This window comes from Streptomyces sp. NPDC055632 (assembly GCF_053618675.1).
Map to the genome: position 1 here is coordinate 56233 of NZ_JBSHHY010000016.1, position 56335 is coordinate 112567.

Annotated in this window: 52 protein-coding genes and 1 pseudogene (2 of these 53 running past the window's edge); 37 read left to right on the forward strand and 16 right to left on the reverse strand. The window is 72.5% G+C overall.

The window, feature by feature from the left end; all coding sequences use genetic code 11:
* Both whiG and ACWGSR_RS21225 read left to right on the forward strand, forming a co-directional pair.
* Nucleotides 1-232: the 3' portion of an RNA polymerase sigma factor WhiG gene (gene whiG / locus ACWGSR_RS21220; protein ID WP_030223055.1), read on the forward strand. The gene continues 605 nt to the left of window position 1, outside the view; only the last 232 of its 837 coding nucleotides appear in the window; its start codon lies off the left edge, out of view; its stop codon occupies nt 230-232.
* 53 nt (nt 233-285) lie between these two features.
* Nucleotides 286-852 (forward strand): TetR/AcrR family transcriptional regulator, encoded by a 567-nt coding sequence (locus tag ACWGSR_RS21225; protein WP_432126695.1) that lies wholly within the window; start codon nt 286-288, stop codon nt 850-852.
* 141 nt (nt 853-993) lie between these two features.
* Here the strand turns inward: ACWGSR_RS21225 and ACWGSR_RS21230 are convergent, their stop codons facing one another.
* A complete protein-coding gene (locus ACWGSR_RS21230) occupies nt 994-1458 on the reverse strand; it encodes a murein hydrolase activator EnvC family protein (protein WP_453568150.1) in 465 nt (154 codons plus the stop codon).
* 253 nt (nt 1459-1711) lie between these two features.
* Between ACWGSR_RS21230 and rpsB the strand changes: the two genes are divergently transcribed.
* The 10 genes from rpsB to ACWGSR_RS21280 all read left to right on the forward strand — a co-directional run bounded on the left by rpsB (nt 1712) and on the right by ACWGSR_RS21280 (nt 12188).
* Nucleotides 1712-2623: a 30S ribosomal protein S2 gene (rpsB, locus tag ACWGSR_RS21235; protein WP_062751994.1), complete on the forward strand. Its 912-nt coding sequence runs from the start codon at nt 1712-1714 to the stop codon at nt 2621-2623.
* A gap of 109 nt (nt 2624-2732) precedes the next feature.
* Nucleotides 2733-3569, forward strand: a complete 837-nt coding sequence (gene tsf, locus ACWGSR_RS21240; RefSeq protein WP_453568153.1) for a translation elongation factor Ts — start codon at nt 2733-2735, stop codon at nt 3567-3569.
* A gap of 163 nt (nt 3570-3732) precedes the next feature.
* Nucleotides 3733-4497, forward strand: coding sequence for a UMP kinase (gene pyrH / locus ACWGSR_RS21245; RefSeq protein WP_030217948.1), 765 nt, complete (start codon nt 3733-3735; stop codon nt 4495-4497).
* Between the two features lie 93 nt (nt 4498-4590).
* Complete coding sequence (gene frr, locus ACWGSR_RS21250) at nt 4591-5148, forward strand: ribosome recycling factor (RefSeq protein WP_053646719.1); 558 nt, start codon at nt 4591-4593, stop codon at nt 5146-5148.
* Nucleotides 5148-6251 carry a phosphatidate cytidylyltransferase gene (locus ACWGSR_RS21255; protein WP_453568155.1) on the forward strand — a complete coding sequence of 368 codons (1104 nt, stop codon included), beginning with the start codon at nt 5148-5150 and terminating at the stop codon, nt 6249-6251. Before frr ends, ACWGSR_RS21255 begins: the two co-directional genes overlap by 1 nt.
* 80 nt (nt 6252-6331) lie before the next feature.
* Nucleotides 6332-7438: a 23S rRNA (adenine(2503)-C(2))-methyltransferase RlmN gene (gene rlmN, locus ACWGSR_RS21260; RefSeq protein WP_125661713.1), complete on the forward strand. Its 1107-nt coding sequence runs from the start codon at nt 6332-6334 to the stop codon at nt 7436-7438.
* A gap of 221 nt (nt 7439-7659) precedes the next feature.
* Entirely contained in the window at nt 7660-8754 is a 1095-nt protein-coding gene (locus tag ACWGSR_RS21265; RefSeq protein ID WP_453568158.1) for a thiamine ABC transporter substrate-binding protein, read from the forward strand.
* Nucleotides 8755-8792: 38 nt separating this feature from the next.
* Entirely contained in the window at nt 8793-10406 is a 1614-nt protein-coding gene (locus ACWGSR_RS21270; RefSeq protein WP_453568260.1) for an ABC transporter permease, read from the forward strand.
* Nucleotides 10406-11434: an ABC transporter ATP-binding protein gene (locus ACWGSR_RS21275; protein WP_453568160.1), complete on the forward strand. Its 1029-nt coding sequence runs from the start codon at nt 10406-10408 to the stop codon at nt 11432-11434. Before ACWGSR_RS21270 ends, ACWGSR_RS21275 begins: the two co-directional genes overlap by 1 nt.
* Before the next feature lie 106 nt (nt 11435-11540).
* Nucleotides 11541-12188: a dihydrofolate reductase family protein gene (locus ACWGSR_RS21280; protein ID WP_376233405.1), complete on the forward strand. Its 648-nt coding sequence runs from the start codon at nt 11541-11543 to the stop codon at nt 12186-12188.
* A 62-nt stretch (nt 12189-12250) separates the two neighbouring features.
* Here ACWGSR_RS21280 and ACWGSR_RS21285 read toward each other — a convergent pair whose 3' ends face one another.
* From ACWGSR_RS21285 to ACWGSR_RS21300, 4 genes and pseudogenes are all read right to left on the reverse strand, one after another.
* The gene (locus ACWGSR_RS21285; protein ID WP_453568162.1) at nt 12251-13408 is read right to left on the reverse strand and encodes a hypothetical protein; all 1158 of its coding nucleotides are present in this window, start codon (nt 13406-13408) and stop codon (nt 12251-12253) included.
* Nucleotides 13390-14037, reverse strand: a pseudogene (locus ACWGSR_RS21290) (ABC transporter ATP-binding protein); the annotation flags it as partial. The gene ACWGSR_RS21285 and the pseudogene ACWGSR_RS21290, both read right to left, overlap by 19 nt.
* 317 nt (nt 14038-14354) lie before the next feature.
* Complete coding sequence (locus ACWGSR_RS21295) at nt 14355-15734, reverse strand: aspartate aminotransferase family protein (protein ID WP_453568164.1); 1380 nt, start codon at nt 15732-15734, stop codon at nt 14355-14357.
* Nucleotides 15719-16210, reverse strand: coding sequence for an Lrp/AsnC family transcriptional regulator (locus ACWGSR_RS21300; protein ID WP_366372242.1), 492 nt, complete (start codon nt 16208-16210; stop codon nt 15719-15721). Before ACWGSR_RS21300 ends, ACWGSR_RS21295 begins: the two co-directional genes overlap by 16 nt.
* Before the next feature lie 205 nt (nt 16211-16415).
* Between ACWGSR_RS21300 and ACWGSR_RS21305 the strand changes: the two genes are divergently transcribed.
* The 4 genes from ACWGSR_RS21305 to ACWGSR_RS21320 all read left to right on the forward strand — a co-directional run bounded on the left by ACWGSR_RS21305 (nt 16416) and on the right by ACWGSR_RS21320 (nt 20154).
* Nucleotides 16416-17852 (forward strand): gamma-aminobutyraldehyde dehydrogenase, encoded by a 1437-nt coding sequence (locus ACWGSR_RS21305; protein WP_376233416.1) that lies wholly within the window; start codon nt 16416-16418, stop codon nt 17850-17852.
* Between the two features lie 145 nt (nt 17853-17997).
* On the forward strand, nt 17998-19164 hold the full coding sequence (locus ACWGSR_RS21310; protein WP_376233539.1) for an ABC transporter substrate-binding protein: 1167 nt from the start codon (nt 17998-18000) through the stop codon (nt 19162-19164).
* Nucleotides 19165-19176: 12 nt separating this feature from the next.
* Complete coding sequence (locus ACWGSR_RS21315) at nt 19177-19707, forward strand: HXXEE domain-containing protein (RefSeq protein ID WP_453568167.1); 531 nt, start codon at nt 19177-19179, stop codon at nt 19705-19707.
* Nucleotides 19708-19770: 63 nt separating this feature from the next.
* Nucleotides 19771-20154: a hypothetical protein gene (locus ACWGSR_RS21320; protein WP_376233422.1), complete on the forward strand. Its 384-nt coding sequence runs from the start codon at nt 19771-19773 to the stop codon at nt 20152-20154.
* Here ACWGSR_RS21320 and ACWGSR_RS21325 read toward each other — a convergent pair.
* On the reverse strand, nt 20117-20833 hold the full coding sequence (locus tag ACWGSR_RS21325) for an IclR family transcriptional regulator (protein WP_453568169.1): 717 nt from the start codon (nt 20831-20833) through the stop codon (nt 20117-20119). The two genes, ACWGSR_RS21320 and ACWGSR_RS21325, sit on opposite strands and share 38 nt — an antisense overlap.
* Nucleotides 20834-20918: 85 nt before the next feature.
* Here ACWGSR_RS21325 and ACWGSR_RS21330 point away from each other — a divergent pair, with 85 nt between their 5' ends.
* Nucleotides 20919-21569, forward strand: coding sequence for a nitroreductase family protein (locus tag ACWGSR_RS21330; protein WP_376233428.1), 651 nt, complete (start codon nt 20919-20921; stop codon nt 21567-21569).
* 15 nt (nt 21570-21584) lie between these two features.
* Here ACWGSR_RS21330 and ACWGSR_RS21335 read toward each other — a convergent pair whose 3' ends face one another.
* The 6 genes from ACWGSR_RS21335 to ACWGSR_RS21360 all read right to left on the reverse strand — a co-directional run bounded on the left by ACWGSR_RS21335 (nt 21585) and on the right by ACWGSR_RS21360 (nt 27529).
* Entirely contained in the window at nt 21585-22760 is a 1176-nt protein-coding gene (locus tag ACWGSR_RS21335; RefSeq protein ID WP_453568172.1) for a serine hydrolase domain-containing protein, read from the reverse strand.
* Between the two features lie 251 nt (nt 22761-23011).
* The gene (locus tag ACWGSR_RS21340; RefSeq protein ID WP_453568173.1) at nt 23012-23683 is read right to left on the reverse strand and encodes a response regulator transcription factor; all 672 of its coding nucleotides are present in this window, start codon (nt 23681-23683) and stop codon (nt 23012-23014) included.
* A complete protein-coding gene (locus tag ACWGSR_RS21345; protein WP_376233435.1) occupies nt 23680-24846 on the reverse strand; it encodes a sensor histidine kinase in 1167 nt (388 codons plus the stop codon). Before ACWGSR_RS21345 ends, ACWGSR_RS21340 begins: the two co-directional genes overlap by 4 nt.
* Entirely contained in the window at nt 24846-25649 is an 804-nt protein-coding gene (locus ACWGSR_RS21350) for an SAM-dependent methyltransferase (protein ID WP_376233438.1), read from the reverse strand. The genes ACWGSR_RS21345 and ACWGSR_RS21350 overlap by 1 nt, the downstream gene beginning before the upstream one ends.
* Nucleotide 25650: 1 nt before the next feature.
* Nucleotides 25651-26337: a glycerophosphodiester phosphodiesterase gene (locus ACWGSR_RS21355; protein WP_376233441.1), complete on the reverse strand. Its 687-nt coding sequence runs from the start codon at nt 26335-26337 to the stop codon at nt 25651-25653.
* 160 nt (nt 26338-26497) lie between these two features.
* Nucleotides 26498-27529, reverse strand: coding sequence for an adenosine deaminase (locus ACWGSR_RS21360; protein WP_453568176.1), 1032 nt, complete (start codon nt 27527-27529; stop codon nt 26498-26500).
* A 75-nt stretch (nt 27530-27604) separates the two neighbouring features.
* Here ACWGSR_RS21360 and ACWGSR_RS21365 point away from each other — a divergent pair, with 75 nt between their 5' ends.
* A complete protein-coding gene (locus ACWGSR_RS21365) occupies nt 27605-28276 on the forward strand; it encodes a DUF4190 domain-containing protein (protein WP_376233445.1) in 672 nt (223 codons plus the stop codon).
* A 190-nt stretch (nt 28277-28466) separates the two neighbouring features.
* Here ACWGSR_RS21365 and ACWGSR_RS21370 read toward each other — a convergent pair whose 3' ends face one another.
* On the reverse strand, nt 28467-29015 hold the full coding sequence (locus ACWGSR_RS21370; protein ID WP_453568178.1) for an NADAR family protein: 549 nt from the start codon (nt 29013-29015) through the stop codon (nt 28467-28469).
* A gap of 175 nt (nt 29016-29190) precedes the next feature.
* Between ACWGSR_RS21370 and ACWGSR_RS21375 the strand changes: the two genes are divergently transcribed.
* The 8 genes from ACWGSR_RS21375 (at nt 29191) to ACWGSR_RS21410 (ending at nt 38908) form a co-directional block, all read left to right on the forward strand.
* A complete protein-coding gene (locus tag ACWGSR_RS21375; protein WP_453568180.1) occupies nt 29191-30705 on the forward strand; it encodes a gamma-aminobutyraldehyde dehydrogenase in 1515 nt (504 codons plus the stop codon).
* A 49-nt stretch (nt 30706-30754) separates the two neighbouring features.
* A complete protein-coding gene (locus ACWGSR_RS21380) occupies nt 30755-32002 on the forward strand; it encodes a polyamine ABC transporter substrate-binding protein (RefSeq protein WP_453568182.1) in 1248 nt (415 codons plus the stop codon).
* Nucleotides 32003-32046: 44 nt separating this feature from the next.
* Nucleotides 32047-33216: an ABC transporter ATP-binding protein gene (locus tag ACWGSR_RS21385; RefSeq protein WP_453568184.1), complete on the forward strand. Its 1170-nt coding sequence runs from the start codon at nt 32047-32049 to the stop codon at nt 33214-33216.
* Nucleotides 33213-34145 (forward strand): ABC transporter permease, encoded by a 933-nt coding sequence (locus ACWGSR_RS21390; protein ID WP_453568186.1) that lies wholly within the window; start codon nt 33213-33215, stop codon nt 34143-34145. Before ACWGSR_RS21385 ends, ACWGSR_RS21390 begins: the two co-directional genes overlap by 4 nt.
* On the forward strand, nt 34145-34942 hold the full coding sequence (locus tag ACWGSR_RS21395; protein WP_376233458.1) for an ABC transporter permease: 798 nt from the start codon (nt 34145-34147) through the stop codon (nt 34940-34942). The genes ACWGSR_RS21390 and ACWGSR_RS21395 overlap by 1 nt, the downstream gene beginning before the upstream one ends.
* 36 nt (nt 34943-34978) lie before the next feature.
* The gene (locus ACWGSR_RS21400) at nt 34979-36397 is read left to right on the forward strand and encodes an NAD(P)/FAD-dependent oxidoreductase (protein WP_453568188.1); all 1419 of its coding nucleotides are present in this window, start codon (nt 34979-34981) and stop codon (nt 36395-36397) included.
* A gap of 114 nt (nt 36398-36511) precedes the next feature.
* The gene (locus ACWGSR_RS21405; protein WP_453568190.1) at nt 36512-36991 is read left to right on the forward strand and encodes a hypothetical protein; all 480 of its coding nucleotides are present in this window, start codon (nt 36512-36514) and stop codon (nt 36989-36991) included.
* Between the two features lie 111 nt (nt 36992-37102).
* Nucleotides 37103-38908, forward strand: a complete 1806-nt coding sequence (locus ACWGSR_RS21410; protein ID WP_453568192.1) for a chitinase — start codon at nt 37103-37105, stop codon at nt 38906-38908.
* On the opposite strand, the gene ACWGSR_RS21415 is transcribed toward ACWGSR_RS21410, so the two are convergent.
* Nucleotides 38859-39608, reverse strand: coding sequence for a phosphatase PAP2 family protein (locus tag ACWGSR_RS21415; RefSeq protein ID WP_453568194.1), 750 nt, complete (start codon nt 39606-39608; stop codon nt 38859-38861). The two genes, ACWGSR_RS21410 and ACWGSR_RS21415, sit on opposite strands and share 50 nt — an antisense overlap.
* 105 nt (nt 39609-39713) lie before the next feature.
* A complete protein-coding gene (gabT, locus tag ACWGSR_RS21420; protein ID WP_376233470.1) occupies nt 39714-41048 on the reverse strand; it encodes a 4-aminobutyrate--2-oxoglutarate transaminase in 1335 nt (444 codons plus the stop codon).
* A gap of 300 nt (nt 41049-41348) precedes the next feature.
* Between gabT and ACWGSR_RS21425 the strand changes: the two genes are divergently transcribed.
* Both ACWGSR_RS21425 and ACWGSR_RS21430 read left to right on the forward strand, forming a co-directional pair.
* The gene (locus ACWGSR_RS21425; RefSeq protein ID WP_453568196.1) at nt 41349-43736 is read left to right on the forward strand and encodes an ATP/GTP-binding protein; all 2388 of its coding nucleotides are present in this window, start codon (nt 41349-41351) and stop codon (nt 43734-43736) included.
* 83 nt (nt 43737-43819) lie between these two features.
* Nucleotides 43820-45373, forward strand: a complete 1554-nt coding sequence (locus tag ACWGSR_RS21430; RefSeq protein WP_453568198.1) for a PucR family transcriptional regulator — start codon at nt 43820-43822, stop codon at nt 45371-45373.
* 246 nt (nt 45374-45619) lie between these two features.
* Here ACWGSR_RS21430 and ACWGSR_RS21435 read toward each other — a convergent pair whose 3' ends face one another.
* Nucleotides 45620-45838 carry a hypothetical protein gene (locus ACWGSR_RS21435; RefSeq protein ID WP_453568200.1) on the reverse strand — a complete coding sequence of 73 codons (219 nt, stop codon included), beginning with the start codon at nt 45836-45838 and terminating at the stop codon, nt 45620-45622.
* A 143-nt stretch (nt 45839-45981) separates the two neighbouring features.
* Between ACWGSR_RS21435 and ACWGSR_RS21440 the strand changes: the two genes are divergently transcribed.
* The 9 genes from ACWGSR_RS21440 to ACWGSR_RS21480 form a co-directional block, all read left to right on the forward strand.
* Nucleotides 45982-46944, forward strand: a complete 963-nt coding sequence (locus tag ACWGSR_RS21440; RefSeq protein ID WP_453568202.1) for an EamA family transporter — start codon at nt 45982-45984, stop codon at nt 46942-46944.
* Nucleotides 46945-47105: 161 nt separating this feature from the next.
* Nucleotides 47106-48551 carry an aldehyde dehydrogenase family protein gene (locus ACWGSR_RS21445; RefSeq protein ID WP_376233483.1) on the forward strand — a complete coding sequence of 482 codons (1446 nt, stop codon included), beginning with the start codon at nt 47106-47108 and terminating at the stop codon, nt 48549-48551.
* 275 nt (nt 48552-48826) lie between these two features.
* A complete protein-coding gene (gene aroA, locus ACWGSR_RS21450; RefSeq protein WP_453568204.1) occupies nt 48827-50062 on the forward strand; it encodes a 3-phosphoshikimate 1-carboxyvinyltransferase in 1236 nt (411 codons plus the stop codon).
* A gap of 34 nt (nt 50063-50096) precedes the next feature.
* Nucleotides 50097-51347 carry a 1-deoxy-D-xylulose-5-phosphate reductoisomerase gene (dxr, locus tag ACWGSR_RS21455; protein ID WP_453568206.1) on the forward strand — a complete coding sequence of 417 codons (1251 nt, stop codon included), beginning with the start codon at nt 50097-50099 and terminating at the stop codon, nt 51345-51347.
* Complete coding sequence (locus ACWGSR_RS21460; protein WP_376233490.1) at nt 51344-52651, forward strand: M50 family metallopeptidase; 1308 nt, start codon at nt 51344-51346, stop codon at nt 52649-52651. The genes dxr and ACWGSR_RS21460 overlap by 4 nt, the downstream gene beginning before the upstream one ends.
* A 103-nt stretch (nt 52652-52754) precedes the next feature.
* A complete protein-coding gene (ispG, locus tag ACWGSR_RS21465; protein WP_030217821.1) occupies nt 52755-53912 on the forward strand; it encodes a flavodoxin-dependent (E)-4-hydroxy-3-methylbut-2-enyl-diphosphate synthase in 1158 nt (385 codons plus the stop codon).
* A gap of 140 nt (nt 53913-54052) precedes the next feature.
* Nucleotides 54053-54898 carry a GNAT family N-acetyltransferase gene (locus ACWGSR_RS21470; RefSeq protein WP_376233492.1) on the forward strand — a complete coding sequence of 282 codons (846 nt, stop codon included), beginning with the start codon at nt 54053-54055 and terminating at the stop codon, nt 54896-54898.
* Nucleotides 54899-54956: 58 nt separating this feature from the next.
* Nucleotides 54957-55502 carry a GNAT family N-acetyltransferase gene (locus tag ACWGSR_RS21475; RefSeq protein ID WP_376233494.1) on the forward strand — a complete coding sequence of 182 codons (546 nt, stop codon included), beginning with the start codon at nt 54957-54959 and terminating at the stop codon, nt 55500-55502.
* Between the two features lie 109 nt (nt 55503-55611).
* Nucleotides 55612-56335, forward strand: the beginning of a protein-coding gene (locus ACWGSR_RS21480) for a proline--tRNA ligase (protein WP_453568209.1). The gene runs 977 nt beyond the window's last position; the window shows 724 of its 1701 coding nt (coding positions 1-724); its start codon is at nt 55612-55614; its stop codon lies off the right edge, out of view.

The following is a 56335-nucleotide window of genomic DNA, read 5'->3' on the forward strand; positions in this document are numbered from 1 at the left end:
CGCCGACAACCCCGTCGAGATCGCCGAGGACCGCGAGCTGCGCCGGCTGCTCGCCCGCGCCATCAACACGCTCCCCGAACGCGAGAAGACGGTCGTCACCCTCTACTACTACGAGGGCCTCACGCTCGCCGAGATCGGCCACGTCCTCGGCGTCACCGAGAGCCGCGTCAGCCAGATCCACACCAAATCCGTCCTCCAGCTCCGGGCCAAGCTGGCCGACGTAGGACGCTGAGCGCCGCGGTCCGGTCGTACAGTGGAGCCGTGCCCAGGATTCGAGCGGCCTCCGTGGCCGAGCACCGGACGATGCAGCGCGGCGCCCTGCTGGACGCCGCGCGTTCCCTGTTGTCCGAGGGCGGGACGGAGGCGCTGACCTTCCCCGCACTCGCCGAGCGCACGGGCCTCGCCCGCTCGTCGGTCTACGAGTACTTCCGATCGCGCGCCGCCGTCGTCGAGGAGCTGTGCGCCGTCGACTTCCCGGTCTGGGCCGCCGAGGTCGAGCTGGCCATGGCCGACGCGGAGACGCCCCAGGGCAAGGTCGAGGCGTACGTCCGCAAGCAGCTGGAACTGGTCGGGGACCGGCGTCACCGCGCGGTCGTCGCCATCTCCGCCGGCGAGCTGGACGACGGCGCCCGCGAGAAGATCCGCGCCGCCCACGGCGGCCTCGTCTCCATGGTCGTCGAAGCCCTCGCCGCCCTGGGACAGCCCCGGCCCCGCCTGGGCGCCATGCTCCTCCAAGGCGTCGTCGACGCGGCCGTCCGCCGCCTCGAACTCGGCGCGGCCGAGGACCCCGCGGAGATCACCGAGGCGGCGGTCACGATGGCCCTCCACGGGGTCAACGGCTCCCCGGCCTGACCGCTCGAAGAAAATCCGGGGGGCTTTCCCCCGCCCCCCCGCCCCCCCGCCCCCCGCCCCCTCCCCACCCACCCCTCCCCCTCCGCCCCCCCACCCCTCACTCCAGCCCCACTACAGCCCCGCTCCAGCCCCACTCCAAGCTCACCCCAGCGGCAGCAGCCGCGACGGCCCCCGTTTCGTCAGGAGCAGCGGGTTCAGGTAGTGGTCGCCTCTGAGGAGGCCCCAGTGGAGGCAGGTCTCCGGGCAGTGGGTGCCGGTGGCGACCCGGGCGATCGGGGTGCCGGCGGCGACGGTGGTGCCGGCCGGGACCAGCGGGGTCACCGGGGAGAAGGTCGTGCGCAGTGGGGGAGAGCCCGTGCCCGGGAGGGCCAGGGTGAGGACGCCCCGGCCACCGACCGGGCCCGCGAAGGTGACCGTGCCCGCCGTGGGGGCCAGGACCGGTGTGCCCGGCGGTGCGGCGAGGTCGACGCCGCGGTGGCCCGCGGCGTACGGGCCCGGCGGGGGCTGCCAGCCGCGGACGATCTCGGGCGGGGGCGGGCCGCCCACCGGCCAGAAGGGGCCGAGGGCCAGGAGCAGGGTCGTGAGGCAGGTCGTCGCGTAGTGCATGGGGGAAGGTTCTCCCGGGCGTCCGGTTCGTGGGGCTCGTGGACGGTTTCTGTGGACTACTCACCGGTTGTGGACAGCGCCGTCACCCGCCGCCCCCGGGGTCCCGTACACTTCCTATGGCGACTCGGGTCACCGGGTCGACTTCGCACGCCCCGCCACGGCCCTCAGGCGGTGGCAGCGCCTTTCGGTCCCTCGTGGGCATGGCGCGCCGGGGCGTCAGGAACACAACCGAGAAACCCAAGGAGATACGGCCATGGCCGTCGTCACGATGCGGGAGCTGCTGGAGAGCGGCGTCCACTTCGGTCACCAGACCCGTCGCTGGAACCCGAAGATGAAGCGCTTCATCTTCACCGAGCGCAACGGCATCTACATCATCGACCTGCTCCAGTCGCTGTCGTACATCGACCGCGCCTACGAGTTCGTCAAGGAGACCGTCGCGCACGGCGGCTCCATCATGTTCGTCGGTACGAAGAAGCAGGCCCAGGAGGCCATCGCCGAGCAGGCGACGCGCGTCGGCATGCCGTACGTCAACCAGCGTTGGCTCGGTGGCATGCTCACCAACTTCTCCACCGTCTACAAGCGTCTGCAGCGCCTCAAGGAGCTCGAGCAGATCGACTTCGAGGACGTCGCCGCCTCGGGTCTCACCAAGAAGGAGCTCCTGGTCCTCTCGCGCGAGAAGGCCAAGCTGGAGAAGACCCTCGGTGGTATCCGCGAGATGCAGAAGGTGCCGAGCGCCGTCTGGATCGTCGACACCAAGAAGGAGCACATCGCCGTCGGTGAGGCGCGCAAGCTCCACATCCCGGTCGTCGCGATCCTCGACACCAACTGCGACCCCGACGAGGTCGACTACAAGATCCCGGGCAACGACGACGCGATCCGCTCCGTCACCCTGCTCACCCGCGTGATCGCCGACGCCGTCGCCGAGGGCCTCATCGCCCGCTCCGGCGCCGCGACCGGCGACTCGAAGCCGGGCGAGAAGGCCCAGGGCGAGCCGCTCGCCGAGTGGGAGCGCGACCTGCTCGAGGGTGAGAAGAAGGCCGACGAGACCGAGGCCCCGGCTCCGGCCGCCGCCGAGGCCGCCGAGGTCCAGACCTCCGCCGAGACCGAGAAGGTCGCGGACGCCGAGGCCGCCGACGCTCCGGCCGAGGCCGCCGAGCAGGCCTGACCCTTCAGGACCCAGGTCCTTCGGGTGACGACGGCGGGGGCCCACGAAGCCCCCGCCGTCCTCCCGTGGACCCGCCCGATCTTTCAGACTTCGAGAGAGAAACAGACTCATGGCGAACTACACCGCCGCTGACGTCAAGAAGCTCCGCGAGCTCACCGGCGCCGGCATGATGGACTGCAAGAAGGCCCTGGACGAGGCCGACGGCGACGTCGACAAGGCCGTCGAGGCCCTGCGCATCAAGGGCCAGAAGGGCGTCGCCAAGCGTGAGGGCCGCTCCGCCGAGAACGGCGCCGTGGTCTCCCTCATCGCCGACGACAACACCTCCGGCGTCCTCGTCGAGCTGAAGTGCGAGACGGACTTCGTCGCCAAGGGCGACAAGTTCCTCGCCGTCGCCAACGCGCTCGCCGCCCACGTGGCCGCGACCTCCCCGGCCGACATCGAGGCGCTCCTCGCTTCCGAGATCGAGCCCGGCAAGACCGTGCAGGCCTACGTGGACGAGGCCAACGCCAACCTCGGCGAGAAGATCGTCCTCGACCGCTTCGCGCAGTACGCCGACGGTTTCGTCTCCGCGTACATGCACCGCACCATGCCGGACCTCCCGCCGCAGATCGGTGTCCTCGTCGAGTTCGACAAGGAGAACGCCGAGGTCGCCAAGGGCGTCGCCCAGCACATCGCCGCCTTCGCGCCGAAGTACCTCACCCGTGAGGACGTCCCGGCCGAGGTCGTCGAGTCCGAGCGCCGCATCGCCGAGGAGACCACCCGCGCCGAGGGCAAGCCCGAGGCCGCGATCGCCAAGATCGTCGAGGGTCGCGTCAACGGCTTCTTCAAGGACGCCACGCTGCTCGGCCAGCCGTACGCCCTGGACAACAAGAAGTCCGTCCAGCAGATCCTGGACGAGGCCGGTGTCACCCTGAAGCGCTTCAGCCGCATCAAGGTCGGCATCTGAGTCCGGTCGCGAACGCGACGGACACCGGACCCCGGTAGGGTCTGAAGCAGTCGTCCGCGCCCGCGCAGGACGACCGCAGATCTGACGAGGAGGCCATTGCCGCACGGGATACCGCGAGGATCCAGGGCAATGGCCTCCTTCGTATGTGCACGAGGAGAGCTCCATGAATCAGGGCGCCGTACAGGGCGACGACAACAACGGCAAAAAGGCCGGCCGCTACATGCTGAAACTGTCCGGAGAAGCCTTCTCCGGCGGTACCGGCCTGGGCGTCGACCCCGATGTCGTGCACGCCATCGCGCGTGAGATCGCGGCCGTCGTCCGCGACGGCGCGGAGATCGCGATCGTGATCGGCGGGGGCAACTTCTTCCGCGGCGCCGAGCTCCAGCAGCGCGGCATGGACCGGGCCCGCTCCGACTACATGGGCATGCTCGGCACCGTGATGAACTGCCTCGCCCTCCAGGACTTCCTGGAGAAGGAGGGCATCGACTCCCGCGTCCAGACCGCCATCACCATGGGCCAGGTCGCCGAGCCGTACATCCCGCTGCGCGCCGTGCGCCACCTGGAGAAGGGCCGCGTGGTCATCTTCGGCGCGGGCATGGGCATGCCGTACTTCTCCACGGACACCACCGCCGCCCAGCGCGCCCTGGAGATCGACGCCGAGGCCCTGCTCATGGGCAAGAACGGCGTCGACGGCGTGTACGACTCCGACCCGAAGCGGAACCCCGACGCGGTCAAGTTCGACGCGCTCGAGTACGGCGAGGTGATCGCCCGCGACCTCAAGGTCGCCGACGCCACCGCCGTCACCCTGTGCCGGGACAACAACCTTCCGATCCTCGTCTTCGAACTGCTCGCCGAGGGCAATATCGCGCGCGCGGTGAAGGGTGAGAAGATCGGCACGCTCGTGAGCGACCAGGGCACCCGGGCCTGACCCGAACCGGGAACCGCCCCGCGAGGGGATGGACAGAGCCCTGCCGGTCGTACACCGTGCAGGACACAACGCGACGACACGCAGGAGCAAGTGGTGATCGAAGAGACCCTCCTCGAGGCCGAGGAGAAGATGGAGAAGGCCGTCGTGGTCGCCAAGGAGGACTTCGCCGCGATCCGCACCGGCCGTGCGCACCCGGCGATGTTCAACAAGATCGTGGCGGACTACTACGGCGCCATCACCCCCATCAACCAGCTGGCCTCCTTCTCCGTCCCGGAGCCGCGGATGGCCGTGGTGACCCCGTTCGACAAGAGCGCGCTGCGCAACATCGAGCAGGCGATCCGCGACTCGGACCTCGGCGTCAACCCGAGCAACGACGGCAACATCATCCGGGTGGTGTTCCCCGAGCTGACCGAGGAGCGCCGCCGCGAGTACATCAAGGTCGCCAAGGGCAAGGCCGAGGACTCGAAGATCTCGATCCGCTCGGTGCGCCGCAAGGCCAAGGAGTCCATCGACAAGCTCGTCAAGGACGGCGAGGTCGGCGAGGACGAGGGCCGTCGCGCGGAGAAGGAGCTCGACGACACCACCGCGAAGTACGTCACGCAGGTGGACGAGCTGCTCAAGCACAAGGAAGCCGAGCTGCTCGAGGTCTGATGAACGACTCTTCCTGGGATGCCCCGGCCGGTCACGGCCGCGGGGGACCCCACCAGGGGCCCGTCCCGGCGGGTCCCGCCCACGAGGGGCGTCCGGCGGCGCAGACTCGCCCCATGCCCATCGTGCCCGACGTTCCCGCCGGCGGATTCCAGGACGGTCACGGCCGGGGGGCCGCTCACCCGAGCGGTCCCCTGTTCCGCGACGAGACCCCGCACGAGCACCCGCAGGAGCCCATGTCCAGCCGCACTCCGCCTCCGCCGCCCGCGCCGTCGGCGCCACGGCAGAAGAAGAGTGCGGGGCGGAACCTGGGCGCGGCCATAGGGGTCGGGGTCGGTCTCGGCGCCGTCATCATCGCCTCGCTGTACATCTGGGCGCCGGCGTTCGTCGGGGTGATCGCGATCGCCGTGGTGGTCGGGCTGTGGGAGCTGACCTCCCGGCTCCAGGAGCGCAAGCAGATCAAGGCGCCGCTGGTGCCGCTCGCGGTCGGCGGCGCGGCGATGGTCGTCGCCGGGTACGTGCGCGGGGCCGAGGGCGCCTGGGTCGCGATGGCCCTGACGGCGCTCGCGGTCCTGGTGTGGCGGATGACGGAGCCGCCCGAGGGCTATCTGAAGGACGTCACGGCGGGCGTGTTCGCCGCGTTCTACGTGCCGTTCCTGGCGACGTTCGTGGCGCTGCTGCTGACCGCGGACGACGGTCCGGAGCGGGTCCTCACCTTCCTGATCCTGACGGTGGTCAGCGACACCGGGGCGTACGCGGTCGGCTGGCGCTTCGGCAAGCGCAAGCTGGCGCCGAGGATCAGCCCCGGCAAGACCCGTGAGGGCCTGGTCGGCGCGGTGACGTTCGCGATGGCGGCGGGCGCGCTGTGCATGCAGTTCATGATCGACGACGGGGTCTGGTGGCAGGGCCTGATCCTCGGTCTCGCGGTGGCGGCGAGCGCGACGCTCGGCGACCTCGGCGAGTCGATGATCAAGCGCGACCTGGGCATCAAGGACATGGGCACGCTGCTGCCCGGCCACGGCGGCATCATGGACCGGCTGGACTCGCTGCTGCCGACGGCGCCGGTGGTGTGGTTGCTGCTCGCGCTGTTCGTCGGCACCGGCTGACCTGCGTTTCTTCGGTCGAGGGGCCCGTTGTCCACAGGACGGCGGGTCCCTCTTCGTATCTCTGCGACACTGGTAGCACCATGCCCAAGCCCGGAGAACTCACTTTCGTCGCCCCCCGCGGAGCCAAGAAGCCGCCGCGGCACCTCGCCGACCTCACGCCCGCCGAGCGGAAGGAGGCCGTCGCCGCGATCGGCGAGAAGCCCTTCCGCGCCAAGCAGCTGTCCACGCACTACTTCGCGCGGTACGCGCACGACCCCGCCGAGTGGACCGACATCCCGGCCGCCTCGCGGGAGAAGCTGGCCGGGGAGCTGCTGCCCGACCTGATGTCCGTGGTGCGGCACATCTCGTGCGACGACGACACCACCCGCAAGACCCTGTGGCGGCTGCACGACGGCACGCTCGTGGAGTCGGTGCTCATGCGCTACCCGGACCGGGTCACCATGTGCATCTCCTCGCAGGCCGGCTGCGGGATGAACTGCCCGTTCTGCGCGACCGGGCAGGCCGGTCTCGACCGGAACCTGTCGACCGCCGAGATCGTGCACCAGATCGTCGACGGCATGCGGGCCCTGCGCGACGGCGAGGTCCCCGGCGGCCCGGCCCGGCTTTCGAACATCGTGTTCATGGGCATGGGCGAGCCGCTCGCCAACTACAAGCGGGTCGTCGGCGCCATCCGCCGCCTCACCGACCCCGAGCCGGACGGCCTGGGCCTGTCCCAGCGCGGCATCACCGTCTCCACCGTCGGACTCGTGCCCGCGATGCTGCGCTTCGCCGACGAGGGCTTCAAGTGCCGGCTCGCGGTCTCCCTGCACGCCCCGGACGACGAGCTGCGCGACACCCTCGTGCCCGTCAACACGCGCTGGAAGGTCCGGGAGGTCCTCGACGCCGCCTGGGAGTACGCGGAGAAGTCCGGACGCCGGATCTCCATCGAGTACGCCCTCATCCGGGACATCAACGACCAGGCCTGGCGCGGCGACCTGCTCGGCCGGCTGCTCAAGGGCAAGCGGGTGCACGTCAACCTGATCCCGCTGAACCCGACGCCCGGGTCGAAGTGGACGGCGTCGCGTCCGGAGGACGAGAAGGCCTTCGTGGAGGCGATCGCGCGGCACGGGGTGCCGGTGACCGTGCGGGACACCCGAGGTCAGGAGATCGACGGTGCCTGTGGACAGCTGGCCGCCGCCGAACGCTGAGCTTGTACCCTGAGCTCGAACACATCTCCATATTCCGACAGGGGAGCGCCACAGCGCTGAGAGTGCGGTGTCCGTCAGACCGCAGACCCTCTGAACCTCGCCCAGGTCATTCTGGGTAGGAAGTTCGGTCGTAACTCAAGCTGTTGCGCCCTGCCCGCGTCCGGTCCGCCGGTCGCGGGCGGGGCCGCGTCTCTTCCTGGTCACACCCAGGAGGAATCTCAGTGAGCACCAAGAAGACGGCCGCCGTCGCGCTCGTCGCGGCGCTGGGCGTCACGACCCTCGCCGCCTGCGGCACCGACGACGTCCGCGAGGCCGCCGGCAAGACCGGCACGCCCGCGCCGAAGACCGTGACGCTGGTGAGCCACGACTCGTTCAACGCCTCCAAGGAGGTGCTGGCCGAGTTCACGGAGCAGACCGGGTTCACCGTCAAGGTCCTCAAGGCCGGCGACGCCGGCGAGGCCGTCAACAAGGAGATCCTGACCAAGGGCTCCCCGCAGGGCGACGTCTTCTTCGGCGTCGACAACACCCTCCTGTCCCGCGCCCTCGACAACGGCATCTTCGTGCCGTACGAGGCGAAGGGCCTGGACGGGATCCCGGCGGAGTACCGGCTCGACAAGGAGAACCGGGTCACCCCGATCGACTCCGGCGACATCTGCGTCAACTACGACAAGAAGTACTTCGCCGACAAGAAGCTGGCGCCGCCGGTGACCTTCGACGACCTGGCGAAGCCCGCGTACAAGGACCTGCTCGTCGTCGAGAACCCGGAGCGCTCCTCCCCGGGCCTCGGCTTCCTCCTCGGCACGGCCGCGAAGTACGGCGACGACGGCTGGCAGGACTACTGGAAGAAGCTCAAGGCCAACGGCGTGAAGACCGTCGACAGCTGGGAGCTCGCCTACAACCAGGAGTTCTCCGGCTCGGCCGGCGGCAAGAAGGCCAAGGGCGACCGGCCGCTGGTCGTGTCGTACGCCTCCAGCCCGCCGGTCGAGGTGCTGTACGGCGAGCCGCAGCCGAAGGTCGCCCCGACCGGGGTGTCCACGGGGACGTGCTTCCGGCAGACGGAGTTCGCGGGCCTGCTGAACGGGGCGAAGAACCCCGAGGGCGGCAAGGCGCTGATCGACTTCCTGATCTCGAAGAAGTTCCAGGAGGACATGCCGCTCCAGATGTTCGTCAACCCGGTGGCGAAGGGCGCGGTGCTGCCGGAGCTGTTCACCAAGCACGGCGTGGTCGTGGAGAAGCCGGAGACGATGGAGCCCGGGAAGATCGCCGAGAAGCGCGACGCGTGGATCCAGCAGTGGTCGTCGCTCGTCCTGAAGTAAGGCGCGACCCGCGCGGGAACGCGGCGCGGCTGGGGCTGATGGCCCTGCCCGTCGCGTTCTTCGCGGTGTTCTTCGCGTGGCCCGTCGTGTCCATCGTGGACCGGGGCCTGCGGCCGGGCGGCGACTGGCGGTTCGGCCGGATCGGCGAGGTGCTGTCCCGGCCGGACATCCTGGACGTGCTCGGCTTCACGGCCTGGCAGGCGCTCGCCTCCACCGGCCTCACCCTGCTCGTCGCCCTGCCCGGCGCGTACGTCTTCGCCCGCTTCGACTTCCCCGGCAAGAGCGTCCTGCGGGCCGTGGTCACGGTGCCGTTCGTGCTGCCCACCGTCCTGGTCGGCACGGCGTTCCTGGCCCTGGTCGGCCGGAACGGGCTCACGGACGAGCTGTGGGGGCTGCGGCTCGACACCGGCGTGTGGGCGATCCTCCTCGCCCACGTCTTCTTCAACTACGCGGTCGTCGTCCGGACCGTCGGCGGCCTCTGGTCGCAGCTCGACCCGCGCCAGGAGGAGGCCGCCCGGGTCCTCGGCGCCTCGCGCTTCACGGCCTGGCGGACGGTGACGCTGCCCGCGCTCGTCCCGGCCGTGTCGGCGGCGTCCCTGATGGTCTTCCTCTTCACCTTCACCTCCTTCGGCGTCGTGCAGATCCTCGGCGGGGACGCGTACACGACCCTGGAGGCGGAGATCTACCGGCAGACCGCCCGGCTGCTCGACCTGTCGACGGCGGCGGTGCTGACCCTGGTGCAGTTCGTCGCGGTCGGCGCGATCCTCGCCGTGCACGCGTGGACGGTACGGAGGCGGGAGGCGGCGCTGCGGCTCGTACCGCCGGAGCGGACCGCGCGCCGGCCGCGCGGCGCCGGGCAGTGGGCGCTGCTCGGCGGCGTCCTCCTCTCGGTGGCCCTGCTGATCCTGCTGCCCCTCGGCGTGCTCGTGGAGCGGTCGTTCGCCGGCCCCGGGGGGTACGGGCTCGGCTACTACCGGGCGCTCGGCTCGCTCGACGAGAGCGGGACCTTCCTGGTGCCGCCCCTGGAGGCGATCGGGAACTCGCTGCGGTACGCGGTGGCCGCCACCGCCATCGCCGTCGTGATCGGCGGCCTCGCGGCGGCGGCGCTCACCCGGCGGGCCGGGAGGCTCGTCCGGGGCTTCGACGCGCTGCTCATGCTGCCGCTCGGGGTCTCCGCCGTCACCGTCGGCTTCGGCTTCCTCATCACGCTCGACGAGCCGCCGTTCGACCTGCGGGCCAGCTGGATCCTGGTCCCGCTCGCGCAGGCCCTCGTCGGCGTCCCCTTCGTCGTCCGGACGATGCTGCCGGTCCTGCGCGCGGTGGACGAGCGGCTGCGGGAGGCGGCGGCCGTGCTCGGCGCCTCGCCGTGGCGGGCCTGGCGGGAGGTGGACCTGCCGCTGGTGCGGCGGGCGCTGCTCATCGCGGCCGGGTTCGCGTTCGCCGTCTCTCTCGGCGAGTTCGGCGCGACCGTGTTCATCGCCCGGCCCGACAGCCCGACGCTGCCGGTCGCGGTCGCCCGGCTGCTCGGCCGGCCCGGCGAGCTCAACTACGGCCAGGCGATGGCCCTCTCGACGATTCTGATGGTGGTGTGCGCGGTGTCCCTGCTGCTGCTCGAACGACTCCGCACCGACCGGACCTCCGGGGAGTTCTGATGCTGAGACTCGACGGGGCGACCGTACGGTTCGGGGCGCGGGCCGTGCTCGACGCCGTGGACCTGGAGGTCGCCGACCACGAGACCGTGTGCGTCCTCGGCCCCAGCGGCAGCGGCAAGTCCACGCTGCTGCGGGCCGTCGCGGGCCTCCAGCCGCTCGACGGCGGCCGGGTGCTCCTCGACGGCGCCGACCAGACCGGGGTGCCGACGCACCGGCGGGGCGTCGGGCTGATGTTCCAGGACCACCAGCTCTTCCCGCAGCGGGACGTCGGCGGCAACGTCGCCTTCGGACTGCGGATGCGGGGGGACGGGAGGGCCGAGCGGACGGAGCGGGTGCGGGAGCTGCTCGACCTCGTCGGCCTGCCGGGCGCCGAGCGGCGGTCCGTCGCCGCGCTCTCCGGCGGCGAGCAGCAGCGGGTGGCGCTGGCCCGGGCGCTCGCGCCCCGGCCCCGGCTCCTCATGCTCGACGAGCCCCTCGGCCAGCTCGACCGGGGCCTGCGGGAACGGCTCGTCGTGGAGCTGCGGCAGCTCTTCGGGCGGCTCGGGACGACGGTCCTCGCCGTCACCCACGACCAGGGCGAGGCCTTCGCGCTCGCCGACCGGGTCGTGGTCATGCGGGACGGGCGGATCGCCCAGTCGGGGACGCCCGTCGAGGTGTGGCGCCGTCCGGCCTCCGAGTTCGTCGCCCGCTTCCTCGGCTTCGACAACGTGGTGGCCGCCCGGGTCACCGGGACGGTCGCGGAGACCGCCTGGGGGAGGGTCCCGGTGCCGGAGGGCTCCCCGCAGGGCGAGCGGCGGCTCCTGGTGCGCCCCGGTGGGGTGCGACCGGTCCCCGCCGGGGACGGGCCGGCCTGGACGGTGGAGTCCCGGACCTTCCGGGGCAGCCGCGTCGTCGTACGGCTCCGCCCGGCCGGCGGCCCGCCCCTGGAGGCCGAACTCCCGCTGCGGGACGCGCCGGACGAGGGCGCGGAGACGGGGATCGCCTTCCGGACCGAGGACGTGGTGGTGCTGGGCGACGACACGCCGTAGGGCGTGTGCCGGACCGATGAGTTCCGCCCGCCGGTGGAGTCTCCTGTACGTACGGCCGCTTACGGCCACGTACGGCGTTCTCCGCCGACCGCACGGGAGGAACACCATGGGGCAGCTGCTCAGGGTCCAGAACTTCAACGTCTCGTCCGACGGCTACGGCGCCGGGGAGGGCCAGAGCCTCGAACGGCCCTTCGGGCACGCGGACCCGGAGGCGATGTTCGCCTGGGCCGGTGCCACGGCGAGCTGGCCCCGGCGCACCGACCCCGGCGGCAGCCGGGGCCTCGACGACTACCTGACGCGGGACTACGGGCGGAACATCGGCGCCGAGATCATGGGCCGCAACAAGTTCGGGCCCCAGCGCGGGCCCTGGCGGGACCACGAGTGGCGCGGCTGGTGGGGCGACGAGCCGCCGTTCCACACGCCGGTGTTCGTCCTGACCCACCACCCGCGCCCCTCGATCGCGCTCGGCGACACCACGTTCCACTTCCTCGACGCCGACCCGGCCACCGCCCTCGCGACGGCGCGGGAGGCGGCGGACGGCAAGGACGTGCGGCTCGGCGGCGGGGCCGCCACCATCCGGGAGTTCCTCGACGCCGGCCTCGTCGACGCCCTGCACGTCGCGGTCTCGCCGGTGGAGCTCGGCGCCGGGTCGCGCCTCTGGGAGTCGTCCGACGAACTCCTCGACCGGTACCACCGCGACGTCGTGCCCAGTCCGGGCGGCACGGTCACGCACCACCTGTTCTGGCGGAGGTGAGCGCGGGGCCCGGACGGGGCCGGGTCACCCTTTGGGGGCAGCGCCGCCGGTACGGGTCAGGGTCACCCCTTCAGCGGCAGCGCCGCCAGTTCCGCCACCGCCCACGTCAGCGGGAGGAAGACGGCGAGCAGGACCCCGGTGCGCGCGAGGGCCGCCGTGCGGAGGGTCGCGGGCGGGGCGCCGACGCGGAGGAGGGCCTCGGTGACGGGCGCGCGGCCCTGCCGGGACTCCAGGGCCGCGGTCAGGAGCGTGGCGCAGGTGCAGGCCAGGATCAGGGTGGCGCCCAGGCCGGTGAGCGGCCCGAAGGCGTCGGAGCCCGTGTCCGACCCGTACAGCGAGGCCGCCGCGAGCAGGCCGGAGAGCACCGCGCAGACCACGCCGAGCGGCCGGCCGATGCGGCGGGCCTCGGTCATCAGGACGCGGCCCGCGAGCAGCCGGACGGCGCCCGGGCGGACCGCCTGGAGGAGGCGTCCGCAGCCGTGGACGAGGGCGGGGCCCGCCGTCGCGAGGCCGATCGCGGTGAGGACCCAGCCGGCCAGGACGGCCGCCGGGCTGCCGTCGAAGCGGCCCGGCAGCGGGAGGCCGCCCCCGCCGCTTCCCCGGCCCGCGTACGTCTCGACCGCGAGGCCGATCGCGACCAGGGCGACGACCCACGGCAGTCCGGAGGGCATGCCCTCGTCCTCGCCCCCGACGTCCTCCGCAGGTGGCGCGGGGCGCGGGCGCAGGGCCAGGGCCGCGGCCGCGGAGGCGGTCACGGGGACGACCGCGAGCAGGGTGAGGACGGCCGCGAGCGGCACCGGCCGGTCGGCGGCGAGCAGCCCGGAGGCCGCCCCGTCGAAGGGCAGGCCCGTGAGGTCGCCGCGCAGGTGCAGGTAGAGCAGGAGCGCGACCGCGGAGCCGAGCGTGCAGGTGACGGCCGTCGAGGCGGCGGCGAGCAGGGTGAGCCGGGTCGGTCCGACGCCGATCGCGGAGAGTCCGGGGCGCGGCCGGGTGCTGGGGTCGGTCCGGGCCACCGCGACCGCGAACTGGACGGTGGCGGCGAGCGGCAGGACGCACCAGAGGAGCCGGAGCGTCGAGGCCGAGGCCTGTTCCGGGTGTCCGAGGGCGTGGCCGAGGGTGCAGAGCAGGAGGAAGCCCACCCCGGCGGACGCGGCGGCGACGAGCAGCCGGCGCGCCAGGACGAGGGGGTGGGCGCCCCGGGTCAGACGGAGAGCGAGCACGCGGCGACGCCCTCCGCCCCGGTCGCCGGGGGTACGGTGCCGGCCCGGCGCCCGTCGAGGAGCGCGACCGTCCGGTCGGCGAGCGCCGCGACCTCGGCGTCGTGGGTGGCGAGGAGCATGGTGATGCCGTGCGAGCGGGCGGCGGCCGTCAGGGTGCGCAGCACCTGGGCGCCGTCGGCGCGGTGCAGGGAGGCGGTGGGCTCGTCGGCGAAGAGCACCGGGGGAGTGGTGACGAGGGCGCGGGCGACGGCGATCCGCTGGCCCTGCGACCGGGTGAGGGCGCCCGGCCGCTTGCGGGCGCAGGCCCCGGCGTCGAGCCGGTCCAGCCACTCCAGGGCCGCGGTCTTCGCGGCGCGGCGGGAGACGCCGCGCAGCAGCAGGGGCAGGGCGGTGTTCTCCCAGCCGGTGAGTTCGGGGACGAGGTCGGGCTCGGGGCCGATCCAGCCGAAGCGCTCGCGGCGGAGCCGTTCGCGCTGGGCGGGGCCCAGGGTGTGCACGGGACCGCTGTTGAACCAGACCTCGCCCTCCCGGGGGACGAGCTGGCCGGAGAGACAGCGCAGGAGGGTGGTCTTGCCGCTGCCCCGGGGGCCGGTCAGGGCGAGGATCTCGCCCTCGCGGACGCCGAGGGAGACGCCGCTGAGGGCCTCCGAGCCGCCCAGGGTGCAGTGCAGGGAACGCGCCCAGAGCACGTCGTTGTCCGGTGGGGCCATCGCGTACACCTCTGTCGATCCGATCTGTGTCCCCCGTACGGAGGGGTTTCCCCCGTACGGGTGAACGAAGGACGGGCCTGTCGGTCACTCGGCACCGTAAGTATTCGGATCGGTTCGTAGGGACAGCACACGGCCCGGGCCGCCGTCATCCACTCGGATGGCGGGCAGACCCGGGCCGTGGTGTCACGCCGTGAGGGCGGCGTGATGCTGCGGGAGCCCTTGCGGCTCGCGAGGTCCTACAGCTTGGTCCACGCCTCGGTGAGCACCGAGCGCAGGATGCCTTCGATCTCGTCGAAGGTGCCCTGGTCGGCGATCAGCGGCGGGGCCAGCTGGATGACCGGGTCGCCGCGGTCGTCGGCACGGCAGTACAGGCCGTTCTCGAACAGCGCCTTGGAGAGGAAGCCGTAGAGGACGCGCTCGGTCTCCTCGTCCGTGAAGGACTCCTTGGTGACCTTGTCCTTGACGAGCTCGATGCCGTAGAAGAAGCCGTTGCCGCGGACGTCGCCGACGATCGGCAGGTCGTGCAGCTTCTTCAGCGTCGAGAAGAAGGCGTCCTCGTTGTCCAGGACGTGCTGGTTGAGGCCCTCCTTGTCGAAGATGTCGAGGTTGGCGATGGCGACCGCCGACGACACCGGGTGGCCGCCGAAGGTGTAGCCGTGCAGGAAGGTGTTGTCGCCCTTGTAGAACGGCTCCGCGATGCGGTCGGAGACGATGCAGGCGCCGATCGGGGAGTAGCCCGAGGTCATGCCCTTGGCGCAGGTGATCATGTCCGGGACGTAGCCGAACTTGTCGCAGGCGAACATCGTGCCGAGGCGGCCGAAGGCGCAGATCGTCTCGTCGGAGACGAGCAGCACGTCGTACTGGTCGCAGATCTCGCGGACCCGCTGGAAGTACCCGGGCGGCGGCGGGAAGCAGCCGCCGGCGTTCTGCACCGGCTCCAGGAAGACGGCGGCGACGGTCTCGGGGCCCTCGAAGAGGATCTGCTGCTCGATCTGGTCGGCGGCCCAGCGGCCGAAGGCCTCGGGGTCGTCGCCGTGGATCGGGGCGCGGTAGATGTTGGTGTTCGGCACCTTGTGCGCGCCGGGGACCAGCGGCTCGAAGGGGGCCTTGAGGGCCGGCAGACCGGTGATGGACAGGGCGCCCTGCGGGGTGCCGTGGTAGGCGACGGCGCGCGAGATGACCTTGTACTTGGTGTGCTTGCCCTGCAGCTTGAAGTACTGCTTGGCGAGCTTCCAGGCGGTCTCGACGGCCTCTCCGCCACCGGTGGTGAAGAAGACCTTGTTCAGGTCGCCCGGGGCGTAGTCCGCGAGGCGCTCGGCCAGCTCGACGGCCTTGGGGTGCGCGTACGACCACACGGGGAAGAACGCGAGCTCCTGGGCCTGCTTGTACGCGACCTCGGCCAGCTCCCGGCGGCCGTGTCCGGCGTTGACCACGAAGAGGCCCGCGAGGCCGTCGAGGTAGCGCTTGCCCTTGTCGTCGAAGATGTAGGTGCCCTCACCACGCACGATGGTGGGAACGGGCGAGTTCTCGTACGACGACATGCGGGTGAAGTGCATCCACAGGTGGTCGTACGCGGTCTTGGAGAGGTCCTTGCTCACGGCTATCGGGTTCCCCACATATAGGTCTGCTTCTTGAGCTTGAGGTAGACGAAGCTCTCGGTGGAGCGCACGCCGGGGAGGGTGCGGATGCGCTTGTTGATCACATCCAGCAGGTGGTCGTCGTCCTCACAGACGATCTCCACCATCAGGTCGAAGGAGCCCGCGGTCATCACCACGTACTCGCATTCCGCCATGGACGTCAGCGCCTCCGCAACCGGATCGAGGTCGCCCTCGACGTTGATGCCGACCATCGCCTGCCGCCGGAAGCCCACGGTGAGCGGGTCGGTGACGGCGACGATCTGCATGACGCCCTGGTCGAGCAGCTTCTGGACGCGCTGCCGCACGGCGGCTTCGGAGAGGCCGACGGCCTTGCCGATCGCCGCGTAGGGACGGCGACCGTCCTCCTGGAGCTGTTCGATGATCGCCAGGGAGACGGCGTCGATCGTCGGGGACGAACCGGTTCCGGTTCTGGAGTCTGCGCTTCGACTGGCCACACCTCACTCTGCACCGAGACTCGTCGGTTTTGCAACCCGGGAGCGATGTAATTCGTTGTGAAGGGCTCTCGATGTCACTGAATCCGAAGTTGTGGGGGGTCGGGCCTGTTGAAACCGTCAGCCGAGCGATTAGGCTGGGGTGTCTCACCCATCGGGACAGCGCACGAGGACGTGCGAAGTCAGAACGTGACAGGAGGGGTGGCAAGTGACCACCGAGCTGCGCCGGCTGCGTAACTACATCAACGGGGAGTTCCGTGACGCGGCCGACGGCCGCACGATCGACGTGATCAACCCGGCCACCGGCGAGGCGTACGCGACCTCCCCGCTCTCCGGCCAGGCCGACGTCGACGCCGCCATGGAGGCCGCCGCGGCCGCCTTCCCCGCCTGGCGCGACACCACTCCGGCCGAGCGCCAGAAGGTACTCCTCAAGATCGCGGACGCCTTCGAGGAGCGCGCCGAGGACCTGATCGCCGCCGAGGTCGAGAACACCGGCAAGCCGATCGCCCTCACCGCGAGCGAGGAGATCCCGCCGATGGTGGACCAGATCCGCTTCTTCGCGGGTGCCGCCCGGCTCCTGGAGGGCCGCTCGGCCGGCGAGTACATGGAGGGCCTGACCTCCATCGTCCGCCGCGAGCCCGTCGGCGTCTGCGCCCAGGTCGCGCCCTGGAACTACCCGATGATGATGGGCGTCTGGAAGTTCGCCCCGGCCCTCGCCGCGGGCAACACCGTCGTCCTCAAGCCCTCGGACACGACCCCCGCGTCGACCGTCCTGATGGCCGAGATCATCGGGCAGATCGTCCCCAAGGGCGTCTTCAACGTCGTCTGCGGCGACCGCGACACCGGCCGCGCGATGGTCGAGCACCCGACCCCCGCCATGGCCTCCATCACCGGCTCCGTCCGCGCCGGCATGCAGGTCGCCGAGTCGGCCGCCAAGGACGTCAAGCGCGTCCACCTGGAGCTGGGCGGCAAGGCCCCCGTCGTCGTCTTCGAGGACGTCGACATCGACAAGGCCGTCGAGGACATCTCCGTGGCCGGCTTCTTCAACGCCGGCCAGGACTGTACGGCCGCCACCCGCGTCCTGGTCCACGAGTCGATCCACGACGAGTTCGTCTCCGCCCTCGCCAAGGCCGCCGCCGGCACCAAGACCGGCCAGCCGGACGACGAGGACGTGCTGTACGGCCCGCTCAACAACGCCAACCAGCTCAAGCAGGTCTCCGGCTTCATCGACCGCCTCCCGGCCCATGCCAAGGTCGAGGCCGGCGGGCAGCGCGTCGGCGACAAGGGCTACTTCTACGCCCCGACCGTCGTCTCCGGCCTCAAGCAGGACGACGAGATCGTCCAGAACGAGGTCTTCGGCCCGGTCATCACCGTCCAGTCCTTCACGGACGAGGCCCAGGCCCTGGAGTACGCCAACGGCGTCGAGTACGCCCTCGCCTCCTCCGTCTGGACCAAGGACCACGCGCGCGCGATGCGCATGTCCAAGGCCCTCGACTTCGGCTGCGTGTGGATCAACACCCACATCCCGCTGGTCGCCGAGATGCCCCACGGCGGCTTCAAGAAGTCCGGCTACGGCAAGGACCTCTCCGGCTACGGCTTCGAGGACTACACCCGGATCAAGCACGTCATGACCTCCCTCGGCTGATCCGCCGACCGGCCCTCCACGCGGCCCCGACACCCCGGTCGACAGGGTGTCGGGGCCGCGCCGCGTCACCCGGACGGAGCGTCCATTGCCGCGGGCGGCGACCGGCCGGGATGCTGCCCTGATGAGAGCGACAGCCAGGAAGAACATGTCCCGCCGGTCCCTGCTGCGCGGCATCGGCGGTGCCGGGACCGCCGCCCTGCTCGCCGGGTGCGGGGTGCCCGCCGCCTTCGTGGAGGAGGGCGACCGGGCCGCCGCCCGGGACCTCTCGGCCCGCGACCGGATCCTCGACTTCGCCAACTGGCCGCTCTACATCGACACCGACGAGGACGACGAGTCCCGCCGCCCCACCCTGGACGCCTTCCGGAAGCGGACCGGGATATCCGTCCGCTACACCGAGGAGATCAACGACAACGACGAGTTCTTCGGCAAGATCAGCCCCTCCCTGATGAACCACCAGGAGACCGGGCGCGACCTGATCGTCCTCAGCGACTGGATGGCCGCCCGCTTCGTCCGGCTCGGCTGGGTCCAGGAGATGGACCGCGCCGCCCAGCCGAACGTCGCGGCCCACCTCGACCCGCAGCTGCGCTCGCCCGCCTTCGACCCCGGCCGGCTGCACACCGTCCCCTGGCAGTCCGGCATCACCGGCATCGCGTACAACCGCCGGAAGCTGGGCCGGGAGCTGCGCTCGGTGAAGGAGCTGTGGGCCGACGACCTGCGCGGGAAGGTCACCCTGCTGTCCGGGCTCGACGAGTCCTTCGCCCTGCTGATGATGGGCGAGGGCGTCGACGTGACCCGCTGGAAGGAGGACGACTTCCACGCCCTGTGCGAGCGGGTCGAGCGGCTCGTCCGCGCCAAGCACATCCGCCGCTTCACCGGCAACGACTACATCAAGGACCTCTCCTCCGGCGACGTCCTGGCCTGCCAGGCGTACTCCGGCGACGTCATCCAGCTCCGGGCCGACAACCCGGACATCGAGTTCGTCGTCCCCGAGGAGGGCGCCGAACTCTGGGCCGAGTCCCTCATGGTCCCCAACCTCGCCCGGCACAAGTCCAACGCCGAGAAGCTGGTCGACCACTACTACGAGCCCGAGGTCGCCGCCGGACTCGCCGCCTGGGTCAACTACGTCTGTCCCGTGCCGGCCGCGCAGCAGGTCCTCGCGGACTCCGGCGACGAGGAGCTCGCCGCGCTCGCCGAGGACCCGCTGATCTTCCCGGACCCGGCCATGCGGAGCCGGCTCGCCATCGCCCGGGACGTCACCGCCGAGGAGCGCCTGACCTTCGCGAAGAAGTGGAACTCGATCGTGGGACTGTGAGTTGGACCGGGCATGACGGAGACGCGCCTCAACCCCCTTGTCACCTACGGCCTGTTCCTCGCCTGGGCCGTCCACGACGCCGAGGAGCTCGCGTACGGACCGGGCTGGCTCCGAGAGAACCTGCCCGCCCTGCGCGAGCGGTTCCCCGGGGTGCCGGAGGGGGTGTGGCGGGCGGCCGGGAAGATCGACGCGCGCGAATTCGCCGCGGCCGTGGGGGTGATGGGCGTGATCGTCGGCGCCGCCGCCGTGGCCGGGGCGCGCTCCGGCGGGCGTTCCGCCTTCTACCAGGGCGCGGTCGACGGCTTCGGGCTGCACGGCCTCGTCCACCTCGCGCAGGCGGCGGCCGTGCGCGGCCGGACGCCCGGCTCGGTCACCTCGCCGCTCGTGGTGATCCCCTTCTCCCTGTGGGCACGCGGCCGGCTGCGCCGCGCCGGGGTGCTGCGGCCCGCCAGGGCCCGGGACGCGGTGGCGGGGCTCGTCCTCGCGGCCGGGGCGACCGTGGTCGCGCACGGTGCGGGACGGCGGCTGGTCCGTGCTTTTTGAACGCGTTCCAAAAAACGCCACCCCCGCTTTTGAACGCGTTCAGGGCGGGCGTGCGCTGTCCCCATGAGCGACACGAACGGGCCGAGAGCCCTTCTCGGGCGCATCCGCGGTCGGCTGGTCCTCTTCGTCGTCTGTCTGGTCCTGAGCGGGCTCACCGCCTTCCCGCTCGTCACCGAACTCCGGCTCCTCGACTCGGCGTTGACCGGCTGGGCCGCGCCCGTCGCCGACGCCCTCCCCGGGCTCGCCGAGTTCGGCACGATCGCCTGCGTCGGCATCATCCCGCTCGCCCTGATCTGCGGCCCGATCCGGGACATCCCCTTCTGGTGGTCGGTCGTCGACATGTCCTTCGGCGTCTTCGGGATCCTGCCGCTGCTCCTCGTCCGGCGGCTGATCAAGCGCCTGGAGGCCGTCACGGCGACGGCGGCTCCGGAGGCCGTACCCGCGTAGCCGCCGCGCGGACCGCCGCCGCCACCCGGTCCAGGGGGACGCCGGTGGGGACGGTCACGCCGAGCGCGGCGACCGGCCCCGCCGGGCCGCGCAGCGGGGCCGCCACCGTCACCTCGCCGAGCCGGTGCTCCTCCGCGCAGACCGCGAGCCCCGCCGCGCGGATCCGGTCGAGCTGCCGGGCCAGGACTCCCGGCACCACCACCGTGTGGCGGGTGTGGCGGACGAGCTCCGCCGGGGAAGCGGCCAGCAGCACCTTCCCGTACGCCGTCGCGTGGGCCGGCAGCCGCTCCCCGCTCACCAGGCACAGCACCCCGCCGGCCGGCGGACCCTGGAGCACCGCCACGTCCGCGTGACCGCCCGTCCGGGCCCCGAGGGCCCGCAGCGCGGGCAGCGCCGCGTCCAGGAGTCCGCGCGGACAGGGCGCCGCCGCGCCCAGCGCCCGCAGCCGGAGCCCCAGCCGGTACGTGCCGTCCGCGCCCCGCTCCAGACCGCCCCAGGCCACCAGCTCCCGCACCATGCGCAGCGCCGTCGGGGCCGGGAGCCCCGTCCGCGCCGCGATGTCGGTGAGCCGCAGCGCCACCGGGCCCCCGCCCTCGAAGGCGCCCCCGCCCTCGGAGGCGCCCCCGCCCTCGAAGGCGTCGAGCACCGAGAAGAGCCGCCCCGCCACGCTCTCGCCCATGACCCCGTCCCCACCCCTTCGCCGGGTTTCACTCAGTGGAAGCCCGGACTTCCCGTCCCCGCCCGGCCCGTACGAGGCTCAACGCATGAACCTCGGTCTCGCTTCCGACGCCCTGCTCTCCACCACCCGCGCCGTCCGCCACCGGCTCGACCTCACCCGGCCCGTGCCCCGCGCGCTCCTGGAGGAGTGCGTCGACCTCGCCGTCCAGGCCCCCACCGGCCGCAACCGGCAGCGCTGGCACTTCGTGATCGTCACCGACCCGGCCCGCCGCGCCGTCCTCGCCGACCTGTGGCGGGCCTCCCTCGCCGTGCCCGGCGCCCACCAGCCGCTGCCGGACCGGGACGTGCGCCGGGCCGAGGTCGCGCCCGGCGTGATGGACCGGGTGTACTCGGGCGTCGGACACCTGCACCGGCACCTGCACGAGGTGCCCGCCTACGTCATCCCCTGCGTCGAGGGGCGGACCGAGGGCGCCTCCGTCACCCACCAGGCCGGCACCTGGGGCTCGATCCTGCCCGCCGCCTGGAGCTTCATGCTCGCCGCCCGCGAGCGCGGCCTCGGCACCGTGTGGACCACCGGGAACCTGCCCCTGGAAAGGGAGTTCGCCCGCTTCCTCGGCATCCCGTACGAGGAGGTCATGCAGGCCGCGTTCATCCCCGTCGCGTACACGATCGGCACCGACTTCCGGCCCGCCCGGCGCATCCCCCGCGAGCGGGTCCTCCACTGGGACGGGTGGTGAGGGGACCGTCCGCGGTCAGTCCGGCAGGCCGTACGCCGCCACCATCACGTTCAGCACGGTCGGGGCCGTGTCCCGGCCCTTGGCGTCGGTGGAGTTGACGCTGTGGACGAGGGTCCGGGAGCCGTCCCGGGTCGAGGCGATCGCCGCGTTGTACCCCCAGCGACCCCCGGTCTTGCCCCACACCTCGCGCCCGCCGAGCCGCTTCATCGACAGACCGGCGGAGTACGCGGCCGGGTCGCCGGTCGTCAGGTCCGTCACCTTCGGCAGCGTGAACATCTCCTCCAGGAGCGGTCCGCGCACCACCCGGCCCGCGAACAGCGCCCGGGTGAACCGCTCCAGGTCCACCGTCGTCGAGACGAGGTCCCCGGCCGCCCAGGCGTCCGACGTCCCCCACACCGAGACGTCCCGCAGGCCGGTCGTGCCGTCGTCCAGCCGCATCGTCTGGTAGCCGTGGTTGTGCGGTCCGGAGATCCCGGCCGCCCCGCCCGGGAGGTACGTGTCCCCCAGACCCAGCGGGCGCAGGATCCGCCGCTCCACCTGACGCTCGTACGAGTCGCCCGTGACCCGCTCCACGATCAGCCCGGCGATCGTGTAACCGATGTTCAGGTAGTGCTGCCGGGTGCCCGGCCGGAACTCGCGCGGCTTCGCCGTCGCCGAACGGACCAGCTCCTCGGGGGCGTGCACGTCGAAGCGGTGCTCGTACCACTCCTCCACCGTCCCGCCCGGGAGGTCGGGGGCCGGGATGCCGTGGGTGTGGTTCAGGAGCTGCCGCACCGATACTCCCGCGTAACGGGCGGGGATCAGGTCCGGCAGGTACGCGCGGGCCGGGCGGTCCAGGTCGATCCGGCGCTCGGCGGCGAGCTGGAGGACGACCGCCGCCGTGAACACCTTGGTCACCGATCCGGCCCGGAAGCGGGCGGCCGGGTCCGCCGGGGCGCCCGACTCCAGATCGTGGACGCCCGAACTCCCCTGCCAGGAACCCTCCGTGCCGCCGACGCGGACCAGCGCGGCCGTCGCGTCGGCCCGGGGGAGGCCCACGATCGCCGCCGCCATGGCCTTCGCCAGGTCGGCGTCCCGGGTGGGCCGGGCGGTCGCGACCGGCTGCGCCGCCGCGGCCGGGCCGAGCGCCGGTCCGGCGGCGACGCCCAGGACCAGGGCGGCGGCGAGCAGGGTGCGGGTGGATGCGCGCATGAGGGTCAACTCCATGGACGAGAGACGTTGTTGCCGAGAGCTCCATCCTGCTGACCGGGGACGTTCCGGGGATCGCCCGCACGGGCGGTCCTCCGGCGGCGGCCCTCTCACCGGCACGGGGGAGGGACGCCCGCCCGTCTCCCCCGCGCGGGGGAGGAGCCGGGGCCGCTCGGAGCCGGGATCGCCCGGGGCCGGGCCGCTCGGAGCCGGTGGGGGCCCGGGGCCGGGCCGCTCGGGACCGGGCAGGTCGCTCAGGGCCGGGGCGTCCCCGCCGCGACGAGACCCGTCTCGTACGCGCAGATCACCGCCTGGATCCGGTCCCGCAGGCCCAGCTTCGCGAGGACGTTGCCCACGTGGGTCTTCACCGTGTGGTCGCTGACCACCAGCTCCGCCGCGATCTCCGCGTTGGACAGGCCCCGCGCGAGCAGCAGCAGCGTCTCGCGCTCCCGGGCCGTGAGGACGTCGAGGCGCGGATCGGGACCGGGCGCCGTCCGGCGCGGGCCGCCCGCCGTGTACTGCTCCACCAGGCGCCGGGCCACCGACGGCGCGAGCAGCGAGTCGCCCGCCGCCACCACCCGGACCGCGTGCACCAGGTCGTCCCGCCGCACGTCCTTGAGCAGGAACCCGCTCGCGCCCGCGTGCAGCGCCTCGTACACGTACGCGTCGGTGTCGAAGGTCGTCAGCATCACCGTCCGGCAGCCGGACTCCGCGCAGATCGTCCGGCAGGCCTCGATGCCGTCCGTCCGGGGCATCCGGATGTCGAGCAGCGCCACGTCGGGGGAGTGGCGGCGGACCGCCTCGACGGCCTCCGCCCCGTCCCCGGCCTCCGCCACCACCTCGATGTCCGCCTGCGCGTCCAGGATCATCGCGAAACCGCTGCGCACCAGCTCCTGGTCGTCCGCGACCACCACCCGCACCGTCATGCTCCCGCCTCCACCGACGCCGTCGCCGCGGGCACGGGCAGCAGGACCCGCACCTCGAACCCCTTCCCGCCCGGGCCGGGACCCGTCTCCGCCGTCCCGCCGTGCGCGGCGGCCCGCTCCCGTATGCCCACCAGGCCGTGCCCGCCGGAGCCCGGCCGCGGACCGCGCCCGTCGTCGGTGACCGTGACCCGCAGGACGCCGTCCGCGTGGGCGAGCCGTACGCCGACGGTGCGGGCGCCCGCGTGCCGGACCACGTTGGTCAGCGCCTCCTGCACGATCCGGTAGACGCTCGCGCCGGTCGCCGCGGGCAGCGCCCGCACCCCGCCCTCCGTCGTGTAGTCCACGGCGAGACCGCCCGCCCGCACCCGCTCCACCAGGCCCGGGATCGCGGCGATGTCCGGCTGCGGCGCGCGCGGGGCCGCCGCCTCGCCGCCCTCGCGCAGCACCCCCAGCATCCGCCGCAGCTGGTCCATCGCGTCGCGGCCCGTCGCCGAGATCGCCTCGAAGGCGGCCTCGGCGCGCTCCGGGGCCGCCCGCACCGCCACCGGACCGGCCTCCGCCTGCACGACCATCAGGCTCACCGCGTGCGACAGGACGTCGTGCATCTCCCGGGCGATCCTGGCCCGTTCGCGCGCCGCGGCCCGCTCGGCCTCGACCCGCTGCGCGCGCTGCCGGGCGTCCGTGAGCCGCCCGAAGACGTAGGCGGCGGCGAACACGAAGAGCGAGAAGGTCAGTTCGCGCGCCGACCGGGTGTTGAGGCCCACCGACACCGGCACCGCGACCACCAGCAGCCCCGCCGTGACGAGCCGCTGCCGCGCGGGCGAGAGCGCGGCGACCGTGTAGACGGCGACGAGCCCGGTGTACGGCAGCGGCTGCCCCGGCCCCTCCACCGCCAGGCGGTACAGGGCGCTCGTCGCCAGGATCGCGAGCAGCACGCCCAGCGGCGCACGTCTGCGCCAGACCAGCGGCAGCACGGTGAGCGTCATCAGCCCGTACGCGGGCCAGGTCGCCGGCGGGAGTTCGGGCGGGCGCGGCACCACGAACGGCATCGTCACCGCCGCCTGGACCAGGAGCGCGATCCCGGCGTCCACCGCCCACGGGTTGCCCGCGCCCCAGGTCCGCGCCCGCTCCCAGCCGTTCCGCACGTCCCCCCGTACGCCCATTACGGCTTGCGGCCCACCGCGCCGAGCTGCGCCACCACGTCGCCCTCCTCGGAGCGCCAGCGGGAGCAGGAGACGATGCCCGGTGCGAGGAGGTCGAGGCCGTCCAGGAAGGAGGCGAACTCGGCGCGGGTGCGGGCGGTGATCGGCGGGGTCGCGTTCTCGTTCCAGAAGGCCATCGCGGCCTCGTTGCCCTCGCCGCCGAGCTCCGGCTCCAGGGTCGGGTGGGTGAGGACCAGGAAGCTGCCGGAGGGGACGGCGGCCATCAGGGTCCGCACGATGGAGCGGGCCTCGTCCGTGTCCATCACGAAGTTGAGGATGCCGAGCATCATCACCGCGACCGGGCGGGAGAGGTCCAGGGTGGCCGAGGCCGCCGCGAGGATCCGTTCCGGGTCGTGCGCGTCGGCGTCGACGTACTCGGTGACGCCCTCCGGCGCGCTCGTCAGGAGCGCGCGGGCGTGGGTGAGGACGATCGGGTCGTTGTCGACGTAGACGATCCGGGCGTCGGGGGCGGCCCGCTGCGCCACCTCGTGGGTGTTGTCGGCGGTCGGCAGGCCGGTGCCGATGTCCAGGAACTGCCGGACGCCCTCCTCGGCGGCCAGGTGGGTCACCACCCGGCCGAGGAACGCCCGGTCCGCGCGCGCCACTTCGCCGATGCTCGGGTAGAAGCCGGTGACCTGCGCGCCGACCGCGCGGTCCACCGGGTAGTTGTCCTTGCCGCCCAGCCAGTAGTTCCACACGCGGGCGTTGTGGGCGATGTCGGTGCGGATCCGGTCGTTGACGCTGTCGTTCACGCTGTCGTTCACCTCAGGAGTCCTCTCGCAGGACGGCGGCGAGGGCGTCGACGCGGTTCGTGGTGATCGCGTCCGCCCCGTTCATGATCAGCTTACGCATCGTGCGCTTCGTGTCCGCCGTCCAGGCCGACAGGAGCAGCCCGTCCCGGTGCACCCGCTCGCCCAGCTCCCGACTCACCAGGCCGAAGCGGTAGTTGAGCCAGCGGGGGCGCACGGCGTCGAGGAGCACCGGCCGGGGCGGGGCGAGCGAGGTCCAGGTCAGGGCGATCTCGGCGGCCGGGTCGGCGGCCCGCACCTGGAGCATGGCGACGGTCCCGGCGCAGTAGTAGACCCGCTCCCCGGCCCCGCACTCGCGGACCGTGCCGACGATCTTCCGGACCGAGTGCTCGTTCCCGCCCGGCAGGTCCAGCATCAGCCGGTGGTCCCCGGCGGTGAGCAGCGCCTCCCGCAGGGTCGGCACCCCGCCCGCCGTCACCTCCTCCACCTGCGCGTGCGTGAGCGCGGAGAGCGCCCGGTCCGGGCCCCACAGGCGCTTGAGGGTGTCGTCGTGGAGGAGGACGGGCACCCCGTCCCTCGTCAGCCGGACGTCGACCTCGACCGCGTCCGCGCCCCGTTCGATCGCCGAGGAGATCGAACGGAGCGTGTTCTCGCGGAAGCGGTACGGGTCGCCGCGGTGACCTACGACAGTGACGGATCGCATGGGGCCATTGTGGCCGGGGACGACCGCCGGTGTCGTCGGCGCACGGGCCCCGGCGGCCTCCCGTGTCGCCGGCGCGCCGGCCGCGCGGGGACGCGCGCGGACCGCCGCCGGCTTCGTCGGCGCGCCGGTGCCGCGCGGATCCCGGCGCCCTCCCGTGACGTCAGCGCGCCAACCACGCCTCGGTGTACGCGTCGATCTCGGCGGCGATCCGGGCCTTGCCGGCCTCGTCCAGGAAGGAGGCCTCCACCGCGTTCTTCGCGAGGGCGGCGAGACCGCGCTCGTCGAGGTCGAGGAGCCGGGCGGCGACCGCGTACTCGTTGTTCAGGTCGGTGCCGAACATCGGCGGGTCGTCGCTGTTGACGGTGACGAGGACCCCCGCGTCCACCATCCGCCGGAGCGGGTGCTCGTCCAGGGTGGCGACGGCCCGGGTGGCGATGTTGGAGGTCGGGCAGACCTCCAGGGCGATCCGGTGCTCGGCCAGGTACGCCAGGAGCTCCGGGTCCCGCACGGAGCTGGTGCCGTGGCCGATGCGCTCGGCGCCCAGGTCGCGGATCGCGTCCCAGACGGTCTCCGGGCCGGTCGTCTCGCCCGCGTGCGGGACGGAGCGCAGACCGGCCGCCCGGGCCCGGTCGAAGTACGGCTTGAACTGCGGGCGCGGCACGCCGATCTCCGGGCCGCCGAGGCCGAAGGAGACCAGGCCCTCCGGGCGCAGCCCCTCGGTCGTGGCGAGCCGCGCGGTCTCCTCGGCGGCTTCGAGCCCGGCCTCGCCGGGGATGTCGAAGCACCAGCGCAGGACCGTGCCGAACTCGGCCTCGGCCGCCTTGCGGGCGTCCTCGATCGCGTCCATGAACGCGTTCTCGTCGATGCCGCGGCGGGTGGAGGAGTAGGGGGTGATGGTCAGCTCGGCGTAGCGGATGTTCTGCCGGGCCATGTCCCGGGCGACCTCGAAGGTCAGCAGCCGGACGTCCTCGGGGGTGCGGACCAGGTCGACGACCGACAGGTAGACGTCGATGAAGTGCGCGAAGTCGGTGAACGTGAAGTAGTCGGCCAGGGCCTCCGGGTCCGTGGGGACCTTGGAGTCCGGGTGCCGGGCCGCGAGCTCGGCGACGATCCGGGGGGAGGCGGAGCCCACGTGGTGGACGTGCAGCTCGGCCTTGGGGAGGCCCGCGATGAAGGGGTGCAGATCGGTCATCGGGTCATCGTAGGCCGGACGGTTCCCCCGCAGGAGTGAGGCCGTAGCATGACGTGACCACGATGGGGGAGGCCCATGTCTGACAACCGAGACCAGCAGCCGGGCGGCTACGACCCGGCGGACCCGTGGGCTCCGCCGAACCGCGACGGGGTGGAACTGAGCAAGCCGGCGGCGCCGTCGCCCCCGCCGGTGCACGACCAGCAGACCGTCACGTCCATGCCGGCGGCGCCCGGCCCCGGCGGCGACGTCCCGCCGCCCCCGGTCGCGCCCGGCGGCCCGGCGGCGCCCGGCGCGTACGGCTATCCGGCGGACACCTCCGGGGGCTACGGCTACCCGACGGCCCCGACGCCCATGACCACCTCCGGGTACGGCTACCCCGGATACCCGGGATACGGCGGCCAGCCCGGCTGGCAGCAGCCCCCCTCCAACGGCATGGGCACGGCGGCGATGGTGCTCGGCATCATCTCGGTCGCGGGCTTCTGCCTGTACGGCCTGGGGGCGCTCCTCGGCATCCTGGCCCTGATCCTCGGCATCATCGGGGTGAAGAAGGCGGGCCGGGGCGAGGCGACGAACCGGGGCATGGCGGTCGCCGGCATCGTGCTCGGCGCCATCGGCACCCTGATCGGCGCGGTCTTCCTCGGCTTCTTCATCTGGGCGATCGCCCAGGACCCCTCGACCTTCGAGGACTCCGGCAGCTACGACGAGGACCCGTTCGCGTCGTCCCTGGTGCTGGAGATCACCCGCTGAGGCTCCCCGTACACACGGGTGAGGGCCCCGCACCGGCTTCCGGTGCGGGGCCCTTCCCCTTCGGTGTCAGGAGCCTTGGAGCCCTTCCCCTTCGGCGTCAGGAGCCCCGGAGCCCTTCCCCTTCGGCGTCAGGAGTCCCGGGGCCCTTCCCCTTCGGTGTCAGGAGCCCCGGGGCCCTTCCCCTCAGGCGTCAGGAGTCCCGGAGCCGCTCCCGCGCCTCCATGAGGGCGAAGCCCAGGAGGTTGAGGCCGCGCCAGCGGGCCGGGTCATGGGCGCCGGGGTCGGTCGCGGCGAGTCCGATGCCCCAGATCCGGTCCACCGGACTGGCCTCCACCAGGACCCGGCCGCCGGTGCCGAGCAGATACGCGCGCAGGGCGCCGCTCGACGAGAACTTGTGGACGCTCCCCTCGACGACGATCCCGAACCGCTCCCGCTCCCACACCGCGTCGTCGAAGTCCCGCACCAGCCGGCCCGCGTTCTTGGCCTCCGCCGGGGTGCGGGCGGTCAGCGCGGCCCGCTCGGCGTCCGCGTCCCCGAAGAGCCGGGCCTTGGCCGCCATCATCCAGTGCTCGGCGGTCGCGTAGGCCACCCCGTCGACCACGAAGGGCGACGGCCACCACTGGCTCAGACAGCTCGCCGAGAGGTGTCCGTCCGGGTGCGGACGGTGACCCCAGAAGTGCAGCCACTTCACCCTGTCACCCCTGCTGACCTGCTGTGTCAGCTCCTCGATCGCGCTCATGCATGCGAGTCTGGCATTCGCCACGGACACTCCGTACGGAGATTTTCCGGCGGCCTCGACACATGGTCGACCGAATCCGTCGCGTAACCAAAAGGCAACAACGGAATCACTTGTTGGGTAGTCGTCCCTCTGTCAGGATCGGCACTCAATTCGAGCTGGGACAACGGAGAGCGTCATGGGCAACCGCTTCCAGGTGACGGACCGCTTCGCGGACGGCGCACAGTACATCGGCGGCGAGCTCCGCCCCGGAACGTCCGGCGAGGACCACCACGTGATCGACCCGGCGACCGGGAAGACCGTCCATACCTACGCGCTCGCCTCCACCGCCGACGTGGACGCGGCCGTCGCCGCCGCCAAGGCCGCCTTCCCGGGCTGGGCGGGCGCCACCCCCGGCGAGCGCTCCGACGCCCTGCACCGCTTCGCCGGCGTCCTCGCCGAGCGGGCCGAGGACTTCGCCCGCGCCGAGTCCCTCCAGTGCGGCAAGCCGCTGAAGCTCACCACCGAGTTCGACGTGCCCGGCACGGTCGACAACACCGCCTTCTTCGCCGGGGCCGCCCGCCACCTCCAGGGCCAGGCCGCCGCCGAGTACTCCGGCGACCACACCTCCTACGTGCGGCGCGAGCCCCTCGGCGTCGTCGGCTCCATCGCCCCCTGGAACTACCCCCTCCAGATGGCCGCCTGGAAGATCCTCCCGGCCATCGCCGCCGGCAACACGATCGTCCTGAAGCCGGCCGAGCTCACCCCGCTCACCTCGTTGATGTTCGCGCAGGCCGCGACCGACGCCGGCATCCCCGACGGCGTGATCAACATCGTCAACGGCGCGGGCCGGACCGTCGGCGAGCACCTCGTCGGCCACCCCGACGTCGTCATGACCTCCTTCACCGGCTCCACCCCGGTCGGCAAGCGGGTCGCCGAGATCGCCACCGCCACCGTCAAGCGCCTCCACCTCGAACTCGGAGGCAAGGCCCCCTTCGTCGTCTTCGACGACGCCGACCTGGAGGCCGCCGCCCACGGCGCCGTCGCCGCCTCCCTCATCAACAGCGGCCAGGACTGCACCGCCGCCACGCGCGCGTACGTCCAGCGCCCGCTCTTCGACGCCTTCACCACCCGCGTCGCCGAACTCATGGAGTCCGTACGGCTCGGCGACCCCTTCGCCCCGGACACCGACCTCGGCCCGCTGATCAGCCACGCCCAGCGCGACCGGGTCGCCGGCTTCGTCGACCGCGCCCGCGGCTACGCCACCGTCGTCACCGGCGGGGAGGCCCCCGGCGGGGACCTGAAGGACGGCGCCTACTACCGTCCGACCTTGATCACCGGCGCCGCGCAGGACAGCGAGGTCGTGCAGTCGGAGATCTTCGGCCCGGTCCTGGTGGCCCTGCCCTTCGACACCGACGACGAGGGCATCCGGCTCGCCAACGACACCCCCTACGGCCTCGCCGCCTCCGCCTGGAGCCGCGACGTCTACCGGACGGGACGGGCCACCCGGGAGATCAAGGCCGGCTGCGTCTGGGTCAACGACCACATCCCGATCATCAGCGAGATGCCCCACGGGGGAACCCGGGCCTCGGGCTACGGGAAGGACATGTCGGTGTACTCCTTCGAGGAGTACACGCAGGTCAAGCACGTCATGTACGACAACACCGCGGTCGCCGCGAAGGACTGGCACCGCACGATCTTCGGGGACCGATAGCCGACCGTCGCCCGACCGGCGACGCAACCCTCCCGAAAGGGCACAGCGCATGGAGCAGTACGAGCCCGACCGCCTCTCCGCCGCCCAGCTCGCGGCGATACGGCGCAGCCTGACGAGCGGCCGGGGCGCCCTCAGCCGCCGTTCGGTGCTGCGCGCGGGCGGCGTCGGCGCGCTCACCGCCGGCGGCCTCGCGTCCCTGAGCGCCTGCGGCATCCCGCCCGCCAAGCGGGAGGGCCAGGGCACCGCCTCCACCGACGACTCGGCCAAGGAGAAGACCGTCGCCTTCTCCAACTGGACCGAGTACATGGACGTCAGCGAGGACGAGAAGTCCCGCCCCACCCTGGAGGCGTTCGAGAAGCGCACCGGGATCAAGGTCAAGTACACCGAGGACATCAACGACAACGTCGAGTTCTTCGGCAAGATCAAGCCGCAGCTCGCCGCCGGCCAGGACACCGGCCGCGACCTCATATGCGTCACCGACTGGCTCGCCGCCCGGATGATCCGGCTCGGCTGGGTGCAGAAGCTCGACCCCGCGAACCTCCCCCACGCCTACACCAACCTCTCCGCCCAGTTCCGCAACCCCGACTGGGACCCGGGCCGCGCCCACTCGTACCCCTGGACCGGCATCTCCACCGTCATCGCGTACAACGTCAAGGCGACCGGCGGGAAGAAGGTCGACTCGGTCACCCAGCTCCTGGACGACCCCTCGCTCAAGGGCCGGGTCGGCTTCCTCACCGAGATGCGCGACACCGTCGGCATGACCCTGCTCGACCTCGGCAAGGACCCGGGCGCCTTCACGGACGCCGACTTCGACGCGGCGGTCGGCCGCCTCCAGAAGGGCGTCGACAAGAAGCAGATACGCCGCTTCACCGGCAACGACTACACGTCCGACCTCGACAAGGGCGACATAGCCGCCTGTCTCGCCTGGGCCGGCGACGTCATCCAGCTCCAGGCGGACAACCCCGACATCCGCTACGCCATACCGGCGGCCGGCTACATCACCTCCACCGACAACCTGCTCGTCCCCGCGCAGTCCCGGCACAAGACCAACGCCGAGAAGCTCATCGACCACTACTACGAGCTCCCCGTCGCCGCGCAGCTCGCCGCGTACATCAACTACGTCTGCCCCGTCGACGGGGTGAAGGACGAGCTCGCCAGGATCGACCCCGAACTCGCGGACAACACGCTGATCCTCCCCGACAAGGCCATGGCGAAGAAGTCGCGCGCCTTCCGCTCGCTCACCGGCGCGGAGGAGACGGCGTACGAGGAGAAGTTCGCCAAGCTCATCGGCGCCTGAGTCCGGCCTCGTCCACCCCTCTCACTCCCCCGGGACCACGACCCATGACTGACAAGACTGCTCACACCGGAAAGAACACTGGCGGCGGCGACGTCCGTCTCACCGGGATCAGCAAGACGTACGGCTCCTTCACCGCCGTCCACCCGCTCGACCTGACCGTCCCGCAGGGCTCCTTCTTCGCCCTCCTCGGCGCCTCCGGCTGCGGCAAGACCACCACCCTGCGCATGATCGCCGGCCTGGAGGACCCCAGCACCGGCACCGTCTTCCTCGGCGACACCGACGTCACCGACCTCCCGCCCTACAAGCGGCCGGTCAACACCGTCTTCCAGTCCTACGCGCTCTTCCCGCACATGGACATCACCGAGAACATCGCCTTCGGCCTGCGCCGCCGCGGCATCAAGTCGGTCAAGAAGCAGGTCGACGAGATGCTGGAGCTCGTCCAGCTCGGCGACAAGGCCCGGCACAAGCCGCACCAGCTCTCCGGCGGCCAGCAGCAGCGCGTCGCCGTGGCCCGCGCCCTCATCAACCACCCGCAGGTCCTCCTCCTCGACGAGCCGCTCGGCGCCCTCGACCTCAAGCTGCGCCGCCAGATGCAGCTGGAGCTCAAGCGGATCCAGACCGAGGTCGGCATCACCTTCGTGCACGTCACCCACGACCAGGAGGAGGCCATGACCATGGCCGACCAGGTCGCGGTGATGAACGGCGGCCGGGTCGAGCAGCTCGGCGCCCCCGCCGACCTGTACGAGAACCCGCGGACCACCTTCGTCGCCAACTTCCTCGGCACCTCCAACCTCATCGGGGCCGAGGTCCTGGAGACCGGTTCCGAGGTGCTCGTCGCGGCGGGCGGCGGCAAGCTCCGCCTCCCCGGCGACCGCTGTACCCCCGCCGTCCGGGCGGGCGGCAAGCTGCTCGTGGGCGTCCGCCCCGAGAAGATCTCCCTCACGCACGCGGACGACGCCGGCGCGATAGCCGACGGCCGCAACCGCGTCACCGGACGGATCGCCGACTCCTCCTTCATCGGCGTCTCCACCCAGTACGTGGTGAACAGCCCGGCGGGCGCGGAGCTCCAGGTGTACGAGCAGAACATCGAGCGCGACACCCGGCTCGTCCCGGGCGCCGAGGTGGTCCTGCACTGGAACCCGGCCCATACGTTCGGGCTCGACGCGGACCAGGCCATCGACGCGGGCGTGGAGAGCGTGGAGGACGCCGGATGAGCGCCCCCGTTCTCACGAAAGAGGCGCCGGAGTCGGCCGAGGAACCGGTTCTGCGCAAGCCCGCCACCCGCAAGCGGCTCGTCCCCTACTGGCTGCTGCTCCCCGGCATCGTCTGGCTGCTCGTCTTCTTCGCGCTGCCGCTGGTCTACCAGGCCTCCACCTCGGTCCAGACCGGCTCCCTCGAAGCCGGCTTCCAGGTCACCTGGCACTTCCCGACCTACTGGGAGGCCCTCCAGGAGTACTGGCCGCAGTTCGTCCGCTCCCTGCTCTACGCCGGGACCGCGACCGTCCTCTGCCTGCTGCTCGGCTACCCGCTCGCGTACCTGATCGCCTTCCGGGCCGGCCGCTGGCGCAACCTGGTCCTCGTCCTGGTCATCGCCCCCTTCTTCACCAGCTTCCTCATCCGGACCCTGGCGTGGAAGACGATCCTGGCGGACGACAGCGTCGTGGTCGACGCGCTGAACGCGCTGCACGTCCTCGACGTGACGAGCTGGCTCGGCTGGACCGAGGGCGACCGCGTGCTCGCCACCCCGATGGCGGTCGTCTGCGGCCTCACGTACAACTTCCTGCCCTTCATGATCCTGCCCCTCTACACCTCCCTGGAGCGGATCGACGGGCGCCTCCACGAAGCCGCGCAGGACCTGTACGCCTCCCCGGCGACCACCTTCCGCAAGGTGACCTTCCCGCTGTCGATGCCCGGCGTCGTCTCCGGCACCCTGCTCACCTTCATCCCGGCGAGCGGCGACTACGTGAACTCCGAACTGCTCGGCTCGACCGACACCAAGATGGTCGGCAACGTCATCCAGTCGCAGTTCCTGCGGGTCCTCGACTACCCGACGGCCGCCGCGCTCTCCTTCATCCTCATGGCGATCGTCCTGGTCATGGTCACCGTCTACATCCGCCGCGCCGGAACGGAGGACCTCGTCTGATGCGCTGGATCCGCAAGAACCTCGTCGTCGTCGCGGGCCTGCTGACGCTCGCGTACATGATCCTGCCGAACCTCGTCGTGATGGCGTTCTCGTTCAACAAGCCGAACGGGCGCTTCAACTACTCCTGGCAGAAGTTCTCCCTGGACGCCTGGAAGGACCCCTGCGGCGTCGCCGACATGTGCCAGTCGCTGTCGCTCTCGCTCCAGCTCGCCGCCTGGGCCACCCTCGGCGCCGTCGTCCTCGGCACGGCGATCGCCTTCGCGCTGGTCCGCTACCGCTTCCGGGCGCGCGGCGCGATCAACTCGCTGATCTTCCTGCCGATGGCGATGCCCGAGGTCGTCATGGCCGCCTCGCTGCTCACCCTCTTCCTCAACATGGGGATCGAGCTGGGCTTCTGGACGGTCCTGATCGCCCACATCACCTTCTGCCTGTCGTTCGTCGTGACGGCGGTCAAGGCCCGGGTCATGTCCATGGACCCGCGCCTTGAGGAGGCCGCCCGCGACCTCTACGCGGGGCCCGCGCAGACCTTCCTGCGCGTCACCCTGCCGATCGCCGCCCCCGGCATCGCCGCCGGCGCGCTGCTCGCCTTCGCGCTCTCGTTCGACGACTTCATCATCACCAACTTCAACGCGGGACCCTCCACGGTCACCTTCCCCATGTTCGTCTGGGGCTCGGCGCAGCGTGGCACACCCGTTCAGATCAACGTCATCGGCACCGCGATGTTCGTCCTCGCGGTACTGGTGGTCATGGCCGGGCAAATCATTACGAACCGGCGCAAGAAAACAGCAACAGCCTGAGCGAAGGCCGCCCAGGCACCGAAGGAGTTGGAAACCATGGCCCCAGTCGCCATGCGTCTCGCCGCCCAATCTCTCTCCGACGCCCAGCCCGTCCCCTTCTGGCTGGAAGACCCCGGCAAGCCCGGAGCCCTGCCCGCCCTCACCGGCACCGAGAAGTGCGACCTCCTCGTGGTCGGCGGCGGCTACAGCGGCCTGTGGACCGCGCTCCTCGCCAAGGAGCGCGACCCCTCCCGGGACGTCGTCCTGATCGAGGGGCGCGAGGTGGGCTGGGCCGCCTCGGGCCGCAACGGGGGCTTCTGCGCGGCCTCCCTCACCCACGGCTTCGGCAACGGTCTCGCCCGCTGGCCGGGCGAGCTGCCGAAGCTGGAGGAGCTGGGCGAGCGGAACCTCGACGCCATCGAGGAGGCCGTCGTCCGCTACTCCCTGGACTGCGACTTCGAGCGCACCGGCGAGATCGACGTGGCCACCGAGCCGTACCAGGTCGAGGAGCTCCACGAGGTGTACGGGGAGCTCGACCGGCTCGGCCTCGCCGACGGCGTCGACCTCCTCGACCGGGACGCGGTGCGCGCCGAGGTCGACTCGCCGACCTTCCTCGGCGGCCTCTGGGACCGCCGCGGCGTCGCCATGCTGAACCCCGCCAAGCTGGCCTGGGGCCTCAAGCGGGCCTGTCTGGGCCTGGGCGTCCGGATCTACGAGAACACCCCCGGCCTTGACCTGGTCTCCGTCGGCGCCGGCACGGGCGTGCGCACCCCGTACGGCAGGGTCCTCGCCCGCCGGGTCGCGCTCGGCACCAACGTCTTCCCGTCCCTGGTCAAGCGGGTCCGGGCCTACACGGTCCCGGTCTACGACTACGCCCTGACGACCGAGCCGCTCAGCGCCGAGCAGCTCGCCTCGATCGGCTGGAAGAACCGGCAGGGGCTCGGCGACTCCGCCAACCAGTTCCACTACTTCCGGATCACCGCCGACCACCGGATCCTGTGGGGCGGCTACGACGCGATCTACCCCTTCGGCGGCAAGGTCAGCGCCGAGAGGGACCACCGCCCCGAGACGTACCTCAAGCTGGCCGAGCACTTCTTCCACTGCTTCCCGCAGCTCGAAGGGCTCCGCTTCAGCCACGCCTGGGGCGGGGCGATCGACACCTGCTCCCGCTTCTCGGCCTTCTTCGGCACGGCGCACAAGGGGAAGGTGGCGTACGCGGCCGGGTTCACCGGCCTCGGCGTCGGCGCCACCCGCTTCGGCGCCGACGTGATGCTCGACCTGCTCGCGGGGGAGCGCACCGAGCGGACCGAGCTGGAGATGGTCCGCTCCAAGCCGCTGCCGTTCCCGCCCGAGCCGGTCGCCTGGGCCGGCATCGGCCTCACCAAGTGGTCCCTCGCCCGCGCCGACGAGAACGGCGGCCGGCGGAACCTGTGGCTGAAGGCGATGGACCGCCTGGGCCTGGGCTTCGACAGCTGAACCCGTCGCGTGACGTACGTCACAGCCGACGGGTAGCCGAAACCGCGTAAGAGAAGCCGTCCTCCCCGCTCTCTCCGTGTGGACACCGTGTCCACACGGAGAGAGGACGTCACGATGACTGGTACGGGGGCCACGGGCGCCAGGAGTGCGGTGGAGTGGCTGCTCTCGGCCGCGCCCGATCCCGACGCGTGCCGCTGGGAGTGGGAGCGCAGCCCGCACGGGGTCGCGCTGCTGCCCGCCGGCGTGCGGTGGGACGTGCTGATCCTGCCGGCCGGACTCGGCTATCCCACGCTCGACGTGCTGACCCGCCTGGTGGGCCGGCCGGGCCCGGTCCTGGCCGACTTCGGCGACGCCCGGATGGGCTTCTTCGTCCCGCCGGGCACCGCCGCCCGCTGGCTCGGCACCGGGATCCGCAGCGCGGGCGCCGGGACCTGGATCGTCGTCCCGCATCCGGGCCGGGCGTCCGGCGCGGTGCGCTGGCTGGTGGTCCCGGACGGCACCGGAGCCCTCACCGACGCCGCGCTCCTGGAGCTGGCGATGCACGAGGCGGCGGGCCGACTGGCCCGGGGGGAGGGGGTGGTGGACGGGGGCTGAGCGAAGGAGCCGCGCGGACAGAGGTCTTGACCACTCGATTGGTCTGGACCATGCTGTGGCGCGCTCCCTTCGATTCCCCCACCGCTCCATCTCCCCTTCCCGGAGGCAGTCGTGGCCCGCTCCAGATCCCTCACCCTGACCCTGGCGGGCGCCCTCGCCGCCGGAGGGCTCCTCGCGCTCACCCCCGCGGCCCAGGCCGCCGACGCCGAACTCGCCCGCAACGGCGGCTTCGAGGCCGGACTCGACGGCTGGACCTGTACGGCGGGCAGCGGCGCCGTCGTCACGTCGCCCGTGCACGGCGGCACGAAGGCGCTCCAGGCCACCCCGGCCGGCAGCGACAACGCCCGCTGCTCCCAGACCGTCACCGTGAAGCCCAACTCCACGTACACGCTCAGCGGCTGGGTCCGCGGCAGCTACGTCTACCTGGGCGCCACCGGCACCGGCACCACCGACGTCTCCACCTGGACGGGCTCGGCCCCCGCCTGGCAGAAGCTCAGCACCGGCTTCACCACGGGCCCCTCCACCACCTCGGTCACGATCTACACCCACGGCTGGTACGGCACCCCCGCCTACCAGGCCGACGACCTCTCCCTGTACGGCCCCGGCGGCGACCCGGTCCAGCTCCCCGCCGCCCCCACCGGGCTCGCGGCCGGCTCCCCGACCTCCACCACCGTGCCGCTGACCTGGAGCGCGGTCCCCGGCGCCACCTCGTACCACGTCTACCGGGGCGCCACGAGGATCCAGACGGTCACCGGCACCTCCGCCACCGCGACCGGCCTGACCGCCTCCACCGCGTACACCTTCCAGGTCAGCGCCGTGAACGCGGCGGGCGAGTCCCCGAAGTCCACCGCCGTCACCGCGACCACGACCGGCGGCGGCGGGGGCGGCGGCGACCAGGGCCTGCCCGCGCACGCCCTCGTCGGCTACCTCCACGCCAGCTTCGCCAACGGCTCCGGCTACACCCGCATGGCCGACGTCCCCGATTCGTGGGACGTCGTCAACCTGGCCTTCGGCGAGCCGACCTCGGTGACCTCGGGCGACATCCGCTTCAGCCTCTGCCCGGCCACCGAGTGCCCGAACGTGGAGTCGCCGGCGGAGTTCAAGGCGGCGATCAAGGCCAAGCAGGCCGCCGGCAAGAAGGTCCTCATCTCCATCGGCGGCCAGAACGGCCAGGTCCAGCTCTCCTCGACGGCCGCCCGCGACGCCTTCGTCACCTCCGTCTCGAAGATCATCGACGAGTACGGGCTCGACGGCCTGGACATCGACTTCGAGGGCCACTCCCTCTCGCTCCAGACCGGCGACACCGACTTCCGGAACCCGACCAGCCCGGTCATCGTCAACCTGATCCAGGCGGTCAAGACCCTCAAGGCCAAGTACGGCGCGAAGTTCGTCCTGACCATGGCCCCGGAGACCTTCTTCGTCCAGCTCGGCTACCAGTACTACGGCTCCGGCCCCTGGGGCGGCCAGGACCCGCGCGCCGGCGCCTACCTGCCGGTCATCCACGCCCTGCGCGACGACCTCACCCTGCTGCACGTCCAGGACTACAACTCGGGCTCCATCATGGGCCTGGACAACCAGTACCACTCCATGGGCGGCGCCGACTTCCACATCGCCATGACCGACATGCTCCTCACCGGCTTCCCGGTCGCCGGCAACACGGACCGCGTCTTCCCGGCGCTCCGCCCCGAGCAGGTCGCCATCGGCCTCCCGGCCTCCACCCAGGCGGGCAACGGCCACACCAGCCCGTCCGAGGTCAACAAGGCCCTGGACTGCCTGACGAAGAAGCAGAACTGCGGCTCGTACCAGACCCACGGCACCTGGCCCGCCCTGCGCGGCCTGATGACCTGGTCCATCAACTGGGACCGCTTCAACCAGTGGGAGTTCTCGAAGAACTTCGATTCGTACAACTGGAGCTGACGGCCAGGATCCACAGCCCCAGACAGAGGCTGGCCACCACGTCCAGGGGCCAGTGATACCCCCGCAGCACCAGCCCGGTCCCCGTCACCGCCGTCAGCACGGCGGCGACGGGGACCAGCCGGTTCGAGACGAGGAGGGCCGCGCCGAAGTAGGCCACCATCGCGGTGGCCGTGTGGCCCGACGGGTAGTAGCCGTGCGCCCACGGCTCCAGGGGCCCGGGCCGGGCGGTCCACACCTTCAGCGGAACCACGAGGAGGGGTACGGCGGCCATCGCGAGCCCCGCGCACAGGGCGGCCCGCCCGCGCCCCCGCCACACCGCGTACGCCATCGCGCAGCCGAGGACGGGCAGGGCGACGGGCATGTTGCCGAGGTCGGAGGCGAGCTCGCTCAGGGGCCGGGGAACCGTGTCCACCAGGGCCCGGGAGACCCGCTCGTCGAGCCTGGCCAAGGGGCCGTGGACGAGCACCTGCCAGGTCACGACGGCGAAGGCGACGAGCGCCGAGAAGAGAGCCGGCCGCCCTGGAACAGGGGGGGTGGTTCCAGGACGGCCGGGAGGACCGGGCTGCCGCGCGCCCCGGGGGGTATGGGGCGTGCGGCCATCCGATCGGTGAGGAGTGCCGGGGCACGAGGCACCGGCGGCGTGCGCGGAGGCACGGTGTGGGCGGGGCTGGGGAGGCTCCGCCCGGGGTGTTTCTCTCATCCGTGGGAACCGTACGCCAGAGGAAGGGGGACCGACAGCGGGAAACGCGTCCCGCCATCGGCCCCCCACAGAGTCTTCACACCAGGGCCCCCACGGGCCCGCGGATCAGATCTGGGCGAACGCGTTCTCGAGGATGTCGAGGCCCTCGTTCAGCAGGTCCTCGCCGATGACCAGCGGCGGCAGGAAGCGGAGCACGTTGCCGTAGGTGCCGCAGGTCAGGACCAGGAGGCCCTCCGCGTGGCAGGCCTTCGCCAGGGCGCCGGCGGCCTCCGCGTACGGCTCCTTGGTGGCCGGGTCCTTCACCAGCTCGATGGCGATCATGGCGCCGCGGCCGCGGATGTCGCCGATGGCCGGGAACTTCTCCTGCATCGCGGTGAGGCGGGCCTTCATGACCTCCTCGATGCGCTTGGCCTTCCCGTTGAGGTCGAGCTCCTTCATCGTCTCGATGGAGCCGAGCGCACCGGCGCAGGCCACCGGGTTGCCGCCGTAGGTGCCGCCCAGGCCGCCGCCGTGGACGGAGTCCATGATCTCGGCGCGGCCGGTGACGGCGGCGAGCGGCAGACCGCCCGCGATGCCCTTGGCGGTGGTGATGAGGTCCGGGACGACGCCCTCGTCCTCGCAGGCGAACCACTGGCCGGTGCGGCAGAAGCCGGACTGGATCTCGTCCGCGACGAAGACGATGCCGTTGTCGTTGGCGAACTTCACGATCGCCGGCAGGAAGCCCTTGGCCGGCTCGATGAAGCCGCCCTCGCCGAGGACCGGCTCGATGATGATCGCGGCGACGTTGTCGGCGCCGATCTGCTTGCTGATCTGGTCGATCGCCTGGGCGGCGGCCTCGGGGCCGCAGTTCTCGGCACCGGTGGGCCAGCGGTAGCCGTAGGCCACCGGCACGCGGTAGACCTCGGGCGCGAACGGCCCGAAGCCCTGCTTGTACGGCATGTTCTTCGAGGTGAGCGCCATCGTCAGGTTCGTACGGCCGTGGTAGCCGTGGTCGAAGACGACGACCGCCTGGCGCTTGGTGTACGAACGGGCGATCTTGACCGCGTTCTCGACGGCCTCGGCACCCGAGTTGAACAGCGCCGACTTCTTGGCGTGGTCGCCCGGGGTCAGCTCGGCGAGCGCCTCGCAGACCTCCACGTAACCCTCGTACGGCGTCACCATGAAACAGGTGTGGGTGAAGTCCTGGAGCTGCGCGGAGGCGCGGCGCACGACGGCCTCGGCGGAGGCGCCGACCGAGGTCACGGCGATGCCGGAGCCGAAGTCGATCAGACGGTTGCCGTCGACGTCCTCGATGATGCCGCCGCCGGCCCGCTTGGTGAAGACGGGCAGCGTGGAGCCCACGCCACCGGCGACCGCGTCGAGGCGTCGGGCCTGAAGCTCCTGCGACTTCGGACCGGGGATGGCGGTGACGACGCGCCGCTCCTGCGGGACAGCGTTCATGCGGGGCTCCTGGGGGTGTTCTGGACGCACTTGTGGGTTTCCTCCGCAGGCTAGGCGCGGGGGAGGGGGAGAGGCATGCGCCGATCGGGAGTGGTGGGGGGTGTGTCGTTGTCCGGGATGGACATGACGCCGCGCTCCTCCGCGGTCCGGGCCCCGCGGGAGGCGGCCGGCCCCGCGCGCCGGGGCGTACCGGCGGGGATCGGCCGCACGGGTGGTCGAAATCCCTCCGGGGCGGCGCGGGCCCACTAGATTGACGAGGGCACAGACGCGGCGACCTGGCTGGTCAGGGGGCAGGGGTTCATGGAGACCGACGGCACGTACGAGTCACGCGACACGACGGGGGGCGGGGTGCCACGGCCGGCGGGGCCGCCGTCCTTCCCCCCGCCCCAGGGACCGCCCCCCGTGCCGTACACCGGACAGACCGCGCCCCCGCCGCAGCCGGGGACGGGTCCGCGCCCCGTCGTCCCGCCCTCCGCGCCGCCGCCTCCCGCTCACGCGCCCGCCCGGCTCGGAGTCGCCGAATGGCTCCGCATCCCCCGTCCCGCCGCCGCCCCCGGCATCTGGCGGCTCGGCCACCGCGAGCGGCCCGAGCAGGAACCGGAGCTCGTGGCCGGCCGTCAGCTGATCACCGGCGCGTTCATCGCGTACCTCTCCGGCTGGCTCCTCTGGTCGCTGCTGTGGAACGGCTACCTGGAGGGGGGATGGATCTTCGTCGACGACTGGTGGCTGCTGCCGATGCTGTGGCTCGTGCCCTCCGACTGGCGGAATCCCGACAGCCCCGACTTCGAGGGGTACATCGGCGCGCTCTACCTCTGGTACGCCGTCGTCCTCGCCCTGTTCGCCGTCGGCTTCGGCCGCGTCGGCAACTGGCGGGAGATCTGGCAGCGCTACGGCGTCCCCGTGTGGCCCCTGTTCGTGCTCCTGCCGGGCGTCTGGCGCGAGATGCCCCGCACGGTCACCTGGCTCACCTGGCTCTCCAACGTCTACTACGTGCTCCTGGCCGCCGCCCTCGTCGCCGCCGTCGCCCGGGCCGGCACCTGGCCCCCCGTGCGGCGGCGCTTCGGAACCGGCGGCTCCGGGGCTCCCGCCCCGCCCCCGCCGGCCCCACCGGGCGCCGACCCCGCGGAGTGGCCCGAACTGCGCGACGCCGGACTGACCGAGGCCGCGGCCCGGCTCGCCGAGGTCACCCGCCAGGGCACGCTCGGGGACGTCGACTACTCCCGGATCCACCGTGCCTGGCAGGGCGTACGGGCCCGCCCCGACCGTCTCGTCGCCTTCACGGACACCGTGCGCGCCCGTGGTGCCGCCGCGTGCGGACACCCCTCCGGGCTGCGCGACCTGCCCGTCCGCACCGCCACCCACGACCTCGCCACCGGGCAGGTCCTCATCGGCACCGCCGCCGACCACCCGCGCAACCCCTACGCCCGGCGCACCACCGGCGTCGCCCTGGAACCGGGCGTGCTCGGGACCTCGCTGCTCGCCGTCGGCCCCGCCGGATCCGGGAAGACCGTGCGACTGGTGCGGCCCGTCGTCGAGGCGCTCTGCCTGCAGGCGCTCGCCAACCGCGTCGCCGTCGTCGCCGTCACCACCCAGGGCTCCGCGCTCGGTCCGGACGGCGCCTTCGACGTCGTCGTGTCCGTCGGGCGGCGCGAGTCCACCCACGACCTCGACCTCTACGGAGGCGCCGACGACCCCGACGAGGCCGCCCGCGTCCTCGCCGAGGCCCTCGTGGGAGACCTGCTCGCCGACAGCCGCCGGGCCGCCACCGCGCTCGCCCAGCTGATCGGGCCGTTCCTGACCGCGTACGGACGCTTCCCCGGCGTGCCCGAACTGCGGGAACTGCTCGGCGGGGCGCCCGAGGCGCTCGCCGCGCTCCGGGCCGCCGTCGCCGGAGACGCCGCCCAGCTGCGCGAGCTCGATGCACGGCAACGGCAGGCCGACCGCGGCGACGACATCGGCACCCTGCTCGCCGAGCGCATCACCTTCCTCGACCGGCCCGCCTTCGTCGGCTTCTTCCGCACGGAGAACGGACACGGCGGGGGCGAAGACCGGCCGAAGTTCTCGCTGAGGGCGATCGAGCACCCGCTACGGGTCCGCGTCGACCTGCCCGAACGCGGCCACGCCGAGGCCTCCCGGATCGTCTCCAGACTGCTGCTCGCCCAGTTCACGGACGCCGCCCTCGCCCGCCGTGACCGCTCCCTCTTCGCCTGCCTGGTCCTCGACGACGCCACCCACACCGTCACCGGCGACTCCGTACGGGCCCTTCAGCGGCTGCGCTCCGTCAACGCGGGCGTCGTCCTCGCGCTGCGCAGCCTGGAGGACGTGTCCGAGACGCTGCGCGACCCGCTGCTCGGCTCGGTCGGCTGTCGGATGGCCTTCGCGGGCATCGCGCCCTGGGACGGCGGACGGTTCGCCGAGGCCTGGGGCACCGAGTGGGTGCAGACCCGGGACGTCACCAACCGGCAGATCGTCGCGGACGAGCCGCTGACCAAGGCCCTGCACTTCATGCGGCGACTGGTCACCGGCCGGGCGGCCACGGCCGAGGCCGTCACCGTACGGGAGGTGGAGCGGCAGCGCTGGTCCGCGTCCGACCTCGCCCACGCCGTCCCGCCCGGGCACGCCGTCCTCTCCCTCACCCATGTGCGCGGCGAGCACACACCCCCCCTCCTCGTAGACCTCCGCAACTGAGCACCCGCCCCCCACCCCTGGCACAATCGGGGGCGCCACTCGGCTGAGCGGCGCCCCCCTCCCCAAAGGTCCGACGGTCCCCAATGCCGCCCACCCTCGCCTCGCTCGTGCAGCACTCCGCCCTCAAGCTCGTCGTCCGGGCCGGTGAGGACCGTCTCGACACCCCCGTCTGGTGGGCCCACGTCAGTGAGCTCGCCGATCCCGTGCCGTACATGGAGGGCGGCGAACTGCTGCTCACCACCGCGCTCACCCTCGACGCGGAGGACCCGGAGGCGATGCGCCGCTACGTGCGGCGGCTGCTCGGGGCGGGGGTCGTCGGGCTCGGGTTCGCCGTGGGGGTGAACCACGAGGAGATCCCGGCGGCGCTGCTCGAAGCGGCCCGCGAGGAGCACCTGCCGCTGCTCGAAGTGCCGCGCCGGACCCCCTTCCTCGCCATCAGCAAGGCCGTCTCCGCCGCCATCTCCGCCGACCAGTACCGCGCCGTCACCGCCGGCTTCGAGGTCCAGCGCGAGCTGACCCGGGCCGCGCTCGCCGAGGGCCCCGACGCCGTCGTCGCCCGGCTCGCCGCCCACGTCGACGGCTGGGCCGCCCTCTACGACACCGCCGGCAAGCCCGTCGCCGTCTCGCCCGAGTGGGCCGCCCGCCGGGCCGCCCGGCTCACCCCCGACGTGGAGCGGCTGCGCGAACGCCCCGCCCCCGCCAGCGCCGTGGTCGGCGACACGGACGACCGCGTCGAACTCCAGTCGCTCGGCACCGGCCGCCGCGTCCGGGGGGCCCTCGCCGTCGGCACCGGCGCCCCCCTCGGCACCGGCGAGCGCTACGCCGTCCACTCGGCCATCGCCCTGCTCACCCTCACCACGGAACGCTCCCGTTCCCTCCAGGCCGCCGAGCAGCGCCTCGGCGCCGCCGTCCTGCGCATGATGCTCGCCGGTCAGCCGGACCACGCGCGCGCGGTGGCCGGCGACGTGTACGGCGGACTGCTCGACGCCCCCTTCCGGATCCTCGTCGCCGAACCCGCCGGCGGCGAACCGGCCGCCGAACCGCCCCTCCCCGTCCTCGCCGAGTCCCTGGAGGCCGCCGCAGCCCGCGCGGGCGAGGCGGTCCTCGCCGTCCCCGAGGGCGAGCAGCGGCTCCTCGTCCTCGCCGCCGACGGCGGCGCGGTCGTCACCGCCTGCGAGGGGTACGCGGAACGCGAGGCCGAGGAGGCCGGCGTCGTCGTCGGCCTCTCCGCCCCGGCGGGCCCGATCGCGGCCGCCGCCGCGTACAAGCAGGCCGAACAGGCGCTCTCGGTCGCCCGCCGCCGCGGCAGGGCGCTCGTCGAGCACGAGGACCTGGCGGCGGGCTCGGTCCTGCCGCTCCTCGCCGACGACGCCGTCCGCGCCTTCGCCGACGGCATGCTCCGGGCGCTGCGCGACCACGACGCCACCGGCCGCGGCGACCTCGTGGCCTCCCTGCGCGCCTGGCTCTCCCGGCACGGCCAGTGGGACGCGGCCGCCGCCGACCTGGGCGTCCACCGGCACACCCTGCGCTACCGGATGCGCCGGGTGGAGGAGATCCTGGGCCGCTCCCTGGACGATCCGGACGTACGGATGGAGCTGTGGCTCGCCCTCAAGGCCACGGGGGAGGGGACGGAGTAGGGCCCAGGGCTCCGGTCCTCCGGGACTCCGGGACTCCGGTCCTCCGGGACTCCGGGACTCCGGGACTCCGGTCCTCCGGGACTCCGGTCCTCCGGGACTCCGGTCCTCCGGGACTCCGGTCCTCCGGGACTCCGGTCCTCCGGGACTCCAGTCCTCAGGGACTTCGATCCTCCTGGCCTCGGTCCTTTGGGCCCCGGCCCCCGGCCCCTGGCCCCCGTCACCCGGGCCCAGGCCCCCGCCCCCCGCTCACCCGTCCGAACCGCCGCCGTCCCCCAAGCTGTCGCTCCCCGACCCCCTGTTCCCGCTTCCGCCCCGCCTGCCCCCGGCGCGCACCAGCTCCCCGCACAGCAGCACCACCGCCGCCACTCCGCGCGTCCAGCGCGGGCCGCCCCGGGCCGCCCACACCACGCAGACGCAGCCGCCCAGGGCGAGGACCAGGACGGCGGACATCACGAACAGGAACATGCGTTTCCCCCTTGCGGTTCTGCGGTCCTCCTCATCCTTCCATTCCTGTCACCGACCGCCCCCGCCGTCCGAATTCCGCTATCGCTGCCCGGACTCGGGCAAATTTCTGGCCGTACCGCCCCTTGATCCCTACTCTCCTGCTCATGACAGAACCCGCCGTCGACCCGGCCGCCCCCGGCACCCGCGCCGCCCTCCCCGCCGCACCCCCGGCCCCCGCCCGCCGGATCACCGGTGCCGTCTGGGCCGCGCTCGGCATCGTGTACGTCGTGTGGGGGTCCACCTACCTCGGCATCCGGGTCGTCGTCGAGACCCTGCCGCCGTTCCTCTCCGGCGGCGCCCGCTTCGTCACCGCCGGACTGCTGCTCGCCGGGATCATCGCCTGGCGCCAGGGCCCCGCCGCCCTCAAGGTCACCCGCCGGCAGCTCGGTTCGGCCCTCCTCGTCGGCCTGCTCCTCATCCTCGGCGGCAACGGCCTCGTCGTCCTCGCCGAGACCTCCGTCCCCTCCGGCCTCGCCGCGCTCCTCATCGCCGTCGTCCCCGCCTGGGTCGTCCTCCTGCGCGCCGCCGCCGGCGAGCGCCCCGGCCCCGGCGCGTTCGGCGGCGTCCTGCTGGGCCTGGCCGGGCTCGGCGTCCTCACCCTGCCGGGCCTGACCGGCGAGGTGCGCATCGGCGGGGTCCTCCTCGTGGTCGTCGCCGCCCTCAGCTGGTCCGTGGGCTCCTTCACCTCCTCGCGCCTCCCGATGCCCGCCAACCCCTTCACCGCCAGCGCGTACGAGATGGTCGCGGGCGGCCTCGCCGGCGTCGCCGTCGGCCTGTTCCGCGGCGAGCACCACGGACTCGACCTCGCCGAGGTCTCCACCCGCTCCTGGACGGCCCTCGCCTACCTGGTCGTCTTCGGCTCGCTGATCGCCTTCACCGCGTACGCCTGGCTCCTCCAGGCGGCTCCGCTCTCCCTGGTCGCGACCTACGCGTACGTCAACCCCGTCGTCGCGGTCGCCCTCGGCGCCCTCGTCCTGAACGAGGCCCTGACCTGGCCCGTCCTCCTCGGCGGCGCGATCGTCGTGGCCGGCGTCTGCCTGATCGTGTCGACCGAGCGGAGGAGATGAGCCGACGCCCCCGGGTGACGGCCCCGGCCTTCTTCGGCCAATTCGGACAGGGGTTCCGCCTCATCACTCCACAGCGGACAAGCCCACTCCCGCCGCCCCGGCCCTAACGTGTCACGAGAGCAATCGCTCGCACCCCCCGATACGGAAAGGGCCGGGACGCAATGACGACCACCCACGCCTTCTGGCTCGCCGGCCGCGAGGCCACCGGCGAGGCCGCCTTCGACGTCACGAACTCGTACGACGGACGTCTGGTCGGCAAGGTCAGCGTGCCCACCGAGGCCCAGGTCGAGGAGGCCGTCGCCGCCGCGCACGCCGTCGTCGACGAGTTCGCCGCCACCCCGGCGCACGTCCGCGCCGCCGCCCTCGACCACGTGTCGAAGCGGCTCGCCGAGCGCACCGAGGAGATCGCCCAGCTGATCTCCGCCGAGAACGGCAAGCCCATCAAGTGGGCCCGCGGCGAGGTCGGCCGCGCCGTCTCCGTCTTCCGTTTCGCCGCCGAGGAGGCCCGCCGCTTCAACGGCGGCGAGGCCCAGCGCCTCGACACCGAGGCCGGCGGCGTGGGCCGGCTCGCGCTGACCCGCCGCATCCCCAAGGGCGTCGTCCTCGGCATCGCGCCGTTCAACTTCCCGCTGAACCTCAGCGCCCACAAGGTCGCCCCGGCCATCGCCGTCGGCGCCCCGATCATCCTCAAGCCGGCCCCGTCGACCCCGATCTCCTCCCTGGTCCTGGGCGAGATCCTGGCCGAGACCGACCTGCCGGCCGGCTCCTGGTCGATCCTCACCGTGCCGAACGACCGCATGCCCGCCCTCGTCCAGGACGAGCGCCTCCCGGTCATCTCCTTCACCGGCTCCGACACGGTCGGCTACGCCATCCAGGAGTCCGTGCCGCACAAGCACTGCACCCTGGAGCTCGGCGGCAACGCCGCGGCCGTCGTCCTGCCCGACTGGTCCTCCGAGGCCGACCTGGACTGGGCGGCGACCCGCATCGCCACCTTCTCCAACTACCAGGGCGGCCAGTCCTGCATCTCCGTCCAGCGCGTGATCGTCGACTCCTCCGTCCACGACCGCCTGCTGCCGAAGATCGTCGCCGCCGTCGAGGCCCAGGTCACCGGTGACCCGGCGGACGACGCCACCGACGTCGGCCCGCTCGTCGACGAGGCCGCCGCCAAGCGCGTCGAGTCCTGGGTGGACGAGGCCGTCGCGGCCGGCGCCACGCTCCTGGCCGGCGGCAAGCGCGAGGGCGCCACCTACGCCCCGACCGTCCTCACCGACCTCCCGGCCGGCGTCACCCTGGCCCGCGCCGAGGTCTTCGGCCCGGTCCTGACGATCGCGAAGGTCGACGGCGAGGCCGAGGCGTTCGCCGCGGTCAACGACTCCGACTTCGGCCTCCAGGCCGGCGTCTTCACCCACGACCTGCAGGCCGCCTTCCGCGCCCACCGCGCCCTGGAGGTCGGCGGCGTGATCGTCGGCGACGTCCCCTCGTACCGCGCCGACCAGATGCCGTACGGCGGCGCCAAGCGCTCCGGCGTCGGCCGCGAGGGCGTCAAGTACGCGATGGACGACTACACCTACGAGCGCGTCCTGGTCCTGACCGGCCTCGCCCTGTAGGACCCGGACACGAGGCCGTACGGCCGCCGGGACGCGACCGCTCCCGGGCCGTACGGACTCGGAGCCGTACGACCTCAGGGGCGTACGGAATCGGGCTCGTACGACCTCCGGGCCGTACGGCCCCGGGGCGCGCGCCCCACCCGGACCGGGCGGTCCGGCTCCACTGTGCGGGGAGCCGGGCCGCCTTTGCTTCTGCCCTCCTCCCGCCCGCCGGGCCCGTTCCGTCATGCGGAACGCGGGTCCGCCCCGCCGGGCGAGACGGCAGGATGGTGCCCGTGACCGTCATAGAGATTCCCGGTTCCAAGTCCGTCACCGCCCGCGCCCTCTTCCTCGCCGCGGCCGCCGAGGGCACCACCACCCTCCTGCGGCCCCTCGTCTCCGACGACACCGAGGGCTTCGCCGAAGGGCTCGCCGCCCTCGGCTACACCGTCCGCCGCGAGCCCGGCGCCTGGCACGTCGAGGGCCGGCCCGCCGGACCCGGCGCCGAGACCGCCGACGTCTACTGCCGCGACGGCGCCACCACCGCCCGCTTCCTGCCCACCCTCGCCGCCGCCGGCCACGGCACGTACCGCTTCGACGCCTCCGAGCAGATGAGGCGGCGCCCCCTCGGCCCGCTCACCACCGCCCTGCGCGCCCTCGGCGTCGACCTGCGGCACGGCGGGAAGGAGGGCCACCACCCGCTCGACGTCCACGCCCACGGCGTCAAGGGCGGCGCGCTCACCCTGGACGCCGGGCAGTCCTCCCAGTACCTCACCGCCCTGCTCATGCTCGGCCCGCTCACCACCGAGGGCCTCGACATCACCGTCACCGACCTCGTCTCGGAGCCGTACGTCGAGATCACGCTCGCCATGATGCGGAGCTTCGGCGCCGAGGTGCGGCAGGAGGGGCGCACCTACCGCGTCGCCCCCACCGGCTACCGGGCGAGGACGTACGGCATCGAGCCCGACGCCTCCACCGCCAGCTACTTCTTCGCCGCCGCCGCGCTCCTGCCCGGCCGCTCCGTCACCGTCCCCGGCCTCGGCACCGGCGCCCTCCAGGGCGACCTCGCCTTCGTCGACGTCCTGCGCCGCATGGGCGCCGACGTCGAGGTCACCGAGGACGCCACCACCGTCCGCTCCACCGGCACCCTGCGCGGACTCACCGTCAACATGCGGGACATCTCGGACACCATGCCGACCCTCGCCGCCCTCGCGCCGTTCGCCGACGGCCCGGTCCGCATCGAGGACGTCGCCAACACCCGGGTCAAGGAGTGCGACCGGCTCGACGCCTGCGCCGAGAACCTGCGCCGCCTCGGGATCACCGTCCGCACCGGCCCCGACTGGATCGAGATCCACCCCGGCACGCCCGCCGGACCCGTCGAGATCGCCACCCACGGGGACCACCGGATCGTCATGTCCTTCGCGGTCACCGCCCTGCGCACCCCCGGCGTCACCTTCGACGACCCCGGCTGCGTGAAGAAGACGTTCCCCGACTTCCACCGGGTCTTCGACGCGTTCGTCCGCACCCCGTGAAGACCGCGCCGCGTTTGCGGCGAGAATGGGGGGCATGACCGACCGCCCCTCACCCCTCGCCGACCCGCACGTCGCCTTCGACGCGTCCGAAGGACGCCGGGACATCGTCGTCCTCGGCTCGACCGGGTCCATCGGCACCCAGGCCATCGATCTGGTGCTGCGCAACCCCGACCGCTTCCGGGTCACCGCCCTGGCCGCCTCCGGCGGCCGGGTCGGGCTGCTCGCCGAGCAGGCGCACCGGCTGGGGGTCGCCGCGGTCGCGGTCGCCCGCGAGGAGGCGCTGCCCGAACTGCGCGAGGCCCTGAAGGCGCTGTACGGCTCCGAGCCCCTGCCGGAACTCCTGGCGGGGCCGGACGCCGCCACGCAGCTGGCCGCCTCCCCGTGCCACACCGTCCTCAACGGCATCACCGGCTCCATCGGCCTCGCGCCCACCCTCGCCGCCCTCGAAGCGGGCCGCACCCTCGCCCTCGCCAACAAGGAGTCGCTGATCGTCGGCGGCCCGCTGGTGAAGGCGCTCGCCGAGCCGGGCCAGATCATCCCGGTCGACTCCGAGCACGCGGCCCTCTTCCAGGCGCTCGCCGCCGGCACCCGCGCCGACGTCCGCAAGCTGGTCGTCACCGCCTCCGGTGGCCCCTTCCGCGGCCGTACGAGGGAGCAGCTCGCCCACGTCACCCGCGAGGACGCGCTCGCCCACCCCACCTGGGCCATGGGCCCGGTGATCACGGTGAACAGCGCGACCCTGGTGAACAAGGGCCTGGAGGTCATCGAGGCCCACCTGCTCTACGACATCCCCTTCGACCGCATCGAGGTCGTCGTCCACCCGCAGTCGTACGTCCACTCGATGGTCGAGTTCACCGACGGCTCCACGCTCGCCCAGGCCACCCCGCCCGACATGCGCGGCCCGATCGCCATCGGCATCGGCTGGCCCGAGCGGGTCCCGGACGCGGCCCCCGCCTTCGACTGGAGCAAGGCCTCCACCTGGGAGTTCTTCCCGCTGGACACCGAGGCCTTCCCGTCCGTCGGCCTGGCCCGGCACGTCGGCGGCCTCGGCGGCACCGCCCCCGCCGTCTTCAACGCCGCCAACGAGGAGTGCGTCGAGGCGTTCCTGGCCGGCCGGCTGCCGTTCAACGGCATCATGGACACCGTCACGGCGGTCGTGGCGGAGCACGGCGTCCCCGTCGCGGGAACCTCCCTCACCGTGCCGGACGTCCTCGAAGCGGAGACCTGGGCACGGGCCCGGGCCCGAGAGCTCGCAGCGAAGGCAACAGCGGAGGCCCGCGCATGACCGAAGTGCTCCTGTACACCCTGGGCATCGTGCTGTTCGCCCTCGGCCTGCTCGTCTCCATCGCCTGGCACGAGCTCGGCCACCTCTCCACGGCCAAGCTCTTCGGCATCCGCGTCCCGCAGTACATGGTCGGCTTCGGCCCCACGATCTGGTCGAGGAAGCGCGGCGAGACCGAGTACGGCATCAAGGCCATCCCGGCCGGCGGCTACATCCGCATGATCGGCATGTTCCCGCCGGGCGACGACGGACGGATCGAGGCCCGGTCCACCTCTCCGTGGCGCTCCATGATCGAGGACGCCCGCGAGGCCTCGTACGAGGAGCTGAAGGAGGGCGACGAGACCCGGCTGTTCTACACGCGCAAGCCGTGGAAGCGCGTCATCGTGATGTTCGCCGGACCGTTCATGAACCTGGTCCTGGCGGCGGCGCTCTTCTTCGGCTCGATGATGACGCTCGGCATCGAGGGCCAGACGACCAAGGTCGCCGGCGTCCAGAAGTGCGTCATCGCGCAGAGCGAGAAGCGCGACACGTGCGCGGCGGGCGACCCCGTCTCCCCGGCGTTCGCGGCCGGCCTGAAGGAGGGCGACCGGATCGTCGCCTTCAACGGCACGCCGGTGAGCGACTGGGACACCCTCTCCGACCGCATCCGCGACACCATCGGCCCCGCCACGGTCACCGTCGAGCGGGCCGGACAGCGGATCGACCTCCGTCCCACCCTCGTCACCAACCAGGTGCCGAAGAAGGACGAGGACGGCAAGATCGTCACGCCCGTCACCTACGGCCCCGCCGGTTACCTCGGCTTCGCCTCCAAGACCGAGGTCGCGCCCCTCACCTTCGGCGAGAGCGCCGACCGGATGACCGACCTCCTGGAGACCGGCGTCCACTCGGTCGTCGCCCTCCCGAGCAAGATCCCCGGCCTCTGGGACGCCACCTTCGGCGACGGCGAGCGCGCGGACGACTCGCCCGTCGGCGTCGTCGGCGCCGCCCGCCTCACCGGCGAGCTCATGAACCTGGACGCCCCGCCGGAGCGGATCCTCGTGTGGTTCATGAACCTCCTGGTGATGTTCAACGTCTCGCTGTTCCTGTTCAACATGCTCCCGCTGCTGCCGCTCGACGGCGGCCACATCGCGGGCGCCCTGTGGGAGTCCGTCCGCCGCCACACGGCCCGGATCTTCAAGCGCCCCGATCCCGGCCCGTTCGACGTGGCCAGGCTGATGCCCGCCGCGTACGTGGTGGCCGGCGTCTTCGTCTGCTTCACCCTGCTCGTCCTCGCCGCCGACATCGTCAACCCGGTGAAGCTGACGTGAACCCCAGGAGGGCCGGACCCGGTGGTGTCCGGCCCTCCGCCGCCGGGGCGGTAACCTCGGAGACCTGAGCCCGCCGACGCACGACCTTGAGGTTGCACAACAGATGACCGCGATTTCTCTCGGTATCCCTACCGTCCCGACCCGGCTCGCCGAGCGGCGCAAGAGCCGTCAGATCCAGGTCGGCACCGTGGCCGTCGGCGGTGACGCACCCGTCTCGGTGCAGTCGATGACCACCACCCGTACCTCCGACATCGGTGCCACGCTCCAGCAGATCGCCGAGCTGACGGCCTCCGGCTGCCAGATCGTGCGCGTGGCCTGTCCGACCCAGGACGACGCCGACGCCCTCGCGACGATCGCCCGGAAGTCCCAGATCCCGGTCATCGCCGACATCCACTTCCAGCCGAAGTACGTCTTCGCCGCGATCGACGCGGGCTGCGCGGCCGTCCGCGTCAACCCGGGCAACATCAAGCAGTTCGACGACAAGGTCAAGGAGATCGCCCGGGCCGCCAACGACGCGGGCACCCCGATCCGGATCGGCGTCAACGCCGGCTCCCTCGACGCGCGGCTCCTCAAGAAGTACGGCAAGGCCACCCCCGAGGCGCTCGTCGAGTCCGCCCTCTGGGAGGCGTCCCTCTTCGAGGAGCACGACTTCCGCGACATCAAGATCTCGGTCAAGCACAACGACCCGGTCGTCATGGTCGAGGCCTACCGCCAGCTCGCCGCCCAGTGCGACTACCCGCTGCACCTCGGCGTCACCGAGGCGGGCCCCGCCTTCCAGGGCACCATCAAGTCCGCCGTCGCCTTCGGCGCGCTGCTCTCCCAGGGCATCGGCGACACCATCCGCGTCTCGCTCTCCGCGCCGCCGGCCGAGGAGATCAAGGTCGGCATCCAGATCCTGGAGTCGCTGAACCTGCGCCAGCGGCGCCTGGAGATCGTCTCCTGCCCGTCCTGCGGCCGCGCCCAGGTCGACGTCTACAAGCTGGCCGAGGAGGTCACCGCCGGTCTCGACGGCATGACCGTCCCGCTGCGCGTCGCCGTCATGGGCTGCGTCGTCAACGGCCCCGGCGAGGCCCGCGAGGCCGACCTCGGCGTCGCCTCCGGCAACGGCAAGGGCCAGATCTTCGTCAAGGGCGAGGTCATCAAGACCGTGCCCGAGTCGAAGATCGTCGAGACCCTCATCGAGGAGGCGCTGAAGATCGCCGAGCAGATGGAGAAGGACGGCGTCGCCAGCGGCGAGCCGTCGGTCGCCGTCGCCGGCTGACGCGCACATCTCCTCCGCGGAACCCCTGAGAAGCCCCGCCCCCGCTCCGGGAGGCGGGGCTTCCCGCCGCCGGAGGCGTGCCCCGGGGCCCTCCGGGTAAAGTGCGGGGAATCAGCGGAACCGCACGGTGAGGCCCCCTCGTGTTGACAGAGACCACCACTCGGGTCCTCGAACCCGCCGACCTCGGCGCCGCACTCGCCGTCCTGGAGAGCGCCCCCGTCGAGAACGCGTTCGTGACCGCCCGCGTCCAGCTCGCCGGACTCGACCCCTGGCGCCTCGGCGGCGAGATGTGGGGCTGGTACACCGAGGGACGGCTGCGCTCGCTCTGCTACTCCGGCGCCAACCTGGTCCCGATCTGCGCCACCCCCCAGGCCGTCCGCGCCTTCGCCGACCGGGCCCGCAGGACCGGCCGCCGCTGCTCCTCCATCGTCGGCCCCGCCGAGGCCACCACCGAACTGTGGCGGCTCCTGGAGCCCAGCTGGGGCCCCGCCAGGGACGTCCGGGCCAACCAGCCCCTGATGGTCGCCGAGGAGCCCTCCGCCACGGTCGTGCCCGACCCGCTGGTGCGCCGCGTCCGCAAGGACGAGATGGAGACGATCATGCCCGCCTGCGTGGCCATGTTCACCGAGGAGGTCGGCGTCTCCCCGCTCGCCAACGACGGCGGACTCCTCTACCAGGCCCGGGTCGCCGAACTCGTCGGCGCGGGCCGCTCCTTCGCCCGCATCGAGGACGGCAAGGTCGTCTTCAAGGCCGAGATCGGCGCCGCCACCCGCCAGGCCTGCCAGATCCAGGGCGTCTGGGTCGCCCCCGAGCACCGCGGCAAGGGCCTCTCCGAGACCGGCATGGCCGCCGTCCTGCGGTACGCCCTGGCCGACGTCGCCCCCGTGGTCAGCCTGTACGTCAACGACTACAACACCCCCGCCAGGGCCGCGTACCGCCGCGTCGGCTTCCGGGAGACCGGGGCCTTCATGAGCGTGCTCTTCTGAGCCCGCCGCTCCGGGCGGCGCTGTCCCGGGGAGGGCGCCCGCTTGTAGGGTGCGCCGCATGGATGACGCGGAGATCGTGATCGGACCGGTCGACCTCGCCGCCCGGGTGGACGAGGCCCTCGCCGTGCAGGCGGTCGCCTTCGGCCTGGACGCCGAAGAGGTCGCCGTGCGCCGCCACATCGTGCTGCGCCACCTGCTCAGCCCCGGCGCCCGCGCCTACGGGGCCACCACCCCCGGCGGACGGCTCGTCGGCTTCGTGTACGGGATGCCCAACGACCGCACCCACTGGTGGTCCACCGTCGTCGAGGCGTACCTGCGCGCCACCGGCACCGCCGACTGGCTCGACGACTCCTTCACCATCACCGAACTCCACGTCCACCCCGACTTCCAGGGCCGGGGCGCGGGCCGCGCGCTGCTCACCACCATCACCGACACGGCCGACGAGCCGCGCTCGATCCTCTCCGCGATCGACACCGAGAGCCCCGCCCGCTGCCTCTACCGGTCCCTCGGCTACCGGGACCTCGCCCGCCGGGTGCACTTCCCGAGCGCCCCCCGCCCGTACGCCGTGATGGGCGCTCCGCTGCCGCTGCCCCGCCGGAACTGATTTCTCGTCCCCGGGGCCGCCCGGCTAACCTCGGGCCCATCACTTCTCCCCCGAGTCCTCGGCTCCGTTCGAGCAGGGGGACCCCCAGTCCGGCAGGAGTACGAGAACCATGGCCAACGCACCGGTCCAGCGCATGTCGAAGTTGATGGCGAAGACGCTGCGCGACGACCCGGCGGACGCCGAGGTCCTCAGCCACAAGCTCCTCGTCCGCGCGGGGTACGTGCGCCGCACCGCCGCCGGCATCTGGAGCTGGCTGCCCCTCGGCAAGAAGGTCCTCTCCAACGTCGAGCGCATCGTCCGCGAGGAGATGGACGCCATCGGCGCGCAGGAGGTCTCCCTGCCGGCCCTGCTGCCCCGCGAGCCCTACGACGCGACCGGCCGCTGGGACGAGTACGGCGCCGAGCTGTTCCGCCTCCAGGACCGCAAGGGCGGCGACTACCTCCTCGGCCCGACCCACGAGGAGATCTTCACCCTCCTGGTGAAGGACCAGGCGTCCTCCTACAAGGACCTGCCGGTCATCCTCTACCAGATCCAGAACAAGTTCCGCGACGAGGCCCGCCCCCGCGCCGGCATCCTGCGCGGCCGCGAGTTCCTGATGAAGGACTCGTACTCCTTCGACACCGAGGACGAGGGCCTCGCCCACTCCTACGCCCTGCACCGCCAGGCCTACCAGCGGGTCTTCGAGCGCCTCGGCCTCGACTACCGCATCTGCGCCGCCACGGCGGGCGCGATGGGCGGCTCGAAGTCCGAGGAGTTCCTCGCCCCGGCCGAGGCCGGCGAGGACACCTTCGCCGACTGCCCGAACTGCGACTTCGCCGCCAACACCGAGGCGG

Bases quoted from the DNA above. Each gene is read 5' to 3' on its own strand.
- ACWGSR_RS21335 (WP_453568172.1), bottom strand. From the start codon at position 22,760: ATGCGCGCATCCACCCGCACCCTGCTCGCCGCCGCCCTGGTCCTGGGC.
- ACWGSR_RS21365 (WP_376233445.1), top strand. From the start codon at position 27,605: ATGTCTGACAACCGAGACCAGCAGCCGGGCGGCTACGACCCGGCGGAC.
- ACWGSR_RS21310 (WP_376233539.1), top strand. From the start codon at position 17,998: ATGTCCCGCCGGTCCCTGCTGCGCGGCATCGGCGGTGCCGGGACCGCC.
- ACWGSR_RS21315 (WP_453568167.1), top strand. From the start codon at position 19,177: ATGACGGAGACGCGCCTCAACCCCCTTGTCACCTACGGCCTGTTCCTC.
- ACWGSR_RS21345 (WP_376233435.1), bottom strand. From the start codon at position 24,846: ATGGGCGTACGGGGGGACGTGCGGAACGGCTGGGAGCGGGCGCGGACC.
- ACWGSR_RS21270 (WP_453568260.1), top strand. From the start codon at position 8,793: ATGGCCCTGCCCGTCGCGTTCTTCGCGGTGTTCTTCGCGTGGCCCGTC.
- ACWGSR_RS21440 (WP_453568202.1), top strand. From the start codon at position 45,982: ATGACAGAACCCGCCGTCGACCCGGCCGCCCCCGGCACCCGCGCCGCC.
- ACWGSR_RS21425 (WP_453568196.1), top strand. From the start codon at position 41,349: ATGGAGACCGACGGCACGTACGAGTCACGCGACACGACGGGGGGCGGG.
- ACWGSR_RS21430 (WP_453568198.1), top strand. From the start codon at position 43,820: ATGCCGCCCACCCTCGCCTCGCTCGTGCAGCACTCCGCCCTCAAGCTC.
- ACWGSR_RS21405 (WP_453568190.1), top strand. From the start codon at position 36,512: ATGACTGGTACGGGGGCCACGGGCGCCAGGAGTGCGGTGGAGTGGCTG.
- pyrH (WP_030217948.1), top strand. From the start codon at position 3,733: ATGAATCAGGGCGCCGTACAGGGCGACGACAACAACGGCAAAAAGGCC.
- ACWGSR_RS21435 (WP_453568200.1), bottom strand. From the start codon at position 45,838: ATGTTCCTGTTCGTGATGTCCGCCGTCCTGGTCCTCGCCCTGGGCGGC.
- ACWGSR_RS21360 (WP_453568176.1), bottom strand. From the start codon at position 27,529: ATGACCGATCTGCACCCCTTCATCGCGGGCCTCCCCAAGGCCGAGCTG.
- ACWGSR_RS21280 (WP_376233405.1), top strand. From the start codon at position 11,541: ATGGGGCAGCTGCTCAGGGTCCAGAACTTCAACGTCTCGTCCGACGGC.
- dxr (WP_453568206.1), top strand. From the start codon at position 50,097: ATGACCGACCGCCCCTCACCCCTCGCCGACCCGCACGTCGCCTTCGAC.
- tsf (WP_453568153.1), top strand. From the start codon at position 2,733: ATGGCGAACTACACCGCCGCTGACGTCAAGAAGCTCCGCGAGCTCACC.
- ACWGSR_RS21320 (WP_376233422.1), top strand. From the start codon at position 19,771: ATGAGCGACACGAACGGGCCGAGAGCCCTTCTCGGGCGCATCCGCGGT.
- gabT (WP_376233470.1), bottom strand. From the start codon at position 41,048: ATGAACGCTGTCCCGCAGGAGCGGCGCGTCGTCACCGCCATCCCCGGT.
- ACWGSR_RS21415 (WP_453568194.1), bottom strand. From the start codon at position 39,608: ATGAGAGAAACACCCCGGGCGGAGCCTCCCCAGCCCCGCCCACACCGT.
- ACWGSR_RS21400 (WP_453568188.1), top strand. From the start codon at position 34,979: ATGGCCCCAGTCGCCATGCGTCTCGCCGCCCAATCTCTCTCCGACGCC.
- ACWGSR_RS21355 (WP_376233441.1), bottom strand. From the start codon at position 26,337: ATGCGATCCGTCACTGTCGTAGGTCACCGCGGCGACCCGTACCGCTTC.
- ACWGSR_RS21475 (WP_376233494.1), top strand. From the start codon at position 54,957: ATGGATGACGCGGAGATCGTGATCGGACCGGTCGACCTCGCCGCCCGG.
- rlmN (WP_125661713.1), top strand. From the start codon at position 6,332: ATGCCCAAGCCCGGAGAACTCACTTTCGTCGCCCCCCGCGGAGCCAAG.
- ACWGSR_RS21325 (WP_453568169.1), bottom strand. From the start codon at position 20,833: ATGGGCGAGAGCGTGGCGGGGCGGCTCTTCTCGGTGCTCGACGCCTTC.
- ACWGSR_RS21385 (WP_453568184.1), top strand. From the start codon at position 32,047: ATGACTGACAAGACTGCTCACACCGGAAAGAACACTGGCGGCGGCGAC.
- ACWGSR_RS21230 (WP_453568150.1), bottom strand. From the start codon at position 1,458: ATGCACTACGCGACGACCTGCCTCACGACCCTGCTCCTGGCCCTCGGC.
- ACWGSR_RS21340 (WP_453568173.1), bottom strand. From the start codon at position 23,683: ATGACGGTGCGGGTGGTGGTCGCGGACGACCAGGAGCTGGTGCGCAGC.
- ACWGSR_RS21255 (WP_453568155.1), top strand. From the start codon at position 5,148: ATGAACGACTCTTCCTGGGATGCCCCGGCCGGTCACGGCCGCGGGGGA.
- ACWGSR_RS21375 (WP_453568180.1), top strand. From the start codon at position 29,191: ATGGGCAACCGCTTCCAGGTGACGGACCGCTTCGCGGACGGCGCACAG.
- ACWGSR_RS21330 (WP_376233428.1), top strand. From the start codon at position 20,919: ATGAACCTCGGTCTCGCTTCCGACGCCCTGCTCTCCACCACCCGCGCC.
- ACWGSR_RS21370 (WP_453568178.1), bottom strand. From the start codon at position 29,015: ATGAGCGCGATCGAGGAGCTGACACAGCAGGTCAGCAGGGGTGACAGG.
- ACWGSR_RS21460 (WP_376233490.1), top strand. From the start codon at position 51,344: ATGACCGAAGTGCTCCTGTACACCCTGGGCATCGTGCTGTTCGCCCTC.
- ACWGSR_RS21445 (WP_376233483.1), top strand. From the start codon at position 47,106: ATGACGACCACCCACGCCTTCTGGCTCGCCGGCCGCGAGGCCACCGGC.
- ACWGSR_RS21390 (WP_453568186.1), top strand. From the start codon at position 33,213: ATGAGCGCCCCCGTTCTCACGAAAGAGGCGCCGGAGTCGGCCGAGGAA.
- ACWGSR_RS21380 (WP_453568182.1), top strand. From the start codon at position 30,755: ATGGAGCAGTACGAGCCCGACCGCCTCTCCGCCGCCCAGCTCGCGGCG.
- ACWGSR_RS21275 (WP_453568160.1), top strand. From the start codon at position 10,406: ATGCTGAGACTCGACGGGGCGACCGTACGGTTCGGGGCGCGGGCCGTG.
- ACWGSR_RS21395 (WP_376233458.1), top strand. From the start codon at position 34,145: ATGCGCTGGATCCGCAAGAACCTCGTCGTCGTCGCGGGCCTGCTGACG.
- rpsB (WP_062751994.1), top strand. From the start codon at position 1,712: ATGGCCGTCGTCACGATGCGGGAGCTGCTGGAGAGCGGCGTCCACTTC.
- ispG (WP_030217821.1), top strand. From the start codon at position 52,755: ATGACCGCGATTTCTCTCGGTATCCCTACCGTCCCGACCCGGCTCGCC.